Source organism: Alcaligenes faecalis, from assembly GCF_009497775.1.
In the GTDB taxonomy this organism is placed as follows: Bacteria; Pseudomonadota; Gammaproteobacteria; order Burkholderiales; family Burkholderiaceae_B; genus Alcaligenes; species Alcaligenes faecalis_D.
Window position 1 is genome coordinate 2,807,457 of the sequence record NZ_CP031012.1, and the last position, 57,671, is coordinate 2,865,127.

General features: G+C 57.0%; 57 protein-coding genes (2 of these 57 cut by a window edge). 20 read left to right on the forward strand and 37 right to left on the reverse strand.

Features of this window, described 5'->3' with window-relative positions; genetic code table 11:
- Positions 1-934 carry the 5' portion of a CysB family HTH-type transcriptional regulator gene (locus DUD43_RS13080; protein WP_009456554.1) on the reverse strand. The gene continues 17 nt to the left of window position 1, outside the view, so 934 of the gene's 951 nt are visible here — the first part of the coding sequence; its start codon is at positions 932-934; the stop codon falls past the left edge of the window.
- 86 nt (positions 935-1,020) lie between these two features.
- Positions 1,021-2,514, reverse strand: a complete 1,494-nt coding sequence (locus DUD43_RS13085) for a CoA-acylating methylmalonate-semialdehyde dehydrogenase (RefSeq protein ID WP_153230627.1) — start codon at positions 2,512-2,514, stop codon at positions 1,021-1,023.
- A gap of 165 nt (positions 2,515-2,679) precedes the next feature.
- Here DUD43_RS13085 and DUD43_RS13090 point away from each other — a divergent pair, with 165 nt between their 5' ends.
- Positions 2,680-3,573 (forward strand): LysR family transcriptional regulator, encoded by an 894-nt coding sequence (locus DUD43_RS13090; RefSeq protein ID WP_153230628.1) that lies wholly within the window; start codon positions 2,680-2,682, stop codon positions 3,571-3,573.
- Positions 3,574-3,639: 66 nt separating this feature from the next.
- Here DUD43_RS13090 and lptF read toward each other — a convergent pair whose 3' ends face one another.
- A complete protein-coding gene (gene lptF / locus DUD43_RS13095; RefSeq protein ID WP_153230629.1) occupies positions 3,640-4,749 on the reverse strand; it encodes an LPS export ABC transporter permease LptF in 1,110 nt (369 codons plus the stop codon).
- Positions 4,750-4,805: 56 nt separating this feature from the next.
- Here lptF and DUD43_RS13100 point away from each other — a divergent pair, with 56 nt between their 5' ends.
- From DUD43_RS13100 to epsC, 4 genes are all read left to right on the forward strand, one after another.
- Positions 4,806-6,299 (forward strand): leucyl aminopeptidase, encoded by a 1,494-nt coding sequence (locus DUD43_RS13100; protein WP_153230630.1) that lies wholly within the window; start codon positions 4,806-4,808, stop codon positions 6,297-6,299.
- A 2-nt stretch (positions 6,300-6,301) separates the two neighbouring features.
- Positions 6,302-6,724, forward strand: coding sequence for a DNA polymerase III subunit chi (locus DUD43_RS13105; RefSeq protein WP_153230631.1), 423 nt, complete (start codon positions 6,302-6,304; stop codon positions 6,722-6,724).
- Positions 6,725-6,805: 81 nt separating this feature from the next.
- Positions 6,806-7,516, forward strand: coding sequence for a Bax inhibitor-1/YccA family protein (locus DUD43_RS13110; RefSeq protein ID WP_153230632.1), 711 nt, complete (start codon positions 6,806-6,808; stop codon positions 7,514-7,516).
- A 258-nt stretch (positions 7,517-7,774) separates the two neighbouring features.
- On the forward strand, positions 7,775-8,704 hold the full coding sequence (gene epsC / locus DUD43_RS13115; RefSeq protein WP_153230633.1) for a serine O-acetyltransferase EpsC: 930 nt from the start codon (positions 7,775-7,777) through the stop codon (positions 8,702-8,704).
- A 245-nt stretch (positions 8,705-8,949) separates the two neighbouring features.
- On the opposite strand, the gene rarD is transcribed toward epsC, so the two are convergent.
- The 20 genes from rarD to DUD43_RS13215 form a co-directional block, all read right to left on the reverse strand.
- Complete coding sequence (gene rarD / locus DUD43_RS13120; RefSeq protein ID WP_153230634.1) at positions 8,950-9,855, reverse strand: EamA family transporter RarD; 906 nt, start codon at positions 9,853-9,855, stop codon at positions 8,950-8,952.
- Positions 9,852-10,457, reverse strand: coding sequence for a PIN domain-containing protein (locus tag DUD43_RS13125; RefSeq protein ID WP_153230635.1), 606 nt, complete (start codon positions 10,455-10,457; stop codon positions 9,852-9,854). The genes rarD and DUD43_RS13125 overlap by 4 nt, the downstream gene beginning before the upstream one ends.
- Position 10,458: 1 nt before the next feature.
- Positions 10,459-11,049 (reverse strand): DNA repair protein RecO, encoded by a 591-nt coding sequence (recO, locus tag DUD43_RS13130; protein WP_026483095.1) that lies wholly within the window; start codon positions 11,047-11,049, stop codon positions 10,459-10,461.
- Entirely contained in the window at positions 11,042-11,932 is an 891-nt protein-coding gene (era, locus tag DUD43_RS13135; RefSeq protein WP_026483096.1) for a GTPase Era, read from the reverse strand. The genes recO and era overlap by 8 nt, the downstream gene beginning before the upstream one ends.
- The gene (gene rnc, locus DUD43_RS13140; RefSeq protein WP_009456563.1) at positions 11,929-12,687 is read right to left on the reverse strand and encodes a ribonuclease III; all 759 of its coding nucleotides are present in this window, start codon (positions 12,685-12,687) and stop codon (positions 11,929-11,931) included. Before rnc ends, era begins: the two co-directional genes overlap by 4 nt.
- The gene (gene lepB, locus DUD43_RS13145) at positions 12,687-13,571 is read right to left on the reverse strand and encodes a signal peptidase I (protein ID WP_153230636.1); all 885 of its coding nucleotides are present in this window, start codon (positions 13,569-13,571) and stop codon (positions 12,687-12,689) included. The genes rnc and lepB overlap by 1 nt, the downstream gene beginning before the upstream one ends.
- A gap of 64 nt (positions 13,572-13,635) precedes the next feature.
- Positions 13,636-15,429 carry a translation elongation factor 4 gene (lepA, locus tag DUD43_RS13150; RefSeq protein WP_042482399.1) on the reverse strand — a complete coding sequence of 598 codons (1,794 nt, stop codon included), beginning with the start codon at positions 15,427-15,429 and terminating at the stop codon, positions 13,636-13,638.
- A gap of 243 nt (positions 15,430-15,672) precedes the next feature.
- Complete coding sequence (locus tag DUD43_RS13155) at positions 15,673-17,181, reverse strand: DegQ family serine endoprotease (RefSeq protein WP_153230637.1); 1,509 nt, start codon at positions 17,179-17,181, stop codon at positions 15,673-15,675.
- A gap of 24 nt (positions 17,182-17,205) precedes the next feature.
- Positions 17,206-18,231, reverse strand: a complete 1,026-nt coding sequence (locus tag DUD43_RS13160; RefSeq protein ID WP_228125789.1) for a MucB/RseB C-terminal domain-containing protein — start codon at positions 18,229-18,231, stop codon at positions 17,206-17,208.
- Positions 18,228-18,725, reverse strand: a complete 498-nt coding sequence (locus DUD43_RS13165) for a sigma-E factor negative regulatory protein (RefSeq protein WP_153230638.1) — start codon at positions 18,723-18,725, stop codon at positions 18,228-18,230. Before DUD43_RS13165 ends, DUD43_RS13160 begins: the two co-directional genes overlap by 4 nt.
- A 6-nt stretch (positions 18,726-18,731) precedes the next feature.
- Positions 18,732-19,334, reverse strand: a complete 603-nt coding sequence (gene rpoE, locus DUD43_RS13170) for an RNA polymerase sigma factor RpoE (protein ID WP_009456579.1) — start codon at positions 19,332-19,334, stop codon at positions 18,732-18,734.
- Positions 19,334-19,519 (reverse strand): hypothetical protein, encoded by a 186-nt coding sequence (locus tag DUD43_RS19250; protein ID WP_228125790.1) that lies wholly within the window; start codon positions 19,517-19,519, stop codon positions 19,334-19,336. The genes rpoE and DUD43_RS19250 overlap by 1 nt, the downstream gene beginning before the upstream one ends.
- A 274-nt stretch (positions 19,520-19,793) precedes the next feature.
- Positions 19,794-21,026, reverse strand: a complete 1,233-nt coding sequence (gene fabF, locus DUD43_RS13180) for a beta-ketoacyl-ACP synthase II (protein WP_153230639.1) — start codon at positions 21,024-21,026, stop codon at positions 19,794-19,796.
- A gap of 140 nt (positions 21,027-21,166) precedes the next feature.
- Positions 21,167-21,406: an acyl carrier protein gene (gene acpP, locus DUD43_RS13185; protein WP_003800961.1), complete on the reverse strand. Its 240-nt coding sequence runs from the start codon at positions 21,404-21,406 to the stop codon at positions 21,167-21,169.
- Positions 21,407-21,590: 184 nt separating this feature from the next.
- Positions 21,591-22,334 (reverse strand): 3-oxoacyl-ACP reductase FabG, encoded by a 744-nt coding sequence (gene fabG, locus DUD43_RS13190; protein ID WP_042482415.1) that lies wholly within the window; start codon positions 22,332-22,334, stop codon positions 21,591-21,593.
- Complete coding sequence (gene fabD / locus DUD43_RS13195) at positions 22,335-23,270, reverse strand: ACP S-malonyltransferase (protein WP_153230640.1); 936 nt, start codon at positions 23,268-23,270, stop codon at positions 22,335-22,337.
- Between the two features lie 46 nt (positions 23,271-23,316).
- Complete coding sequence (locus tag DUD43_RS13200; RefSeq protein WP_153230641.1) at positions 23,317-24,294, reverse strand: beta-ketoacyl-ACP synthase III; 978 nt, start codon at positions 24,292-24,294, stop codon at positions 23,317-23,319.
- Between the two features lie 25 nt (positions 24,295-24,319).
- Positions 24,320-25,408 (reverse strand): phosphate acyltransferase PlsX, encoded by a 1,089-nt coding sequence (gene plsX, locus DUD43_RS13205; RefSeq protein WP_153230642.1) that lies wholly within the window; start codon positions 25,406-25,408, stop codon positions 24,320-24,322.
- Positions 25,409-25,449: 41 nt separating this feature from the next.
- Entirely contained in the window at positions 25,450-25,632 is a 183-nt protein-coding gene (gene rpmF, locus DUD43_RS13210; protein ID WP_003800968.1) for a 50S ribosomal protein L32, read from the reverse strand.
- 74 nt (positions 25,633-25,706) lie between these two features.
- Positions 25,707-26,228, reverse strand: a complete 522-nt coding sequence (locus tag DUD43_RS13215) for a YceD family protein (protein WP_026483102.1) — start codon at positions 26,226-26,228, stop codon at positions 25,707-25,709.
- 305 nt (positions 26,229-26,533) lie between these two features.
- Between DUD43_RS13215 and DUD43_RS13220 the strand changes: the two genes are divergently transcribed.
- The 3 genes from DUD43_RS13220 to DUD43_RS13230 are packed head-to-tail and all read left to right on the forward strand — an operon-like array spanning position 26,534 to position 28,676.
- On the forward strand, positions 26,534-27,130 hold the full coding sequence (locus DUD43_RS13220) for a Maf family nucleotide pyrophosphatase (RefSeq protein ID WP_153230643.1): 597 nt from the start codon (positions 26,534-26,536) through the stop codon (positions 27,128-27,130).
- Between the two features lie 12 nt (positions 27,131-27,142).
- Entirely contained in the window at positions 27,143-27,865 is a 723-nt protein-coding gene (locus tag DUD43_RS13225; RefSeq protein ID WP_153230644.1) for an SAM-dependent methyltransferase, read from the forward strand.
- Position 27,866: 1 nt separating this feature from the next.
- Entirely contained in the window at positions 27,867-28,676 is an 810-nt protein-coding gene (locus DUD43_RS13230; RefSeq protein WP_153230645.1) for an N-acetylmuramoyl-L-alanine amidase, read from the forward strand.
- Between the two features lie 41 nt (positions 28,677-28,717).
- Here DUD43_RS13230 and DUD43_RS13235 read toward each other — a convergent pair whose 3' ends face one another.
- The 4 genes from DUD43_RS13235 to DUD43_RS13250 are packed head-to-tail and all read right to left on the reverse strand — an operon-like array spanning position 28,718 to position 31,952.
- Positions 28,718-29,326: a sulfite oxidase heme-binding subunit YedZ gene (locus DUD43_RS13235; RefSeq protein WP_153230646.1), complete on the reverse strand. Its 609-nt coding sequence runs from the start codon at positions 29,324-29,326 to the stop codon at positions 28,718-28,720.
- On the reverse strand, positions 29,326-30,279 hold the full coding sequence (msrP, locus tag DUD43_RS13240; RefSeq protein WP_153230647.1) for a protein-methionine-sulfoxide reductase catalytic subunit MsrP: 954 nt from the start codon (positions 30,277-30,279) through the stop codon (positions 29,326-29,328). The genes DUD43_RS13235 and msrP overlap by 1 nt, the downstream gene beginning before the upstream one ends.
- A gap of 54 nt (positions 30,280-30,333) precedes the next feature.
- Entirely contained in the window at positions 30,334-30,987 is a 654-nt protein-coding gene (locus DUD43_RS13245) for an HAD family hydrolase (protein ID WP_153230648.1), read from the reverse strand.
- A 2-nt stretch (positions 30,988-30,989) separates the two neighbouring features.
- Entirely contained in the window at positions 30,990-31,952 is a 963-nt protein-coding gene (locus DUD43_RS13250) for an RluA family pseudouridine synthase (RefSeq protein WP_228125791.1), read from the reverse strand.
- Between the two features lie 488 nt (positions 31,953-32,440).
- Here DUD43_RS13250 and DUD43_RS13255 point away from each other — a divergent pair, with 488 nt between their 5' ends.
- Entirely contained in the window at positions 32,441-35,776 is a 3,336-nt protein-coding gene (locus tag DUD43_RS13255) for an Rne/Rng family ribonuclease (RefSeq protein ID WP_153230649.1), read from the forward strand.
- Between the two features lie 475 nt (positions 35,777-36,251).
- Here DUD43_RS13255 and accD read toward each other — a convergent pair whose 3' ends face one another.
- The 4 genes from accD to DUD43_RS13275 form a co-directional block, all read right to left on the reverse strand.
- Positions 36,252-37,130, reverse strand: coding sequence for an acetyl-CoA carboxylase, carboxyltransferase subunit beta (gene accD / locus DUD43_RS13260; RefSeq protein WP_153230650.1), 879 nt, complete (start codon positions 37,128-37,130; stop codon positions 36,252-36,254).
- Positions 37,131-37,247: 117 nt separating this feature from the next.
- The gene (gene trpA, locus DUD43_RS13265) at positions 37,248-38,081 is read right to left on the reverse strand and encodes a tryptophan synthase subunit alpha (RefSeq protein WP_153230651.1); all 834 of its coding nucleotides are present in this window, start codon (positions 38,079-38,081) and stop codon (positions 37,248-37,250) included.
- Positions 38,082-38,097: 16 nt separating this feature from the next.
- On the reverse strand, positions 38,098-39,297 hold the full coding sequence (trpB, locus tag DUD43_RS13270; protein WP_153230652.1) for a tryptophan synthase subunit beta: 1,200 nt from the start codon (positions 39,295-39,297) through the stop codon (positions 38,098-38,100).
- Positions 39,298-39,372: 75 nt separating this feature from the next.
- On the reverse strand, positions 39,373-41,667 hold the full coding sequence (locus DUD43_RS13275; RefSeq protein ID WP_153230653.1) for a RelA/SpoT family protein: 2,295 nt from the start codon (positions 41,665-41,667) through the stop codon (positions 39,373-39,375).
- 83 nt (positions 41,668-41,750) lie between these two features.
- Between DUD43_RS13275 and DUD43_RS13280 the strand changes: the two genes are divergently transcribed.
- Positions 41,751-42,269 carry a flavodoxin family protein gene (locus DUD43_RS13280; protein WP_153230654.1) on the forward strand — a complete coding sequence of 173 codons (519 nt, stop codon included), beginning with the start codon at positions 41,751-41,753 and terminating at the stop codon, positions 42,267-42,269.
- 183 nt (positions 42,270-42,452) lie between these two features.
- Here DUD43_RS13280 and pncB read toward each other — a convergent pair whose 3' ends face one another.
- A complete protein-coding gene (gene pncB / locus DUD43_RS13285) occupies positions 42,453-43,628 on the reverse strand; it encodes a nicotinate phosphoribosyltransferase (protein WP_153230655.1) in 1,176 nt (391 codons plus the stop codon).
- 240 nt (positions 43,629-43,868) lie between these two features.
- Here pncB and fdxA point away from each other — a divergent pair, with 240 nt between their 5' ends.
- The 6 genes from fdxA (at position 43,869) to DUD43_RS13315 (ending at position 48,746) form a co-directional block, all read left to right on the forward strand.
- On the forward strand, positions 43,869-44,192 hold the full coding sequence (fdxA, locus tag DUD43_RS13290; protein ID WP_153230656.1) for a ferredoxin FdxA: 324 nt from the start codon (positions 43,869-43,871) through the stop codon (positions 44,190-44,192).
- Between the two features lie 212 nt (positions 44,193-44,404).
- Entirely contained in the window at positions 44,405-45,628 is a 1,224-nt protein-coding gene (locus tag DUD43_RS13295; RefSeq protein ID WP_153230657.1) for a polyhydroxyalkanoate depolymerase, read from the forward strand.
- Between the two features lie 52 nt (positions 45,629-45,680).
- Positions 45,681-46,322, forward strand: coding sequence for an RnfABCDGE type electron transport complex subunit B (locus DUD43_RS13300; RefSeq protein ID WP_153230658.1), 642 nt, complete (start codon positions 45,681-45,683; stop codon positions 46,320-46,322).
- Entirely contained in the window at positions 46,319-46,957 is a 639-nt protein-coding gene (gene nth / locus DUD43_RS13305; protein WP_153230659.1) for an endonuclease III, read from the forward strand. The genes DUD43_RS13300 and nth overlap by 4 nt, the downstream gene beginning before the upstream one ends.
- A 244-nt stretch (positions 46,958-47,201) precedes the next feature.
- On the forward strand, positions 47,202-47,894 hold the full coding sequence (locus DUD43_RS13310) for an ATP-binding cassette domain-containing protein (RefSeq protein WP_153230660.1): 693 nt from the start codon (positions 47,202-47,204) through the stop codon (positions 47,892-47,894).
- Between the two features lie 210 nt (positions 47,895-48,104).
- Entirely contained in the window at positions 48,105-48,746 is a 642-nt protein-coding gene (locus tag DUD43_RS13315; protein ID WP_153230661.1) for an OmpW/AlkL family protein, read from the forward strand.
- Here the strand turns inward: DUD43_RS13315 and DUD43_RS13320 are convergent.
- From DUD43_RS13320 to DUD43_RS13335, 4 genes are all read right to left on the reverse strand, one after another.
- On the reverse strand, positions 48,743-49,525 hold the full coding sequence (locus DUD43_RS13320; RefSeq protein ID WP_026483121.1) for an ABC transporter ATP-binding protein: 783 nt from the start codon (positions 49,523-49,525) through the stop codon (positions 48,743-48,745). The genes DUD43_RS13315 and DUD43_RS13320 overlap by 4 nt on opposite strands.
- On the reverse strand, positions 49,522-51,354 hold the full coding sequence (locus DUD43_RS13325; RefSeq protein ID WP_153230662.1) for an ABC transporter permease subunit: 1,833 nt from the start codon (positions 51,352-51,354) through the stop codon (positions 49,522-49,524). Before DUD43_RS13325 ends, DUD43_RS13320 begins: the two co-directional genes overlap by 4 nt.
- Positions 51,355-51,359: 5 nt before the next feature.
- Positions 51,360-52,397 carry a branched-chain amino acid ABC transporter permease gene (locus DUD43_RS13330; RefSeq protein ID WP_153230663.1) on the reverse strand — a complete coding sequence of 346 codons (1,038 nt, stop codon included), beginning with the start codon at positions 52,395-52,397 and terminating at the stop codon, positions 51,360-51,362.
- 138 nt (positions 52,398-52,535) lie between these two features.
- Entirely contained in the window at positions 52,536-53,705 is a 1,170-nt protein-coding gene (locus tag DUD43_RS13335; RefSeq protein ID WP_153230664.1) for an ABC transporter substrate-binding protein, read from the reverse strand.
- 340 nt (positions 53,706-54,045) lie between these two features.
- Here DUD43_RS13335 and msrB point away from each other — a divergent pair, with 340 nt between their 5' ends.
- The 4 genes from msrB to DUD43_RS13355 are packed head-to-tail and all read left to right on the forward strand — an operon-like array spanning position 54,046 to position 56,060.
- Entirely contained in the window at positions 54,046-54,441 is a 396-nt protein-coding gene (gene msrB / locus DUD43_RS13340; RefSeq protein ID WP_045930240.1) for a peptide-methionine (R)-S-oxide reductase MsrB, read from the forward strand.
- Positions 54,438-55,004, forward strand: coding sequence for a septation protein A (locus tag DUD43_RS13345; RefSeq protein WP_153230665.1), 567 nt, complete (start codon positions 54,438-54,440; stop codon positions 55,002-55,004). The genes msrB and DUD43_RS13345 overlap by 4 nt, the downstream gene beginning before the upstream one ends.
- Positions 55,005-55,011: 7 nt before the next feature.
- Positions 55,012-55,275 (forward strand): BolA family protein, encoded by a 264-nt coding sequence (locus DUD43_RS13350; protein WP_088450531.1) that lies wholly within the window; start codon positions 55,012-55,014, stop codon positions 55,273-55,275.
- Between the two features lie 8 nt (positions 55,276-55,283).
- On the forward strand, positions 55,284-56,060 hold the full coding sequence (locus DUD43_RS13355) for a peptidylprolyl isomerase (RefSeq protein WP_153230666.1): 777 nt from the start codon (positions 55,284-55,286) through the stop codon (positions 56,058-56,060).
- Between the two features lie 313 nt (positions 56,061-56,373).
- On the opposite strand, the gene ligA is transcribed toward DUD43_RS13355, so the two are convergent.
- Positions 56,374-57,671: the 3' portion of an NAD-dependent DNA ligase LigA gene (gene ligA / locus DUD43_RS13360; protein WP_153230667.1), read on the reverse strand. 790 nt of this gene lie beyond the right edge of the window; 1,298 of the gene's 2,088 nt are visible here — the last part of the coding sequence; its start codon lies off the right edge, out of view — the gene reads right to left on this strand; its stop codon occupies positions 56,374-56,376.

A 57,671-nucleotide genomic window follows, 5' to 3' on the forward strand; every position in this document is an offset into this window, starting at 1 on the left:
CCTGTTTCTCGTCCAGAGCGCTCAGCACCACATCGCGGGTCAATTCCGGTGCCAGCATCTCCAGCAATTCAAAAATATAGTCACGCAGGAAGGCCCCGGCTTTCACCGCCACCTTGGTATGGTGCGCACCAAACAAATGCCCTGCTGGCAAGCCAACCAGACCCTTGTCACGACGTGGGTCGAAAGCAATGCCTGCGATAATACCGATACCCAGACCAACATCCACGTAGGTCTTGATCACGTCAGCATCAATGGCCTCCAGCACAATGTCCGGAGTGATGCCGTGCTTGGCAAAGGCCTCATCAATCGAACCCCTACCCGAGAAAGCATGGTCGTAAGTCACGATGGGGTATTGCGCCAGGGTTTCGATGGACAACTGCTTGTTGGCAGGCAGATCAGCCAGCGGGTGATCCGGTGTCACCACCACCGTATGCTCCCAGGTGTAGACCGGCAAGGCGACCAGACCCGGCGTCAGGGCCAGGGTTTCAGTAGCGATGGCCACGTCAGCCTGCTCGTGTATCACCATCTGGGCCAGCACAGGCGGGCTGCCTTCAGCCAAGGACATATGGACCTTGGGAAAGCGACGGCGGAATTCAGGGATCACCTTGGGCAGCAAATATCGTGCCTGGGCGTGGGTACAAGCGATCACCAAGGTACCTTCATCACGGCGGGCGAAGTCGTCGCTGACACGCTTGAGGTTGTCGATCTCGCGCATGATGCGGTCAATCACCTCTGCGACGGCTTCTCCCGGTCGGGTCAGGCCCTTAATGCGTTTTCCATGACGTTCAAAAATCTTGATGCCCAGTTCATCTTCGAACTCGATGATCGCCTTGGATACCCCCGGCTGGGAGGTGTACAGCGAGCGAGCGGCTTCAGTCAGATTGAAGTTACGTCGGATGGTCTCTCGGACAAAGCGGAATTGTTGAATATTCATATGTTAATAGCCCCAGGTACAGGGCTATTATATGTAATAAGGAACAGCTCGCTTATTGCATTAAGTTATATATATAGATTCAACAATTACGTCATGCTGATTGTTGTATTCATCGTATTGGCGTGAGCCTGCCAACGAGCCGTGACAGTTTTGGTCTGTGTCCAGAACTGAACCGCTTGTTTGCCGTTCGGGCCCAGGTCGCCCAGCTTGGACGCGCGCGAACCAGTAAAGCTGAACCAGGCCACAGGCACAGGGATAGGAATATTGATACCGATCTGGCCCACGTCGATACGGTTCTGGAAGTAGCGTGCATGGCCACCGTCCTGCGTGAAGATGGACACGCCATTCCCGTTGGGGTTGCGGTTAATGAATTGCACCGCCTCCTCCAGCGTGTTGACGCGCACAATGCACAGCACGGGTCCGAAGATTTCTTCTTCGTAAATGCGCATATCAGCTTTCACATCATTGAAGATGGTTGGGCCGACAAAGTTGCCGCTTTCATAACCGGGCACTTTCACGCCACGGCCATCCAGCACAAGGCTGGCGCCTTCCTGTACACCGGCTTCAATCAGGGATTCCACACGCTGACGAGCACGCGGCGAGACCAGTGGGCCCAGGTCGGCCTGACGGTCTGTACCGACATTGACCTTCATGGTGGCAGCACGTTTGACCAGCTCATCGACCCACTCACCGCTTTCACCCACCATCACGGCAACCGAGATCGCCATGCAACGCTGGCCGGCCGCACCAAAGGCAGCACCCAGCAACTGGTTGATCGCCACGTCACGATCCGCATCAGGCATCACGATGCAGTGGTTCTTGGCACCCATCATGGCCTGCGAGCGCTTGCCCGCTTCGGTGGCACGACGGTGAATTTCAGTACCAACGGCAGTGGAGCCAATAAAGGACACCGCCTTGACCTCAGGGTGAGTTACCAGCGCATTGGCAATATCGGCACCACCATGGACCACGTTCAGCACGCCTGGAGGCAGGCCAGCTTCCAGAGCCAGCTCGGCCAGCATCAGACTGGCACTGGGATCCTGCTCGGAAGGCTTGAGCACGAAGGTATTACCGCAAGCCACGGCCAGCGGGAACATGAAGCAAGGCAGCATCACGGGGAAGTTGAACGCTGTCACGCCTGCGCACACGCCCAAGGGCTGGATCAGGGTGTAGACGTCAATACCGCCTGCGGCGTTTTCTGCGTATTCGCCCAATTGCATGGAAGCAATGGAACACGCATATTCGATTACTTCCAGGCCACGGCCTACTTCGCCTTCAGCGTCTGGCATGGTCTTGCCGTGTTCGCGCGAAATGGCTTCAGCCAGCTTGGCACTGTTTTCACGCACCAGACGCTGCAGATTCAGCATGACGCGCATGCGAGCGCCCTGGCTGGAGTGACGCCAGCTTTCATAGGCTTTGGCCGAGCTGGCAATAATGGTTTCCAGCTCTTCCATCGTGGCGTAAGGCACTTGGGCCACTACTTCCTGGGTGGCTGGATTGAGCACGTCGTCCCAACGAGTGCTCTTGGATTGAACATGTTGTCCATCGATCAGCAAAGGTACACGAACCACTTCCGTCATAGCATGTCTCCAATGAATTGCTCAGGCGGCTAAGCCTTATTTGTTATCCCACTTGTATGAGGGTTCTCATCGAGTGTAGAAGCCTCAAGACCCGTTTACCATGTTGAAAAATGCACAGGAGCTGGGCATTTATGCACAAGTCTTTTTCAGGGCGGGCTCGTCACGATGGACTGGGATAATCTGCGTTACTTTCTGGAAGTGGCCCGTTGCCAACGTATCAGCGTTGCCGCTCAACGGCTGGGGGTGCAGCACAGCACCGTGGCTCGCCGTATCCAGGCGCTGGAGCAGGAACTGGGCTTGCGTCTGTTTCATAAGTCCACGGTCAGCGGCTATAGCCTGACTAGCGAGGGACAGAATCTGCAGCAACGCATGGAGCCGGTAGAAAGCCGTTTGCTGGCGGCGCGGGATGCGATCACCGGCAAGGCCAGACCCTTGACGGGCAAGCTGCGACTGGGCTGCACCGAAGCCTTTGGCAGCTATGTGCTGACGCCCTTGCTCAGCATTTTCCAGGCCCAGTATCCGGAGCTGACCCTGGAGCTCTTGCCTGTCCCCCGCCCTATCAGCCTGTCGCGCCGGGATGCCGACCTGGCGATTGCACTGGAACGCCCCCAACGCGGTCCGTACTGGTGTACACGTCTGGCTGATTACAGCTTGCGGCTCTATGCTCATCAGGATTATTTGAATAGCCACCCGCCCATAGAAAGCGTGCAGGATTTGTCCCAGCATCGCTTTATTGCCTATGTGGATGATCTGGTATTCAGCGACAGCCTGCGCTATCTGGAAGAAATCGTCAGATCTGCCGCCGTGCGCTTTCGCAGCACCAGCGTGATTGCGCAGTATCAGGCTACCTTGCAGGGACAAGGGATTGCCGTCCTGCCCTGCTTTCTGGCAAAAACCGATCCGCGCCTGCGCTGCGTTTTACCGAATGAGGTGGAACTGCGACGCCGATTCTGGATGTTCTGCCATGAAGAGCAGCGTCAAAACCCCAGCCTGACCCGGCTCTGGCATTTTCTGAAGCAGTCAGTGGAAGAGCGGCAAGACCTGCTGGATGGGGCTTAAGCCGCCAAACCGATCAACAAGTCATTCGACAGGCACAAAAAAGGGGCTGGATGCCCCTTTTGCCGATCAAGTTGTTGCTGGCGGTTTAGGTGCCTTGATGCGCAATTTACGCCACATCATGAAGACCATGATCAGCAGGAAGATCGCGTGGACCAGCCACAAACCGATTTCAAAGCCCAATTGGCCGTTACGGATCCAGCCGCGCGACAGGTTGATCAGGTTCATGTAGAGCAAACCAACCAGACCGGCCACCAGAATATTGCCGGAGCGACCCATACGAGGATTCACCGCCCCCAAGGGGATCGCCAGCAAGGCCAGATTCAAGGCTGCCAAAGGCAAGGCCACCCGCCACATGATCTGCGAGCGCGCCTCGGCATCATCATCACTGAATAACAAGGTAGTTTGACGAGCCTTGATCTGCTGCTCGGCCCGAGCGCGGATGGTTTCAGCGGTATTACCCGCATCTCGGCTTTCCAGGCGCATGCCATAGCTTTCAAAGTCCACCATGCGGAATTCGGCCTGACCGGGCTTCAGGTCGTAGCGATGGCCTTCACTCAAGACCAGAAAGCGGTCGCCATTGGGCTGCTCTTCCATGCGGGCACTTTGCGCGGTCACAATGCTGAGCCACTGCGGGTCGATCACGCGGGCAATCACATTCCCCAGCTCATCCCCTTCTTTTTCCGGGGAGTCCGCGTAAAACACACGAGCGCCATCATCGGACTCAATAAACTGCCCGGCGGTGACTTTGCTCAGGTCCGAGCGCTGCTCAAAACGTTGGCGGTATTCAGCAATCTGGCGATAGGCCCAGGGAGAAGCCTGCAAAGTCAGCACGGCAATCAGGATGGCAGTCGGCACCGCACACTGCAACACAGGCGTTACCCAGTTTTTCAAGGACAGGCCGCTGGCAAACCAGACCACCATTTCGGATTCCCGAAAGCTGCGCGTCACGGTGGTGAGCACGGCAATGAACAGGGAAACGGCCAGAATAATCGGCAAGGCGGTAATACTGGAAAAGGCGGCCAGACCCAGCACCACGTCAGGGCCAATCGTGCCATTGGCCGCTTCGCCTAACAAACGCACCAGAAGTACACTAAGCCACACAATCAGCAAAGTGGACAGTACAACGCCACTGTGACTTAAGATTTCGGATACCGCAGAGCGTTTAAATAGAGACATATGAGAATTTGCGAGATAATCGCAGGTACGATTTGCGACACACTGAGGATAGTTGAATGGAATTTAGCACACAGACATCCGCTTCTTTGCACCAAATTAAGACGGCCGCACTAGGCGTAGGCGTCTTTGCCGAGGGCATTCTAAGCCCCGCAGCGGAACTTATCGACCGCGCCAGCAACGGAGCTGTGAGCGCTGCCGTCAAAGCCGAGTTTAAAGGCAAGCCCAATACCCACCTGGTGCTGCGCAATCTGCCCGGTGTTAAGGCCGAACGCGTTATTTTAGTCGGCTTAGGCGCTCAAGAGGAATACAAAGCAGCAACTCATACGCAAGCCCAGGCCTGCCTGGCTTCTTACTGCCTGAAAGCAGACCTGAAAGAAGCCGTTTCGGCCCTGGCCAGCATTGATTGCAAAGGCACCACCTTGCGCAGCCGTGCTCAGGATGCTGCCGTGGCCGTATGCCGCGCCAGCTACCGCTACACGGCCACGTTCAGCAAGCCCGAACCTGCTCCCCAGTTGAGCCAGTTCCTGCTGTGGACGGCCCGCACCCAGGCCAGCGAAGCCAAGGCCGGGCTGGAACAAGGTCAGGCCATTGGTAACGGTGTGAACCTGACCCGCTTGCTGGCCGACCTGCCCGGCAATATCTGCACCCCCACCTACCTGGGCAAGACTGCCAAGCAGCTGGCCAAGGAATTCAAGACGCTGAAAGCCGAAGTGCTGGAGCGCAAGCAGATTGAAGCCCTGAAGATGGGCTCGTTCCTGTCGGTTGCCAAGGGCTCGGATGAACCCCCAGCGTTCATCGTGCTGCGCCACACCCCCAACACCAAGACCAAGCACGAGGACGGCCCTATCGTTCTGGTGGGTAAAGGTCTGACGTTCGACTCGGGCGGTATCTCCATCAAGCCAGCCGGCAATATGGACGAGATGAAGTACGACATGGGCGGTGCTGCCAGCGTTCTGGGCACCATGCGCGCCATTGCCGAGCTGAACATTGACCGCGAAGTGATCGCTGTGGTGGCTTCGTGCGAAAACATGCCTAGCGGCCGCGCCAACAAACCAGGCGACGTCGTAACCAGCATGTCCGGCCAGACCATCGAAATCCTGAACACGGACGCCGAAGGCCGTCTGGTCCTGTGCGATGCCCTGACCTACGTCGAGCGCTTCAAGCCCGCCGCCGTCATCGACATGGCCACCCTGACCGGCGCTTGCGTGGTCGCTCTGGGCCACGTCAACACTGGCCTGTTCTCGACCGACGACGCCCTGGCCGACGAGCTGATGCAAGCTGGCAAGCAAACAGGTGACACCGCATGGCGCATGCCCATGGACGACGCCTACCAGGAGCAACTGCGCTCGAACTTCGCTGACATGGCCAATATTGGTGGCCCACCAGCCGGTTCGGTAACCGCTGCTTGCTTCCTGTCCCGCTTCACCAAGGCATACCGCTGGGCTCACCTGGACATTGCCGGTACAGCATGGCGCAGTGGCAAGGACAAGGGCGCCACAGGCCGTCCCGTGCCTTTGCTGGTTCAGTACCTGCTTAATCAGTGTCGCTAAGCATGACACGCGTCGATTTCGCTTTCGGCGCGCCAGATCGCTTGCGCATGGCCTGCGAGGTCGTGCGCAAGCACTACGAGGCGGGCCGTCAGGTGGTGGTGTATCTTTCCGATGCCCGCCAGCTGGCCCGTTTCGATCGTCTGCTCTGGGGCTTTGAATCCACGGCTTTTGTCCCGCACGTAGGTGTGGAGGACACCCTGGCAGCCACCACCCCTGTTTTGTTGACCAGCACCGCCCCCGTGCCCGCTGGTGGGCAAAGCTGGCTGTTGAATCTGGATGCCCAATGCCCGCCCGGTTTTGAACAATTCCCGCGTATATTGGAAATTGTGTCTGAACAGGAAGCCGACCGTACCCAGGCTCGCGAACGCTGGCGTGTGTACCAGACACAGGGCTGCCAAGTGCATGCTCATAAACTGGGTGCTTGAATAATAAAGAAGATTCTTGATTATTCAGGTAGTTGTCAGTTATTCTTGACCACTGATCTCTCTGTATTCTAAGGACTCATCATGAGCGAATTTCGTCAATCAAGCTTGCCTGAGCATAACGGCACCCTGGGCGCCCAGTCGCTGATTGCTCGCAATCGCGTCCTGCGCAACACCTACTGGCTGCTGGCCCTGTCCATGATTCCCACCGTGCTGGGAGCCTTGCTGGGTCTGTCTTCGGGCATTAACCGGGTTATGGGCGCCAGCCCAGGCCTGAGCGCCATTGTTTTCCTGGTCGGTGCCTTTGGCCTGATGTTCCTGATCGAAAAGAACAAGAACAGCTCGCTGGGTGTCGCCCTGCTGATGGCCTTTACCTTCTTCATGGGCGTGATGCTGTCGCGTCTGCTGGGCTTTGTCCTGGGTATGGGTAATGGCGCACAACTGATCATGCTGGCCTTTGGCGGTACCGCCGCGGTCTTTGGTGCCATGGCAACCATTGCCAGCACCACCAAGCGTGATTTCTCCGGCATGCAGAAATTCCTGTTTGTCGGTGCCGTCATCTTGCTGGTTGCGGCCCTGGCCAACATCTTCCTGCAACTGCCTGCGCTGATGCTGACCATCTCCGTGATGGCTATCGGTATCTTCTCGGCCTTCTTGCTGGTTGACCTGCAGCGTGTCATCAACGGCGGTGAAACCAACTACGTGTCGGCCACTCTGGCGATCTACCTGGACGTCTACAACATTTTCAGCAACCTGCTGATGCTTTTGGGCGTGCTGGGCGGTAACCGCGAATAAGATCGCGAACCCCGCACTCCCCAAGCCCCCTTTTCGAAGGGGGCTTTTTTTATTCCTTCCAGGTTCAAGCACATTTGGCTTGAAAACCCGCTCATGCCCCTCATCTGCTTGATCTTGGCCCAACCTTGAAGCGACACGGTCAGACCTGTCTACAGCCCGTCTGAATCACCCTGATGAAGCGCCCTGTTTTTCGTGTCCTGGGTCAGACGCGCGGGTATAGTAAACCTTATAGAAAAATTTCCCCTCTGGAGAACACTGGTGGCAGTCTTTGAAACTCAACATATTGTCGATAATCTGCGCGGGGCCCGCGAAGAATGGCGACAGGCGCATCAACGCTTGAACGAGCTTGAAGGCCAGGAATTTCCGTCGGTACAAGCCCTGATTCAAGTCACCGAGCAGCTCAAAGGCATTCTGTTTCCCATGCGCCTGGGCAGCCCGGAACTGCGCCGCGAGTACGAAGATCACTTTGTCGGCCACCACCTGGGCCAGGCGCTGAACACCCTGCTACAACAAGCCCGCATCGAGCTGCAACGCGCCGCTTTGCTGCGGGGCGACAAGCACGACCGTGAAACCATTGAAGACCAGGCCCACCAAGCCATCCAGGCCTTTGCCAACAAGCTGCCAGACTTGCGCCGCACCCTGGATCTGGACGTGGTCGCTGCCTACCAAGGCGACCCGGCGGCCCGCAACGTTGATGAAGTGCTCTTGTGCTATCCCGGTCTGCTGGCCATGATTCACCACCGCATCGCCCACGCCCTGACCAATCTGGGCCTGCCCCTGACGGCGCGCATTATTGCAGAACTGGCCCATAGCCAGACCGGTATTGATATTCACCCCGGTGCGCAAATTGATCACTCCTGTTTCATCGACCACGGCACTGGCGTTGTTATTGGCGAAACAGCCATCATCGGCAAGCGGGTTCGTATTTATCAGGCCGTCACCCTGGGCGCCAAGCGCTTCAGCAAGGACGAAAAAGGCTTGCTGCTCAAGGGCCAGGCCCGTCACCCGATTGTGGAAGACGATGTGGTCATTTACGCTGGCGCCACGATTCTGGGCCGCGTCACGCTAGGTGCCGGCTCCACAATTGGCGGGAATGTCTGGATTACGGAAGACGTACCAGCTGGTTGTTCGGTGACCCAGGCAAATTTGTTGCGCAATCAACCTGACTGCCCGGAGAGACTGCGCTAAGCAAGCTGCTTATGTCACGCAGGACAAAGTCCGGGACCGCCCGGACTCTCTCCCACAGAAGATCTCCGTAGTAAAAAAAACGACTCCTGATATGCCCTCCCGAAACTTGGATAGCCATCCAGGCTTTTAGGGGTTCATGACAGGAGTCGTTTTCTATTGGAGTTCTGCTTCACTCAAGAAGCCCCCAGAGCGTCCTGGTCGACGCAGGCAAGCTTGGGCACCGAGCAGTACAGGACAAGCAGTATTTACGCCTTGGGAGGCGGCACAGGCGGTCCAGGCCGCCACATCTTGATGAAACCTTCCAACGCCATCAGGGAGATGGCAATCCAGATCGGGATATAGGTCCACCACTGATTCGCGCTCATGGGCTCGTCCAGCAGCAAATACGCCACCCAGAACAAGAGCACCGGCTCCACATAGCCCAGGATGCCGAACAAGGCCAAGGGAAGCTGACGGCTGGCAGACAGATAGCTGACTAGCGCAACCGAGCTGATCAGCCCCAGGACCGGCACCTGCCAGAACAAGCGTGGCTGATCCGCGAACAGCCCCCACATCTGCGTATCTTGAACAAAGAGCAGCCAGCAGGCGGGCAGGAACAAGAAGCTCAGATCAAACCAGAGTGACGCCAGCGAACCCAGACGCAGGTAACGGCGCAGCATGAAATAAGGCGGATAGCCCACAACCACCACCGCTGTCGCCCAGGACACGCTGCCTACGCGGAACAACTCGTGCAGCACGCCCAAGCCGGCCAATGCCACAGCAATCCACTGAATGGTGCTCAATCGGTCCTTGTAGATCACCCGGCCTACCAGCACCATCATCAGCGGCAGCAGGAAGTAGCCCAAGGACACGTCCAACGCCATCTGGTGCAAAGGCGCCCAGACAAAAATCCAGAGCTGCACCCCTACCAGCGCCGCAGCCAGCAAGAGCAAGGCAAAGTAGCGCCAATTACCGGGCCAGTGACGCAGAACCCAGCGCACTTCCCGCCAGCGCCGTGCACGAGTGATGACCAAGGCCAAGGCAGGCAGGCCCAGCACAATACGCCAGGCAAAAATCTGCTCGCCACTGAGCGGGTGCAAGACAGTGGCGTAGTAGTACAGGCAAGCGAATAAAGCTGAGGCCAGAACCGACAGCAAAACACCTTGCTTCATGAGTGCGCCTCGTCCATTTTCTGACGCCGCAAATAAGCCTGCCCCACACTGAACAGACGATCACGCTTTAACAAGGTATGCGTATCCAGTGCCTGCGCTTCGGGCGTCAGCATCAAAGCGGGCAAACCATCCAGCAAACGCTGCATCACATCCGGATGCGCGGCCATGTACAAACCCAAAAGCTGATCCGGCTCCCACAGGCTGATCCCCAGGCGTCGCAGCTCGGAACGATTAAAGTCTTTCAGATTGCGGGTCAGGATACCGACCGGCTGATCAGGGTAACGCTGCTGTGCCAAACGGGCAGTGGCAATCACATGCCAGTCCTTGGCATCGGAGTAGCGCAAATTCTTCTTGAACTCGCTGCTATCGCCTAAATCGGCGTCGGGGTAACGCTGCTGCAGCTCTTCCCACTGCTCCTCGATCGAGGTGGGCATGACCTTCCACAGCCTGCCCGCGTTGCGACGCCACTCATCCCCAATCACCGGGCTCCAGACAGGCTTGAACAGTTGCTCGTCAGCCAGGGCCAGGAGCAAGCGGCGCAGTACGTTGGAGATCAGTACGCAGGTATCCAGTACCAGCACGGAAGGAAGGGAGACGGCCATATCAATAGCGTTGCAGCTGCATAAGAACGGAGCGGGTATGCAAGGGGCGACCCAGCAAGCTGTTCAGGCGTTCGCGCAAACGTATACGCAACTCCGGCTCACCGACAGGATCGTCAAAATCGGGCGTGGCCTCATCAAAGCCATAGCCGGTTTCAGTCAGCAGCACCCACTCAAAGCGCCGCAAGGCCCCCGCCACGGGTGGACGAGGAATCTGCGCCAAGTGCACCAGGGCTTCTTCGTAGGCATCGAACAAAACAGGGTGCGGGTCTTCACGCGGCAACAAACGAATCAATAATTCGTTCATGTACCAGGCCGACATCAGGGCACGACCTTTCAAGGGTCGAATCCCGGCGCAATCCGCCCGCGTCAGCGTTTTGACTTCATTCTTGCCTGACCAGGCCAATAACAAAGGCTGAAACACAGACAAAGCAGGCCGCAAAATGGAATGCGGCCTCTTGGCGCCTTTCGCGACCAGGGGCACCAGCCCGTGGTTACGCGTAAAGGCATGACAGATCAGGGACGTTTCACGCCAGGCACTGGTGTGCAGTATGTAGCCCGCTTCGTCCTGAAAGCGATGACGGGGATTACTCATACCCCAGGTCGCGCAGGACCGCTTCACGATCGGACCAGCCCTTGCGCACCTTGATGTACACATCCAGGAACACAGGCTTGTCGATCAGCTTGGCAATATCTTGGCGAGCTTCAGTAGCAATGCGCTTCATGTGCATGCCACCCGCTCCCAACAGAATCGGACGGTGGCTTTCGCGCTCCACCACCACGCAGGCCGAAATACGCGCGCCCTGCTCGTTTTCGTCCCACTGTTCGATAACCACAGTACAACCGTAAGGCAGCTCGTCACCGACCAGGCGGAAGATCTTCTCGCGCAGCAGCTCCGAGGTAATGAAACGCACCGAGCGGTCGGTAATGGTGTCCGCGTCAAACATGGCCTCGCCTTCAGGCAGGCGGGAGGCAATCTCGTTCAGCAAAGGGTCCAGCTGCAAGCGCTTGGCAGCGCTGACCGGAATCACCGCACCGTACTCGAACTCCTGCGACAGACGGGCGATATAGGGCAGCAAGTCGTTCTTGCTCTTTAAGGCATCAACCTTGTTGATGACCAGAATGGTCTTGCCGCCTTTGGGCAGCATGGGCAGCAGCTCGGCGTCCGAGGCAGACCACTTGCCCGCTTCAACCACGTGCACCACCACGTCCACATCGGCCAGGGCCTGAGTCACGACGCGGTTCATCATGCGGTTCATGGCCCCGCCGTGCTTGGTCTGAAAGCCGGGGGTGTCCACAAACACCATTTGATCGTGATCACGCGTCAGCACGCTGTTGATGCGGTGACGTGTGGTCTGCGCCTTGCGCGACACGATCGAAATCTTGCTGCCGATCAGGGCATTGGCCAGCGTGGACTTGCCGACGTTCGGTCGTCCAACAATAGCCACGAAGCCGCAGCGAAAAGGGGTCTCTGTCATTCTGTTTCCTGCGACACTGCCACGGGCAATGTCAATTGTGAGGGGCGACGATGGCGACTGGCGCGCGTCGTCTTGGCTGGAAATTCAGCTTCTAAAATAGCAATGGCCTGCGTTGCGGCAGCTTGTTCAGCAGCACGACGGCTGCTGCCACTGGCACGGACATGGATATTGAGCTTGGCGATCGTGCATTCGATATCGAAGAGCTGATCGTGGGCTGCGCCATGGGTGGCCACCACGGTATACACCGGCAAATCCAGCTTGCGACCTTGCAGCAGCTCCTGCAGCAAGGTTTTGGGATCTTTCCCCAGGGTTTTGGGGTCCACATCCACCAGCATGGGTTCATACAGCTGGGTGATGACGGTTTGGGCTTGCGTAAAGCCCGCGTCCAGAAAGACAGCGCCAAAAATGGCTTCCAGCGCGTCCGCCAGAATGGAGGGACGGCGGAAACCACCACTTTTCAGCTCCCCTTCCCCCAGACGCAAATAATCCGACAAACCCAGGCGGGTTGCGATTTCAGCCAGGGCGGCCTGTTTGACCAGGTTCGCTCGCAGGCGCGACAAATCGCCTTCATCAATGCGTTGAAAGCGGTCGAACAACAGGGCCGCAACCGTGAAGTTCAAGACCGAATCACCCAGAAACTCCAGCCGCTCGTTGTGACGAGCGCTGTGGCTACGATGGGTCAAGGCCTGCTCAAGCAGGCCTGTGTCTTTAAAAGAGTAGCCGATAGCGGCTTCAAGCAGAGCAAGACGTTTCATTAATGGAAGCGACCTATACGGCTAAGTTCGCGGAAATTCATCCAGATAAAGAAGGCGCGTCCCACAATATTCTCATCGGGCACAAAGCCCCAATAACGACTGTCCAGACTATTGTCGCGATTGTCTCCCATGACGAAGTAATTACCTTCGGGCACCACACAAGAGATGCCGTTGGAGAAATACTCACAGGAGTCGCGATTGGGAAACGCCACGATAGGCATCAAACCCTGAGGCTGAGTCTTGTTCAGCAAGATGTTGTGCTGCACTTTGCCCAGCTCTTCCAGATAGCGCCCAATGTAAGCGGAGCGATCCGGCTCGTAGTAATCGCCACTGCGCACTTGGGTAATGACCTGACCGTTCACGGACAGCACCTTGTCACGGTACTCCACGCGGTCGCCCGGCACACCGACCACACGCTTGATGTAGTCCACAGTGGTATCAACGGGATAACGGAACACAATCACATCGCCACGCTCGGGATGGCCCAAAGGCACAACCTTGGCACCGCTAACAGGCAGGCGAATGCCGTACTCGTATTTGTTCACCAGAATCAGGTCGCCATTTTTCAGCGTGGGCAACATGGAGCCCGACGGAATGCGAAAAGGCTCGATGATAAAAGAGCGCAATACGAACACGAACAGAATGACTGGGAAGAAACTGACGCCATACTCAATCCACCACGGCATGCGGTTGGCCTGGTCATAAGCGTCCTGGCGCAGTTGCTGCAAGTGCTCGGGGTCCTGAGCTGCCGTTTCCGGTACCGCCTGCATCGCGGCCTGCGCACGCGCCAGTCGGCGGGAACGCAGGGAGAAACGATCCAAAAACCAGATTGCGCCGGTCAGTATCAGCAGTACAAACAAAATCAGAGCGAAATCCCAGCTCATCGGTTTCCTTTAAAGAAATTAAAGCAGTCCTGGCTGTGGTCGGCTTGGGTCGCCGACCAGAGCATTACTTATCCTCGACCTGCAAAATTGCCAAAAAGGCTTCCTGCGGAATTTCCACGTTCCCAACCTGCTTCATCCGCTTCTTACCGGCTTTTTGCTTCTCAAGCAGTTTCTTCTTGCGAGAGATGTCACCGCCATAACACTTGGCCAGCACGTTCTTGCGCAGTGCCTTGACGTTTTCGCGAGAGATCACTTCGGCGCCAATGGCGGCCTGAATAGCAATATCAAACATCTGACGCGGGATCAAGGAGCGCATCTTGGCGACCACTTCGCGGCCACGGTAACGGGCGTTGCTACGGTGCACAATCATGGACAGGGCATCAACCCGGTCGCCGTTGATCAGGATATCCACCTTGACCACGTCGGCCGAACGGTATTCCTTGAACTCGTAGTCCATGGAAGCGTAGCCGCGCGATACCGACTTCAGGCGATCAAAGAAGTCCAGCACGATCTCGGCCAGGGGCATTTCATAGACCAGATTCACCTGACGGCCATGATAGGTCATATTTAACTGCAAACCGCGCTTGGCTGTACACAGGGTCATGACCGGGCCCACGTATTCCTGCGGCATTAGCAGCGAAACCACAACAATAGGCTCGCGCACGTCTTCGATATGGGACACCTCCGGCATGCGGGAGGGGCTTTCAATCATCAAGACTTCGCCATCACGACGCTCGACCTCGTACACCACCGACGGCGCGGTGGTGATGATGTCCATGTCAAATTCACGTTCCAGACGTTCCTGGACGATTTCCATGTGAAGCAGGCCCAAAAAGCCGCAACGGAAACCAAAACCCAGTGCCTGGGACACTTCGGGCTCGAACATCAGGGAAGAGTCGTTCAGCTTGAGCTTTTCCAGGGAGTCGCGCAGCTGGTCGTACTCGCTGCTTTCCACCGGGTACAAACCGGCAAACACCTGGGGCTTCACTTCCTTGAAGCCAGGCAAGGCTTTTTCAGCCGGTTTACCAGCCAGAGTGATGGTGTCACCAACCTTGGCGTGTTCCAGCTCTTTAATACCGGCAATGATGAAACCCACCTCGCCCGCGGACAGGTGAGGACGGTTTTCCGATTTGGGGGTGAACACACCAATGTGCTCGACCAGGTGCGTGGCGCGGGTGGCCATCAGCAAGATTTTTTCCTTGGGCTTGAGCACACCGTTCACGATGCGCACCAGCATGACCACACCCACGTAGTTGTCAAACCAGGAGTCAATGATCAAGGCTTGCAAGGGAGCCGTTGGATCGCCCACCGGGGCGGGTACACGGGCCACGATGGTTTCCAGGATCTCGTCGATACCCAGGCCGGTTTTCGCACTGGCGGCAATCGCTTCACTGGCATCAATGCCAATCACGTCTTCCACTTCCTGGCGAGCCGCATCCGGGTCAGCCGAGGGCAAGTCCATTTTATTGAGCACTGGAATCACTTCCACGCCCTGATCCAAAGCGGTATAGCAGTTGGCCACGGTTTGCGCTTCCACACCCTGGGAAGCGTCCACAACCAGCAAGGCACCTTCACAGGCCGACAAGGAGCGGCTGACCTCGTAGGAGAAGTCAACGTGGCCGGGGGTGTCGATCAGGTTCAGGTTGTATACCTTGCCATCCTGAGCCTTGTAGTGCAAAGCGGCGGTCTGGGCCTTAATCGTAATGCCACGCTCTTTCTCGATGTCCATCGAATCCAGAACCTGGGTCGACATCTCGCGGTCGGCCAGGCCACCACAGCGTTGGATCAGGCGGTCAGCCAAGGTCGATTTGCCATGATCGATGTGGGCAATAATAGAGAAATTGCGGATGTGATCCATAAACCCGTTAATAAACAAAGAAAATGTTGAGGCGCAATGCCAGAGAGACGGCACAAGAAAGGGGCGCCCATGACGCCCCTTTTCAGTCCACGCGCCGAAAACGCAAGACCCGTCCTGTCAGACGGGCGCACGTGGAGCCAGTATCCATTCGGGGCAAACTGCCCCCGCGAATAGCGGCGGAAAAACTCCGGCCCCTGGCCGGAGTTCATCAATGGCTACCATTTTAGCCGTTTTACAAAATTTTTATTTCGATGGCGTAATCAAAACCCATTGCGACTGGCCTGCACGCAAAACCAGCAAGGCCGCTGCTTTGGATTTATCCAAGGAAGCCACCATTTTAGCGTATTGATCCGGCGTCCCTACGTCTTTATCGTTGACACGCAAAATAAGGTCGCCAGGCTGCAGACCGGCTTCGCTGGCAGGGGCTGTGGCCTCTGTCACCTGAACCGCACTTTCCACACCCAGACGCTTCAGATCAGCGGCCGGAACTGCCGTCACTTTCAAGCCGAAGGCATCAGCCGTGCTGGCAGCGGGGCTGTCTTTCTCGTCCTTGCTGGCGGCATTGGGGCTGCTGGAAGGCATTTCTTCGACATCAATCTTGATGGTCTGCAACTTGCCCTTGCGCCAGATTTCCAGCGTGGAGCTTTGACCGGGCTTGGTGCTACCCACAATACGGGGCAGGTCTGTCATTTGATCAATGGTGCGACCGTTGAATTTCAGGATGACGTCACCGGACTGGATACCAGCCTTGGCGGCAGGACCGCCCTCTTCCACGCTGCTGACCAGGGCGCCCTTGCTGTCTTTCAGACCCAGCGCGGTAGCCACGTCATCGGCCACCGGAGTGATCTGCACACCGATACGGCCGCGAGTTACCTTGCCGTCAGACTTGAGCTGCTCGACCACATTCATGGCTTCGTCGATAGGAATGGCCAGGGAAATACCCATGAAGCCACCGCTGCGCGAAATGATCTGGGAGTTCACACCCACCACTTCGCCATTCAGGTTGATCAGCGGACCACCGGAGTTACCGGGGTTCACAGCTACGTCGGTCTGAATGAAAGGCAGGTAATCGCCGGTTTCACGGTTGATGGCACTGACAATCCCGGAAGTCACAGTGGACTCCAGACCGAACGGCGAACCAATCGCCAGAACCCACTGCCCTTTCTTGAGCTGCTTGGAATCCCCGATCACCATGGGTTTCAGGTCCTTGGCTTCGATCTTGATCAGAGCCACATCGGTGCGCTCGTCCGTACCGATGATCTTGGCAGGATATTCCTTGCCATTACTCAGCGTGACGAAAATACCGTTGGAGTCTGCCACCACATGGTTATTGGTCAGGATGTAGCCATCAGCAGAAATGATGAAACCCGAGCCCACGCCACGTGGCACGGTACGCTCTTGAGGCTGCTGGCCTTCATTGCCACCGCCACGAGGGCGCTGAGGAGCCATGCCTGGAGGCATGAAGTCTGGTCCAAAGAACCAGCGGAACATATCGTAAGGATCCGAACCCGGCCCCATGGCGGGAGAACGTACCTGCACGGCCTCGGTGGTACGGATATTGACTACCCCATCCTCGGTCTTGGCAACAACGCCAGTGAAGTCAGGCAGCCCCAGCGTCGTGCTCTGGACTTGCTCGGTCGTCGTGACAGGCTGCGCCTGCGCGTGGGCCATGGGCGCACCCGCCGCCAGCATCACGGCTGCCGTCAAAGCCGAGAGAACAGGAATACGCATTTTTTGACTCGATTTTTCCATTCAAATACTCCTGGTGGACGATAGTCAATGTGTCCGGGATAGAGGGGTGAACTGTGTGCCTTCCAGCAAGGCGCGCAGGGTCTGTACAGGTACGGCGCCCGTGCTGGTCAAAACATAATCGTTAATGCGACTGCGATACATATTCATGGAGCCACGGTGAAAGGCACCTAGGCTGTTTTCTTCAGCTTCAGGGGTCCCTACCTTCTCCAGAAAGACGGAAATGGCAGCCAGACCGTCAGACAACATCAAATGAGTAACCTGACGCCCCGCACGCATGGGTCTAAGCATTTCGGACCGCAAGGTAAAACCGGCGGGCATGGCCAGATGCCAACCCAACTCGTTCAAATCTATTTTTCGTACTTCGGGTTCGACCACTTCCCACTTGCTGGGGTTCCAGCTGGTACGCAGTTCCTGCAAATCCACCTGCTCGCCAAAGGCAACAGAGGCAAAAGCGATCTGATCCACTACCGCTTGTTGTGGGTCCAGAGTCTGCATTTTCAACAGCAAATGATGATCAGTATCGGCACACACGCGGTAGCCGTAACGCTGTTCATCCTTGGGCACCAGCTCGATCAGATCACAAGGGCGGCCCGCTACGCGCTCGCGCGATGGCAAGCGGCGCATATCGTAAAAATTGGGTAATTGGCTGACATCACCGACCAGAAAACTGGGAAAGCGCTCGTTTTCACGACGCTCGATCACCACCATTTTCTTTTCGGGAATCAGGCATTGGGTTACTTCGTTCTGGCGCAGAAACTCACGTGGTTCGCCGTCCAGGATTTCCAGACGCTCGCGCTCGCCGGTGCCGTCAATAATGTGGACCAGTTTCATGGACTGGCTGGCCTGATCCTGGGTGTAAATAATGACCCCGGAGTAATCCAGGTCACGCGCCGCTTTATGAACTTTCTGCAGCCAGGGCAGATCCAGGGGCTCCAGCCCGCTGGCATCCTGAGCCAGTACAGGTGTGCACAGCACCGCCAGAGAAAGGGCAAACAAACCCTTATAGAGACGCGCCAGGCCCACCTGCGACGGCATACGTACAGACCTCATTGACCCAAGGCTCCACTCTCAAAGGAAACATGGCGTACCGGACCGGTACCAACAAAGTCGCGGTGCAAATCCGCGTAATCATTCCAGAGCTGATCATCCTGAGCGCTGGCTACCAGGGTGCCCGGCACGGAGGTCACGCCCATGTAGGGCAGACCCACCCACAGGGCGGCAGCCACCGCGGCCACGACGGCCAGGCCGCTGACGCCGTAGCGCTGCACCAGGGGCCGCTTCATGGCGTTCGGGGCGAGCACAGTCGGCTCTTCATCAATCGCTTTGGACAGACGCGCGTAAAAACGATCCGAGGCACGGATCGCCAGCGCATCAGTACGCATGACGTCACCAATCAAATGATAGGTATCCCAGACTTGACGCCCGTAGGGGGAGTCCAGTTCCTCGGGGCGTATTTCAGCCTCACCATCCACCCAGGAAGACACGGCGGCCTCCCAGGCATTGAGTTGATCATCATCGGAATGGGATTTCAGGGCTTGCATCATCAATCCTTACCACCGTCGTTCACTATCTTCACCATCGAGTATGGGACGCAATTGCGCAGCAATGGCGTCGCGAGCTCGAAAGATGCGTGAGCGCACAGTTCCTATAGGGCAGTCCATGGTCTGAGCAATGTCTTCGTAGCTCATACCTTCTATTTCACGTAGCACGATAGCCGTCCGCAACTCTTCGGGCAGTGCCTGGATCGCTGTATTTACCGTTTCAGCAATCTGGCGACTGACCATCATGGATTCTGGCGTGCTTATATCGCTTAGGTTGTCGATTCGGTCAAAAGTTTCACCTTCTTCAGTTTCGACGTTCTGCAAAGTGTTGGGACGTCGTGCGGCCGAGGCCTGCCAGTTACGGGCCGTGTTGATCGCAATGCGGTACAGCCAGGTGTAAAAAGCACTCTCGCCCCGGAACTGGGGAAGAGCTCGGTACGCTTTGATGAAGGTTTCCTGAGCCACGTCCTCGACTTCAGACGGGTCACGTACCATGCGGCTGAGCAGACGCATGATTTTGCGCTGGTACTTCAGTACCAGCAGGTCAAAGGCTCGCTTATCCCCACGCTGAACACGTGCAACTAGTTCGGCATCGGTATCGCGTTCACTCATTAAGAATCCTTATTCTGAGCACGGACCTGATGGGACAGTCGGTTGGCACATAGAGACAAGGCCCACCAGGCCTGCGGCGACTGGGCGCGGCGCCATACGGTCACGGTATGGCAAGCCTGGGCGGGATCACGGCGCAAACGCAAGGTCATGAACCAGGCGCACCGCCAGATCTGCTCTATTTGCACGGACTCCTTTGCTGTCCCCTCGCACTGCAAGGAGTATAGCCCTGCACGATGAGCTAGTGTAGCGCGCTCATCCCATGCCCGACGACTGCGAGCATACAAAAAATAAGCCCACAAAGCACCTGTCAATATCGACAGGGCCCAGGGCCATTGCCAGCTATACATTGTCCAGGCCAGACCTGATGCAAGCAAGGCACAGACAAAAACACCCAGTCGGCGCACCGGAGCCGGAGCTCCGATCGACCAGGACTGGGCGTTACGAGTGGGGAAGTCCAGCTTAGCGAAGACGACGAACCACCATCGAACCGTTAGTGCCGCCAAACCCGAAGGAGTTGGACAGGGCCACATCAATTTTCATCTCACGCGCCTGGTTGGCGCAGTAATCCAGGTCGCAAGCAGGATCCTGGTTGAAGATATTGATGGTTGGAGGCGAGATCTGGTTGTACACCGCCAAGGTGGTGAACACCGCTTCAATACCACCGGCAGCACCCAGCAGGTGACCCGTCATGGACTTGGTGGAGTTGACCACCAGCTTGTAAGCATGATCACCAAAAGCCAGTTTCAATGCTTCGGACTCGTTCACATCGCCCAGCGGCGTGGAAGTACCGTGTGCGTTGACGTACTGAACTTCATCAGCGTTAATGCCACCGTTGCGCAAGGCATTCATCACGCCACGACGCGGACCGTCACGGTCTGGCGAAGTGATGTGGTGAGCGTCAGAGCTCATGCCGTAGCCGGAGAACTCGCCGTAAATGCGTGCACCACGTTTCTTGGCATGTTCGTACTCTTCCAGCACCAGTACACCAGCACCTTCACCCAGCACGAAACCGTCACGGTCCATGTCCCAGGGACGCGATGCCGTTTCAGGATCGTCGTTACGGGTGGACAGAGCACGCATGGCTGCAAAACCGCCAATGCCCAGAGGGGACACGGTGGATTCTGCACCGCCGGCAATCATCACATCGGCGTCGCCATACTCGATCAAGCGAGCAGCGTCACCAATGGAGTGCAGACCGGTTGTACATGCCGACACGACCGCGTAGCTGGGACCTTTCAGGCCCAGGCCGATGGACAACTGACCGGACACCAGGTTGACCAGGGAGCCAGGCACAAAGAACGGGGAAATCCGACGTGGGCCCCGTTCCAGATAATCTTTTTGGGTTTCTTCAATACGGGGCAAACCACCAATCCCCGAACCTACGATAACGCCCACACGCTCAGCATTGATGCTGTTGATATCCAGGCCGCAATCCTTCCAGGCCTGCATACCAGCCACCACGCCGTAATGGATAAAGGTATCCATTTGCTTGGCTTCTTTGGACGAAATGTATGGTGTTAAATCAAAATCCTTGACCTCACCCGCTATCTGGGCTGTTAGGGCCGAAGGATCGAAACGGGTAATACGCCCGATGCCCGAACGCCCATTGACGATGTTATCCCACGCGGTAGGAATATCGTTGCCGACCGGGGAAACAATACCCAGCCCGGTAATCACGACACGTCGTTTCACGGATGACTCCTAAACACAAAAAAAGCGGTTTAAAGGGAATAACTGCGTCTTGCAAGCTAAAGCCGCCGGGCACAGGCTACTCTCTGGAAACCGCTCTGGAGCGAGGGCGTGCACAATGCCGCCCACCCTCTTAATTGAACTTACTGCTTGCTGTGAGAATTGATGTAGTCCACAGCTTGCTGGACCGTCGTGATTTTCTCAGCTTCTTCGTCTGGTATTTCGGTTTCGAATTCGTCTTCGAGCGCCATCACGAGCTCGACCATGTCGAGCGAGTCGGCACCGAGGTCGTCGAGAAAAGAAGATTCGTTTTTGATCTCGGCTTCGTTAACGCCAAGTTGTTCAGCGACGATCTTCTTGACGCGCTGTTCGATGCTTTCCATGCAGATTCTCCAAGTTGGGAAAAATTCCCGCAAATTATAGCCAATCCATACTGCTAAGAGGGATAAGCTATGACAAAAAACGGCGTTCTTGTATGAGGCCCAACGTTATTCTTACAACGCCGGCTCAAGCAATAGGCCCCAAATAATCCCGCAATTTTACCTCAGCCGGGCGCGATGCCAAGCCTTACATGTGCATACCACCATTCACATGGATGGTGCTGCCCGTAATATATTGCGCTTGCGACCCGGCCAGGAAGGCTACCGCGTTAGCGATATCTTCGGCAGCGCCCAGTCGTCCCAGGGGGATTTGCGACAAAATTGCCGCCGACTGCTCAGGGGTCAGAGAGCGTGTCATGTCCGTATCAATAAAGCCCGGAGCGACACAATTAACTGTAATGTTACGGCTACCGAGCTCGCGCGCCAAGGCACGGCTCATACCAGCCACACCGGCTTTGGCTGCAGCGTAGTTGGCCTGACCGGGGTTACCGCTCTCGCCCACCACCGAAGTGATGCTGATGATACGGCCCCAACGGGCTTTCATCATGGGGCGGATAACCGCACGCGACAGGCGAAACACGGCGCTCAGATTGGTCTGGATAACCGCATCCCAGTCCTCATCTTTCAAGCGCATGGCCAGGTTGTCACGCGTAATACCGGCATTATTGACCAGAATGTGCGGACCACCGTCTTCTTTGCTCAAGGCCGAGATCAGCGCTTCGCAAGCAGCCGGGTCGTCCACGTTCAAAACATGGCCGTAGCTGCCGTTCTGATCCAGCACAGCGGAAATCGCCTGCGCGCCGGACTCGGACGTTGCCGTACCAATCACCTTGGCACCGCGTGCCATCAATTCTTTGGCAATCGCCTGACCGATACCGCGCGATGCGCCGGTTACCAGGGCGGTCTTGCCGCTTAGATCCAATTCTTGCATTTACGCTCCCTCCAGGGCTTCCAAAGTGGCCTGCAAGGACGCAGGGTCGCTGATCGACAAGGCGACCAGATCTCGGTCAATACGCTTGACCAGACCAGTCAGCACTTTGCCTGGACCACACTCGACCACGTGAGTGACACCCTGGGCCTTCATGGCCTGAATGGTCTCCACCCAGCGCACGGGATGCCAGGCCTGACGGACCAGGGCATCTTTAATCTGTTCGGGGTCGGTGGGCGCGGCTACGTCCACGTTATTGATCACGGAAATAGCAGGCGTTTGCACTTGCACCGAGGCCAGAGCCTGGGCCAGCACAGCCGCTGCTGGTTCCAGCAGACTGGAGTGGAAAGGAGCCGACACAGGCAGCACCAAGGCACGCTTGGCACCGGCTTCTTTAGCCAGCGCACAAGCACGATCCACGGCCTCGACATGGCCAGCAATCACAACCTGAGCAGGCGCATTGTAGTTAACAGCCTGAACCTGCTGACCTTCAGAGGCGCGCGCACACACGTCACGCACCTGATCATCGTCCAGACCCAAAATCGCCGCCATGGTGCCCACACCAACGGGCACAGCCGCCTGCATGGCATCAGCACGAATGCGAACCAACGGAACGGCCTGCTCCAGGCTCAGGGCACCGGCAGCAGTCAGGGCCGAGTATTCACCCAGGCTATGACCGGCCATGACGGCAGGAGCGGGACCGCCAGCCTGAATCCAGGCCTGGTACATGGCCACGGCGCTAGCCAGCATGACAGGTTGAGTATTGGTGGTCAGGTTCAGCGCATCAGCAGGCCCTTCGGCCATCAACTGGGCCAGATCCTGACCCAGCGACTGGCTGGCTTGTGCAATGGCTTGCTGTACAACAGCCGACTCGGCCCAGGCATCGAGCATGCCTACGGACTGCGAGCCTTGTCCTGGAAAGACAAACGCAATTTTCATGGTAGAAAAACCCAAAGAGATGAGGCGGTAATCCGGATCGCGCTACTTAGCAGCGGACCAGCACCGAGCCCCAGGTAAAGCCGCCACCCACGCCTTGCAACAGCGCCAGATCACCGGTACGGATACGACCATCCCGGCGAGCGGCATTCAGGGCCAAGGGCACACTGGCTGCCGAGGTGTTGGCATGTTGATCAACCGTGATAACCACCTTCTCGGAGGGGATACCCAGCTTACGACCTAGAAAATTGATGATGCGAACGTTGGCCTGGTGCGGAACCAGCCAATCGATATCGGCCAGGGAAACACCAGCCTGTTCGCAGACTTGATTGGCCGAAGCGGCCAGAGAGGTGACAGCCAGCTTGAATACAGCCTGACCGTCCATGCGCAGGAAGGGATCGCCCACAACCTGACCGTGCGAGACATTGCCTGCCGCACACAAAATACCCATTTGGCTGCCATCTGCATTGAGCTGGGCGGCCAAAACACCGGGTTCATCACTGGCTTGCAGAACCACAGCGCCCGCACCGTCGCCAAACAGGACGCAGGTAGAGCGGTCGTTCCAGTCCAGGATACTGGAGAACACTTCGGCACCGATGACCAGCGCATTGCGCGCACGGCCTGCCTTGATCATGGCGTCAGCAGTCGTCAGTGCATAGACAAAGCCGCTGCAGACCGCTTGTACGTCGTACGCGGCAGCGCCCTTGTTGCCCAATTCGGCCTGCACCAGACATGCTGTGCTGGGGAAAACGTAATCGGGTGTGGAAGTAGCCACCACAATCAGGTCCAGATCCTGGGCAGCAATGCCCGCATCTTCCAGCGCCTGACGCGCGGCCTGAGTTGCCAGGTGGCTGGTACGGACACCGGGATCGGCAAGATGACGCTGGTGGATACCGGTACGCTCGACAATCCACTGATCGGAGGTTTCGATACCCTTTTGAGCCAGCTCAAGCGCTAGATCATCGTTAGACACAATCCGAGGAGGCAGGTAGCCGCCTGTACCGATAATCTTGGCAAATATCGTCATTTTATGTTCCCGATCAAGCCCGTTCTTATGAGGACGAGGGCTCTGAAGTATGGCGTGTATCTGGTTCGCCGCTTTGCTCTTCATGCAAGCTCACGCTTTGCATGATGCGCTCGACTGCCTGGCTGGTGCCGCTGAGCAGACCATTGAGCACCGCATCGCGGGCCCGCTGCAAAGCATAACCGAAAGCGTAGGCATCGGCAGAACCATGACTCTTGATAACAATACCGCGTAAACCCAAAAGGGCCGCACCGTTATGACGGCGATTATCCACCCTGTCGCGGAAACGATTCAAGACAGGACGGGCCAGCAAAGCGGACACTTTGCTCAAGGGGTCACGGGTAAATTCGTCGCGCAGCATACTGCCGACCATCTTGGCCAGCCCTTCAATGGACTTAAGGACCACATTGCCCACGAAACCGTCGCACACGACCACGTTGACGGTACCTTTGCAGATATCGTCACCTTCTACGTTGCCGTAAAAATTCAGTCCGCTGGAGCGCAACAGTTCAGCCGCCTTTTTGACGACCTCGTTGCCTTTGATGACCTCTTCCCCAATATTGAGCAAGCCCACGGTGGGACGCTCATGGCGATCCACAATACTGGCCAGCGCAGATCCCATAATGGCGAACTGCAACAGGTGTTCTGCGGAGCAATCCACATTGGCACCCAGGTCCAGCATGATTGTGGCCCCGCCCTTTTGGTTCGGGATGGACGTGGCAATGGCTGGGCGATCAATCCCATCCAGAGTTTTGAGTACGTAGCGCGAAATTGCCATCCATGCGCCGGTATTGCCCGCAGAAATGCAGGCATCAGCTATCCCGTCCTTGACGGACTGGGCAGCCACTCGCATGGAGGAGTCTTTTTTGCGGCGCAGGGCCACCTCGACCGAATCGGCCATGGTGACAACTTCGGATGCGGGAAGAATGTCGTACCAGGAGGTATCGACATTACCTTGCGCACGCAATGTTTGCTCGATGGCCTGAGGCTCGCCAACCAATAAGCAGTGCACATCCGGATAGCGCTTGGCAAAAAGCAGCGCTGCAGGGACAGTGACGGATAAACCGATATCGCCGCCCATGCAATCGATGGCAATACGTATTTTTTTGTTAGACATCAAGCATGCAACCTATGTTGCTTGCAACGACAAAGAGACTATTACTCGTCGTTCTTTGTCTTCAGCACTTTACGGCCACGATAGATGCCGTTGGGGCTGATGTGGTGACGCAGGTGCAGTTCGCCAGTCGTAGGCTCGATAGCCGTCGAAGGACCAGTAAGCGCGTCGTGCGAACGACGCATGTTACGCCGGGACGGGCTCTTTTTATTCTGCTGAACAGCCATGATGACTCCTGTAGATGGACAACCCCGAATAAATGGGTGCAGCCCGAAAAAATTAACGAATTAGTAACAAACAATCAAGACTTCTTGAGCGAGCCCAATACGGCAAACGGGGACGGCCGCTCAAAGGCGGACTCATCCAGGTCGTCAGACTTGGCTTCCATGGACAACGACTGCGCGTCGGGACAAACCTCATGGCGCGGCACATAAGGCACGCTGAGAATCAGCTCGTCCTCGACCAGTCCCAGGACATCCAACTGGCCTTCACACAAGATGCGATCAGGACCTTCCGTATCGTCATCATCCAGCTCAAGTTCTTCCTCGGTTGCCACAATCTGTACTTCGTTGGAAATATCGATGGGCCACTCAAAAGGCTTCACACAGCGCTGGCATTCCAAAATGACACTACCTTTGGCCTGCACATGCACAAAACGACGCCGGGCAGAATCTTCCCGACCCGATACGCTCCAGTCAATGCGCAAATCGCCTTGATCGGGCAAATCGGATACCAGACGAGACAAATCTTCCACCAGCACCTGACCCGACATTTCCTGAGGGGCACGGGCTAGATTCAAGGTGTCGATATACTGTGTCGTCATAAGTATGCTTAGGGCATCAAACCACGGTTTAACCAGGATCTGGGTACCGCTTGTTTGCTTTGCTTTATTTGTCGCTTGTTTGCTGCTTGCTTGTTTCACTGCCTTGGTATCGCTTGGGTGCTGCTTGGGAGCTCTACCACTTTTTCTTGTACTGCTTTTTTTTCCTGCCCCTCGGTATTGAAGCATGTAAAACACAGCTGGCAAACCGCCAAGCTAGCCCACAACCATTTCAATAACGAAGAAAACATTAGATAATACCGTGCTAAGCACAAGGCAGTCAAACCAAAGCACAGCTAAAACACACCATGCGTCTCATCCTTGCATCAAGCTCAGTCTATCGCCGCGCTATGTTAGCGCGTTTGGGCTTGCCTTTCACCTGTCAGTCTCCTGACATTGATGAAACCCCACTTCCCGGAGAGGCTCCGGCCGAGCTCAGCCTGCGTCTGGCGCGTGAAAAAGCCGCCCGTATCAGCCAGCTGAACCCAGGCGCACTGGTGATTGGCGCCGATCAGGTCGCCACATCTGGCCAGGACGCTATTGGCAAGCCTGGCGACCATGCCGGTGCGCAGAAACAACTGCGTCGCCTGAGCGGTCAACACATCGATTTCCATAGCGCTTTATGCGTGACGGATGGTCAGGAATTCCTGTGCAGCGATATTGTTACCAATTGTCGTTTTCGCGCATTGAGCGATGAAGAAATCGAGCACTATTTGCTGCAGGAAAAGCCGTATGACACCGCCGGCAGTGCCAAGGCCGAAAGCCTGGGTATTGCCCTGATGGAGTCCATGCGCTCGGACGATCCAACCGCAATCATCGGCCTGCCCCTGATCGAGCTGTGCACCATGCTGCGTCACTTTGGCTTGAACCCCTTGCGCCCCAACCTTCTTACCCCTTCCGTTTAGGACCGATACGCCATGCCCCAAGCCGCCCCCTTGCATCTGATCCCCGTAGGCTTAAGCGAGAGCCCGATCAGCGGCTGGCTGCCCGCCGACGTCAAGGCCTTGACCCGCGAACTGACCGTCTTTATTGCCGAGAACGCCAAAACCGCCCGCGCTTTCCTGAAACTGGTTGAGCCGGTGGTGCCTCTGCAGGAAATCACCATTCACACACTGGACAAGCGCGGCAACAAGCCCGGCGAGATGCGCGAATGGCTGAAGCCCGCGCTGCAAGGCCAGGCAATTGGTCTGGTATCGGAGGCCGGCTGTCCCGCAGTAGCCGATCCCGGTGCGCTGGTGGTGGCCATGGCCCACGAAATGAAGATCCCCGTGCGCCCGCACGTTGGCCCCTCTTCCATTTTGCTCAGCCTGATGGCCAGCGGTCTGGACGGCCAGCAATTTGTATTCCACGGCTATGCGCCCGTGGATGGCGCCGCCCGCGCCAAGCAGCTCAAGCAATGGGAAAGCCAGTCACAAGCCCTGAAGCAAACCCAGATCCTGATCGAAACGCCTTATCGCAACCAGGCCATGTACAGCACTCTGCTGCAGGCATTGAAGCCCACAACACGTTTGTGCCTGGCTCGTGATCTGACGGGTTCGCGTGAATTGATCCAGACCGCCACGGTTGAACAATGGCGCGAACGCCAGCCGCCCGCTCTGGACAAAACCCCCTGCATTTTCCTGTTTCTGGCTGGTCGTTAAGATGAAATCCCTGTCTTGCCTTACCCCCGCCTTGAAACGCGGTTTTCAGATTGGCGCGCTCAGCCTGACAGCGCTGCTGGCGGCCTGTGGCAGCAGTGGCCCGATCAAGTTTGATGACAGCTACAGCGCCCAAGGCCAAAACAGCCGAGTGCGCTATCTGGTTCTGCATTACACCGCAGGCGACCACGCCACTTCGCTGAAAGTCTTGACCCAGCGCGATGTCAGCGCCCATTACCTGATCAGCGACGAACGCCGCCCCACGGTTTATCGACTGGTGCCCGAAGAACGCCGCGCCTGGCACGCGGGGCTGGGCTCCTGGTATGGGTTTACCGACCTGAACACCGGCTCGATCGGGATTGAAATCGTCAATATGGGCCGTCTGGGTAATGGCCGCTGGGAGCCTTACACCCAAGGGCAGATCAACACCCTGAAAGCCTTGCTGAAAGACCTGGCCCAGCGTCACAACATCTCGCCGCGCAATATTATTGGGCATAGCGATGTCGCCCCACAGCGCAAGACGGACCCCGGCCCGCATTTCCCCTGGAAAGAACTGGCTCAGGATGGCATAGGCCGCTGGTACAAGGAATCACAGGCTCGCGCCTTGCAGGCTCAATACGCAACGCGCCCGCTGCCCTCTGCCTCTCAGGTTCAGGCGTGGTTGCGCAAGGCTGGCTATGAAACACCGGAAAGCGGCATGTTCGACAAGGCCACACAAAACGTGATCGCCGCCTTCCAGATGCACTACCGCCCTGCCCGCTATGACGGCATTCTGGACGCCGAAACCGCGGCCATTCTGCAAAGTCTGGATTGATAAAAAAACAGGTAATGAGCACTTCGCCCATTACCTGTTTTTTAATGTGCTGCCTTATTCAGAACAGGCCAACGGCGCAAAATCAGCAAACCCGCCAGCACCAGCCCATAGACATAAACTTCCACCACATCATTCTTGCCAGTACGGATCAGGTAAAAATGCAGGATGGACAGGACTGCCGCCACATATACCGTCTGGTGCAAGCGGCTCCAGCCACGACCCAAACGCTTTTGCCAGCCCTGCGTGGAGGTCAAGGTCAGCACCAATAAAATCAGCACGGCCACCACGCCAATGGCAATCAAGGGCCGCTGCACCACGTCCTGCCACATGGACAGCCAGTCACCCGAGCGATCCCACCAGGCCCAGGCCAAGGTGTGCAAGGCCGCATAAAAGAAACTGAACAAACCCAACATACGACGCCAGCGCACCAAGGCAGGTTGGCCCAACAGGCGTCGCACAGGGCTCACGGCCAGAGTCAGCAGCAAGAGCACCAAGGCCCAAACCCCGCTGGATCGAGTCAAAAATTCGGCTGGATTGGCACTTAAACCATTATTGAAACCCAGCCACACCCAGCGCCCCAAAGGAAACAAGCCCAGCAAGAACACCAAGGGCTTGAGCCTGTTTAACTGCGCAGCCTTCCAGGTAGTCATCAGTAATAGCGCCTTAAATCCATATCGGCGTACAAGCCAGCCACATCATCGGCATAGCCATTAAAAGGCAAGGTGGGCTTTTTGGTGGCAAAAAACCCCGAACCGATAACACGCTCAGTAGCCTGACTCCATCGGGGATGCGGCACTTCCGGGTTCACATTGGCGTAAAAGCCATATTCGTGGGGAGCCACTTTCATCCAGCTGGACTCGGGCATGGTGTCCGTCAAAGTAATGCGCACCAAAGACTTGGCCGACTTGAAACCATACTTCCACGGCACGATCAGCCGCACAGGCGCCCCGTTCTGAACAGGCAGGCTTTTTCCGTACAGGCCGGTAGCCAGCATGCTCAAAGGATGCATGGCCTCATCCAGTCGCAGCGCTTCCACATAAGGCCAACCCAGAATACGAGAGCGCAAACCCGGCATGGTTTCAGGGTCCGCCGCTGTTTCAAATCGGACAAAGCGGGCCGAGCCCTGGGGCGAAGCCTGCTTTAGCAGGGCCGACAAGGAATAACCCACCCACGGCACCACCATGGACCAGGCTTCCACACAACGCAGACGGTAAATGCGCTCTTCCAAGGGGGCCAGTTTCAATATCTGGTCCATATCCAAGGTCAATGGCTTGTTCACCAAGCCGTCAATTTGCAAAGTCCAGGGTTCTGTCTTGAATTTCCCCGAGTGACGGGCAGGATCTTCCTTGCCCGTGCCAAATTCGTAGAAATTATTGTAGGAGGTGACGTCCGACTCGCTGGTGGGCATATCGTCCAGTTTCCAGCGCTGGGAGGACGTGAACGGCAGGGCCTGCCCCACCGGGACCGCCTGAGCCCGACCCGGCAAGCTGGCCGCCAGGGCCAAGGCTCCGGGAGCCTGCAATAGCAGGCGTCGGCGCGCCCGCCAGACCGACTCATCGGTAATTTCAGAGGGACGTATGGGCTGCGAGCGTGACTTGAACATCTGCATCTCCTGAACCTGTCTGGCAAGATGGCCGTCAAACCCGCTTGCCGCTGATTAAATACGTGCCAATACCCAATCGCGCATTTGCGCCACATTATCAACCATAACCGTGGGCTCAGCCTTGGCCAGAGTTTGAGGATCATGCGCGCCGTAAGTGACAGCCACGCTATCCATGCCCGCGTTGGCCGCCATATGAATATCGTGCACGGTATCGCCCACCATCAAGACCTGCTCGGGCTCCAGCATCAATTCAGCCAGCAATTGATGCAGCATTTCCGGGTCCGGCTTGCTGCGGGTTTCATCCGCACAACGGGTGGCATCAAAAAAAGTGCCGAGATTGACCTGCTGCAGCACTCTATCCAGACCTTGACGACTTTTACCCGTTGCCACTCCTAAGGCAATCTGACGGCTGCGAAGTTCACCCATGAAAGGCAAAATTCCGTCAAACAGCTTGATATGCGGGTCGCGCTGCATGAAGTGATGGCGATAGCGCTCCAGAAACAGCGGCATCTGCTCCGCGGTCAAATCCGGCACGGCGCGATACAAGGCGCTTTCCAGCGACAAACCAATAACCCAGCTGGCTTGCTGAATCGAGGGCACAGGCAATTCCAGATCCGCACTGGCCAACTGAATAGAACTGGCAATCGAGTACGTCGAATCCATAACTGTGCCGTCCCAATCAAACAGAACGGCGGCGTAACGCGTCATAACTACTTCTCCAAACGCTCAAGAATCGTCTGGCAGGCAGCCGGCAAGGCGGCCTCCAGAACCAGAGGCTGTCCGGTGACAGGATGATTGAACTCCAGGCGCCCCGAATGCAGGAACATGCGCTTGAAGCCCTGGCGGGCGAACTGATCACGAATGGCATCGTCGCCATATTTGTCGTCGCCCACAATCGGAAAGCCCGAATGGGCCAAATGAACCCGAATCTGGTGGGTGCGGCCGGTTTTCAGCTCCGCCTGCACCAAGGTAAAGCGACCAAAACGGCGCTGCATGGTGATGATGGTATGCGCAGGCTTGCCAGCCGGGTCAACCTTGACGCGCCGCTCCCCGCTTTCGGTCAGCCAGCGCAGCAAGGGGAAACGGATATGCTGGCGATCGTTCACCCAATCGCCCTGCACCAGCGCCCAATAAAACTTGCGGGCACGGATTTCGCGGAACATATCATGCAGACCAACCAGCGCGGCACGGCGTTTGGCAACAATCAGCAAACCGGAGGTTTCACGGTCCAGACGGTGCGCCAACTCCAGAAAGGGCTCCTGGGGACGCGCTGCGCGCAACTGCTCGATGACACCAAAGGACACACCACTGCCACCATGCACGGCGACACCGGCAGGCTTGTCGATGACCATCAGGTGCTCGTCCTCGTACACCACCGGGAACACGGCGGCGGGAACATGACGGGGCTGCTCGGGCTCGGGCAGACGCAGGGGCGGAATCCGCACCATATCGCCGTCCTGCAAACGGTAGTCACTGCTGATGCGGCCTTTATTCACGCGCACCTGGCCGCCGCGGATCGCTTTGTAAATGTGGCTTTTTGGCACCCCTTTACATTCGCGTAACAAAAAATTATCTATACGCTGACCTGCCCGCGTTTCATCAATGCGTAATATTCGCACTTGAGGGGCTGATCTTTGTGATTCATGAGGTTTGCACATAACAAAAAGGGGCATATAATCGCTTCAGCCTATGGAAGCTGAGACTGGGTCCAGCGTAGAGATGCAAAGGGTGCGTCTCCGTTGGATGACCAAGGACTGATAATTGTATCCTTGAGTTCCAGCTTCCGGGTCATAAGGTCGCCGGGGTGAGTCCGAAATAGCGAAAGTCGTGTGGCAAGAAGGCCCGCTTTCCAAGAGATGTTTTCCTCCCGCGTGCGGCGCTGAATTCCTGCACAGATTGTCCCGCTCTTTTGCACCAGCCGCATGGTTTATGCGACTGCCGTTCCCCCAGCAATTTTATATTCGTCAAACACACATCGTGACTCTGACCCCCCTGCTGATTGAACTTCGCGCTTTGGCGCGACTCGTGCCTCCCAGACTATAAGCCGGTAGGCCGATTTTGCCTGCCTGCACCAAACTGATGCAGCTATAGCGCTACACACCTGTGACCCGCGGTCGTGCGCCGATATTTCGGTGCTCCATGACAACGGAGATCCACACTCATGAAACGCATGTTGTTCAATGCGACGCATCAAGAAGAACTACGCGTCGCCATTGTCGACGGTCAAAAACTGATTGACCTCGACATCGAAACAGCCGGGCGCGAACAGCGCAAAGGCAATATCTACAAAGGGGTCATCACCCGCATCGAACCCGGCCTGGAAGCCTGCTTCGTCAGCTACGGTGAAGAGCGTCACGGCTTTCTGCCTTTCAAGGAAGTGGCTCGCAGCTACTTCAAGGAAGGGGTTGATGTACGCAGCGCCCGCATCCAGGACGCCCTGGTTGAAGGCCAGGAACTGATCATCCAGGTTGAAAAAGAAGAGCGTGGCAACAAGGGCGCCGCCCTGACCACCTTCATTTCCCTGGCAGGCCGCTATCTGGTTCTGATGCCCAACAACCCCCGTGGGGGTGGCGTATCGCGCCGCGTTGAAGGCGAAGACCGCCAGGAACTGCGCGAAGCCATGGACCAGTTGGACATCCCGCAGGGCATGAGCATCATCGCCCGCACCGCAGGTATCGGCCGCAGCGTCGAAGAACTGCAGTGGGACCTGAACTACCTGATGCAGCTGTGGACCGCCATTGACGGCGCTGCCCGCGACAATGCTGCTCCCATCCTGATTTATCTGGAATCCAGCCTGGTTATCCGGGCCATCCGCGATTACTTCTCGCCCGATATTGGCGAGATCCTGATCGATACGGACGAAATTCACGAGCAGGCCGCCGCTTTCATGAGCGTGGTCATGCCCGACAATCTGCATCGCGTGAAGATGTACCGCGATGACATCCCCCTGTTCTCGCGCTTTCAGATCGAACACCAGATCGAAACCGCCTACTCGCGTACCGTGCAATTGCCTTCGGGCGGTGCTGTCGTTATCGACCACACCGAAGCCCTGGTTGCTATTGACGTGAACTCGGCCCGCTCCACGCGGGGTGCCGACATTGAAGAAACCGCCCTGCGCACCAACCAGGAAGCCGCCGACGAAGTGGCTCGCCAGTTGCGTCTGCGTGACCTGGGTGGCCTGATTGTTATCGACTTCATCGATATGGAAGACAGCAAGAATCAGCGTGCTGTCGAACAACGCCTGCGTGATGCCCTGCACCTGGACCGCGCCCGCGTCCAGATGGGCAAGATCTCGCGCTTTGGTCTGATGGAACTGTCCCGTCAGCGCCTGCGCCCAGCCCTGAACGAAGGCTCCCACATCACTTGCCCACGATGCACCGGCACTGGCGTCATTCGCGATGCCGAATCCAGCGCTCTGCACGTTCTGCGTCTGCTGCAAGAAGAAGCCATGAAAGAAGGCACTGCCGCCCTGCACGCTCAAGTGCCTGTGGATGTGGCTACCTTCCTGCTGAACGAAAAACGCGCTGACATCACCAAGATCGAATCGCGCCTGAACATTGCCCTGATCCTGATTCCGAACAAGAATCTGGAAACCCCGCACCACATCATCGAGCGCCTGCGCCACGACGACCCACGTCTGGACGAACTGCGCAGCAGCTACGAGCTGGTTCAGCAACCTGAACAGCAAGACAGCCTGGTGCCGCACCGCAGCCACGAAATCAAGCCTCGCCCAGAAGCTCTGGTCAAGAGCACCACACCGGCCCAGCCTGCTCCCATGAGCAAGCCAGCTGCCGCCGCAGCCGCCAGCGCCGCTGCCAGCGACAACAAGCCCGGCCTGCTCAAGCGCCTGCTGAACTGGTTGTCCGGCGCACCGGCCGAGCCCGTTGCCGAAACCACCAAAACCGAAGGCAGCAAATCCTCCTCCGGTCGCCGTCAGGGCCGTCCAGGCCAATCCAACGGTGGCCGTGGTCAAGGTGGACGTGGCCGTCGCCAGTCCAACCGTCCGGAAGCCGCTCAGGAAGAGAAAGCCAGCACGGAAAGCACCGGCGGTAACACGCGCGGTCGCCGTCGTAACGCCTCGGCCGGTAGCGAATCCGCTCTGGAAACCCCACAAAGTGCCAGCGCCAACACGACGCCCGCCACTGCCGACGAAGGCAGCAGCAACAGCCGCAACCCACGCAACCGTCGGGGCCGTGGCCGTCAACGCCGTGAAGAAGGCAGCGCAGAAAACGTCGAGCTGAACAAAGACGTCAACAGCACAGAAGCCCAGCCCGAACAGGCTGCCGCCGCTGTTGCCAGCGTCGCCGCAGTCGCTGCCGTAGCCGCCACCAAGCAAGAAGCGCAAAACCGCGCCGAACAGCTGGCTGATGCCGACAGCGCTGATACCAGCGACAACTCGGATGCCGAAACGGACGAAAACAGCGAGAACGGCGCTCTGGACCCAGAACGCAAACGTCGCCGTCGTCGTAGCCGTCGTGGTCGTCGCAACACAGACGCCAACGCCGTAGCCGAGAACGAAGAGAACAACGAAGAAGGCAATACCAGTGCCTACGTTGCTCACGAAACACCTAGCTTCAACCCTGCTGCCCTGGACGCCCAGGAACAAGCCGCTGCCCAAACCGCAGCAGCCGAGCCTGAACAGCCCCAAGCAGCCGCAGAGGCACCAGCAGCCCCAGAAGCTGCTCCTGTCGCCGTAGAGGCCGCCCAGGAAGCTCCAGCCGCTGCCGAAGCCGCACAAGAAGCTGAACAAGTCGTCACGACCCCAGCAGCTGCCGTTGAAACTGCTCCAGCCCAGGAAGAAGTAGCCGCTCCAGCCGTTCAGGCCGAAGCTGCTCCAGAAGCTCCTGCCGCAGAAGAAACCGTTGCTCCTGTGCAAACAGAAGCCGCCGCCGAACCTGCCAAAGCAGAAGTCGTTGAAGCGCAAGCCGAAGCCGTAGAAACAGTTGCTACTCCTGCAGAAGCTCAGCCCGCAGCTGAAGCCCCAGCCGTTGAAGCTGCTCCAGTAGAAACTGCAGCCGTAGAAACCGCTGCTGCCCAGGAAGAAGCTGCTCCAGCCGCCGAAGTCGCTCCAGAAGCTCCTGCAGCTGAAGAAGCCGTTGCTCCTGTACAAGCAGAAGCCGCCGCCGAACCTGCCAAAGCAGAAGTCGTTGAAGCTCCAGCTGAAGCCGTAGAAACAGTTGCTACTCCTGCAGAAGCTCAGCCCGCCGCTGAAGCCTCAGCCGTTGAAGCCACTCCAGTGGAAACCGCAGTTGTCGAGACTCGCGTAGAGACTCAAACCGCTGCTGCACAAGCTCCTGCTGCCGAACAAGCACAGAAGCCCGCTGCTGCTCCTCTGGAAGCCGTGCTGAACGCCGCAGGCATCGAACTGGTAGAAACCGCTCGCTCGGCAACACAGGACGACTACCAGCCCGCACCAGTGCGCCTGGGTCGCCCACGCAAGCAACGTGCTGCAGAAACCGAGAACAGCGAACCGCTGCAACAGGTCGAAACGCAGTAAACAGCTAGACTAAAAACGCCGCCCACCAGGGCGGCGTTTTTTTATGCCCGTCGTCTTTACATTTGAGCCCTCTGCGATATTCCTTTTTCTTGGGGTGGGGGGAGTACGGCCTGGGGGCGAGTCAGGGCTTTGGCCGCGGGCTATTGAGCGATCCAGGGTGCAAGCCCAGTGCTGTTTGAGCCAGGAGCTTGTACTTGGTCCGGGGGACCAAGTACCTGGCGAGTTCACTGGGCGCCTGGATCGTTCAATATCCAAGGGCACCCGTGCGCAGCACGGGCCAAGGCCCCGCCCCCAGGCCGTACTCCCCACACTCCAAGAAAACCAGGCCAATCTCGCCCTGAAGTCTCAACCGAGAGACCAACATTCCAATAGCACAAGCCCCTGTTCAAAAAAACCCAAACTACAGCGGAGCGGGCAATAAAAAAACGCCACCTGAACCCAAATGGCGTTTTTCCCTAACTTCAAGCTGCAGCAATCAAGAATGCCGCGACACAGCCTCAGCCGGTTGACGAGTCAGCAAAGCCAGCAACTCCGCCAGTTCACGCTGCAATTCGCGACGATCAATCACCATATCGATCGCGCCCTTCTCCAGCAAGAACTCGGCACGCTGGAAGCCTTCTGGCAGCTTCTCACGCACAGTCTGCTCAATCACGCGAGGACCGGCAAAACCGATCAAGGCATTAGGCTCGGCAATCACCACATCGCCCATAAAAGCGAAACTGGCCGACACACCACCCATGGTTGGATCAGTCAGAATGCTGATGAACGGCAAACCCGCCTCGGACAACTCAGCCAAAATAGCTGTCGTCTTGGCCATCTGCATCAGAGAGAACAAGCTCTCCTGCATACGCGCACCACCCGAAGCGGCCACGCAAATAAAAGGACTACGGTTGGCAATAGCCGCCTGCACACCACGTGTGAAACGCTCGCCTACTACCGAACCCATGGAACCGGCCATGTATTCAAACTCGAAGCAGGCAACCACCGCAGGCACGGACAAAATCGTACCGCTCATGACCACCATGGCTTCAGTTTCGCCCGTCTGCTTGGCTGCCTCGGAAACGCGCTCGGTGTACTTGCGCGAATCGCGGAACTTCAAGGGATCCATAGGACGGGTATTGGAACCAATCTCGGTCTGGCCTTCGGGGTCCAGCAAGGATTTGATCCGGCCACGCGCACCAATACGCATGTGATGGCTGCACTTGGGGCAAACATTCAAGGTTGCCTGGAGATCTTCCTTGTAGAGCACAGACTCACACGACGGACATTTCACCCACAGCCCTTCGGGAACACGACGGCTGCTTTCGGGGTTACGGTTAATTCGCGGCGGGAGTATTTTCTCGATCCAGCTCATTGTTAGATCCTGTTTTCGCCTGGCCGGCACCCGGCCCACCAAGCTCTTTATTCTGAAAAAAAGCGCCTGTTCATCAAGAACAGGCAGATGATTCTATACGCGGAATAGGTATTTAGGCTAATTATCCAACGCCTGACGTATCTGCGCGAGCCATTGGCTGGCCGCAGCAACCGCAGCCGCATCCCTATCCTTTTGCTCTTTGTCAGCGTTCTCCTGTACAGCCTGCTCCATGGTCTGGATCAGCTTGGAGCCAATGACAACCGCATCCGCACTACGGGAAATGGCTTTGGCGCTTTGCGCGTCACGAATCCCGAAACCCACCCCGACCGGAATTTTGACGTGCTGACGAATGCGCTGCAAGTGGTGTTCCACATCAGCCACATCAATCTGGGCCGAGCCGGTCACGCCTTTCAGGGACACATAATACACATAGCCTTGGGCCAGAGCAGCGACCTTGGCAATGCGCTCGTCCGTGGACGTGGGCGAGAGCAGGAAAATGGTATCCACGCCCTGCTCGGTCAGCAAACGGGTGAAATCCTCGGACTCTTCAGGCGGGTAATCCACCGTCAGCACACCGTCCACACCCGCCTTGCCAGCCATCACGGCAAATTCGGCCTGACCGATACGTTCAATAGGATTGGCGTAACCCATCAGAACAACCGGCGTTTCCTCGTCGATCAAGCGAAACTGCTGCACAATCTCCAGCACTTTACGCAAGCCGACACCTCGGCTGATGGCACGTTCAGCAGCTTGCTGAATCACCGGACCATCGGCTGTGGGATCAGAAAACGGCACACCCAATTCAATGACATCTGCCCCGGCCTGACGCAAGGCATGCATCAAAGCCACGGTAGCGGGCACCGAAGGGTCACCGGCCGTAATATAAGGCACCAGGGCACAGCGCCCGTTCAAACCTTCAAACGTCTTTTTCAGACGCACATTACTCGACATATCAGTTCCCGATTGCTTACAGAGTCAAGCCGCCGTACTCGGCGACCGTATGCATGTCTTTATCGCCACGACCGGACAAGCTGACCAGGATGATTTTATCCTTGGGCAAAGTCGGGGCCATGCGAGCCGCATGAGCCAGCGCGTGCGAAGACTCCAGCGCAGGCATGATGCCTTCGATACGGCAGCAATCGTGAAACGCTTTCAGGGCGTCTTCATCGGTGCAGGTGGCGTATTGAGCGCGGCCGCAATCTTTCAGCCAGGCGTGCTCGGGGCCCACACCTGGGTAATCCAGGCCCGCCGACACCGAGTGCGTAGGCATGACGTTACCGTCATCATCCTGCAGCACATAAGTGCGGTTACCGTGCAGCACACCCACCATGCCCTTGTTCAGGGAAGCCGAGTGCTCCAGCGTATCCAGACCGCGTCCGGCCGCTTCCACACCGATCAGTTCCACATCCTTGTGCTCGATGTAGGGGTAGAAAATGCCCATGGCATTGGAACCACCACCCACCGACGCCAGGACGTAATCAGGCTGACGACCGGCGTCCTGGGGCATTTGCTCCACGCACTCGTCACCGATCACACATTGGAAGTCGCGCACCATCATCGGGTAAGGATGAGGGCCAGCCACCGTGCCAATAATGTAGAAGGTATTGCTGATATTGGTGACCCAGTCACGCATGGCCTCGTTCAGCGCATCTTTCAGCGTGCGCGAACCGGATTCCACGGGTACAACCGTCGCACCCAGCAACTTCATGCGGTACACATTGGAAGCCTGACGGCGTACGTCTTCGCTACCCATGTAGACCACACACTCCAGACCGTAGCGGGCGGCAACGGTTGCCGTTGCCACGCCGTGCTGGCCTGCGCCGGTTTCAGCAATAATGCGTGGCTTGCCCATGCGGCGAGCCAGCAGAATCTGACCAATACAGTTGTTGATCTTGTGTGCGCCAGTGTGATTGAGATCTTCGCGCTTGAACCAGATCTGAGCTCCACCTAGTTGCTCCGACCATCGACGGGCATGGTACACGGGGCTGGGACGACCGACAAAATGCTTGAGTTCGTAATTGAACTCGCGCAGAAACTCAGGATCGTTCCGATACTGTTCGTAGGCTGCTTTCAACTCGTCCAGGGCGTGGACCAGCGTTTCAGCGACAAACGAACCACCAAACTGACCAAAATGTCCATCCGGGTCGGGCAAGGTATAGGTTTTCAAAGCTCGCTCTCTTGATTGACAAGAACAATCGCGGGCACAACGCCCGCGAGGTTTAGGTTTACCGATTTTAGCAGTTCAGGACGAGTAGCGGCGGGCGCTAACGCCCGATAACTCGTTCAAGGCCGCTAAAGCCTTTTGAATTTGCTCGCCATCGCGCACTTCAATGGTAAATATCATGCGCGTCAGCGAGCGGCGACTCAAGGTGTTGATACCCGTTACGTTCAAACGCAGACGGGCAAACACTTCCGAGAGATCACGCAGGAGGCTGGGATGTTCCTGAGCCTCAATGGCCAGATCCACGGGATACTGAGTATCCCCCGTATCGCCCCAATCGACGCTAATAGCCCTTTCAGGTTGTCGATCAGCCAGTTCCTGGTAGGACTTGCAGTCAGCACGGTGTATGGACACACCCCGGCCACGAGTCACAAAACCGGCAATCAGATCAGGCGGTGCGGGACGGCAGCAACGGGCCAGCTGTGTCATGAGCGAATCCACGCCCACCACCAGCACACCGCTTTTCCCGGTCTTGGAAACACTTTCCCTGGCCGCATCAAACACGCGCTGTACGGGCTCTTCTTCCTGCACGTCCTCGCGGAACAGGGCATCCACCTGGCGCAGGCTGAATTCATCCTTGGCCACGGCAACGTACAAGTCGTCCGCCTTGGCAAAGCCCAGCTGTTGCGCCATCTGCTCCAGATTCACAGCCGTGCGGCCCAAGCGTTGCAGCTCCTTTTCGACCATGCTCTGGCCCTGGGAGATGCGCTGCTGCAATTCAATCGCGTTGAACCAGGCGCGCACTTTGGAGCGCGAACGCGGGCTGGCCAGAAAGCCCAGCTGCACGTTCAGCCAGTCACGTGACGGGCCGCCGGATTTGGCAGCCACAATCTCTACAGTCTGACCGGTCGACAAGCGCGTGGACAAAGGCACCATCTGCCCATCAACCCGCGCGCCACGGCAACGGTGACCCAGATCGGTATGCAAGTAGTAGGCAAAGTCCACAGGCGTCGCCCCCACAGGCAACTCGATAACCCGAGCCTGTGGCGTCAGCACATAAATATGCTCGTCTTCCTGAGCCTTCAAAGGCCGGGCAACAGCCGGTTTTTTACTGGCGGCAGTCTCTACTGCCGTTTCAGAAGCGGAGTCCTTGCTGCTGTCTGCTTGCGGGCCGGGCTCGGTGGCGTTCGAGGTAGACGCCTCCCTGTCCCAGGCCAGCAACTGACGCATCCAGGCAATCTTTCTATCGTCCTCACCATCAGCAACTTGCTGTCCGCCTTGGGCACCGGCTTCCTTGTAGCGCCAGTGGGCCGCCATCCCATATTCCGCAAACTGGTGCATATCACGCGTGCGGATCTGAATTTCATAGCAGCGCCCCTGGGCATCCGCAATCACGGTATGCAGGGAACGGTAACCGTTAGGTTTGGGCCGGGAGATATAGTCGTCAAACTCCTCGGGCACGGGTGTCCACAGCGAATGCACCACAGCCAGCGTGTGATAGCAGCTGCGCTCGTCATCCACAATAACGCGCAAGGCCCGCAGATCAAATAGCTGCTCGAAGTCCAGATGCTTGTTACGCATCTTGTTCCAGATACTGAAGATATGCTTGGGCCGCCCAGAGACCTCGGCCACGATATGCTCGCGCTTCAAGGCCGCCAACAGTTGGTCACGCACCTGACTGATCAGGGTTTCGCGCTCCACGCGCTTGTCTTCCAGCTGACTGGCAATATTCTTGTAAACGTCCGGATTCAGAAAGCGAAAGGCCAGATCTTCCATTTCCCACTTGATCTGCCAAATCCCCAGACGGTTGGCCAAGGGCGTATACAGCTCCAGCGTTTCCCGCGCGAACGCTACCGGGCACACCGTCTTGGACTGCCGATACCAGCGCAAGGACTGCAAGCGCGAGGCCAAACGCATCATCACAATGCGCAAGTCGGCGGCCATCGCCAGCAGCATCTTGCGCTTCATTTCCTTTTGATCGCCCCCGCCCGTCTGCTCCTTGGCCTGACCTGTCAGCGAACCCAGACGGTACAAGGCGCGCGAGCCCCGCACCAGCGTCATGACTTCGGCACCAAAGGCTTTTTGAACCGGGTCCTGCTTGACTTCCGGCCCAGGGGCGGGAGTGACGGCCAGCAAGGCGCTGGCACGAGTTTGAGCGTCCACACCCAGGCCAGCCAAAATAAGCGCTACCTGAGCGCAATGGCTGTCCAAGGGTTCGCCGGTACTTCCGGCCAGATCCAGCAAAATAGGCCCCGCCCAGTCGGCAGCCGCCTGCAATAGCGTACGCCCTGCTTCATCCAGTCCGTGGCTGGCTTGCGCGAACCATAGAGGATTGAAGGCCGACTCGGCCATAGGGGGAGAAGCGGTGTGATTCATGTGGATTACGTCGATGTGGCCACTCAGCGCTGAAGTGGCTCTCTATACTGTAGACGCTAGTCTATCACCGCGAGTAAGAGCTTATGAGTCTGAACACATGCCGCCAGCTTCTGTTGATTTGGCACTCCCGTACCGGCGCAGCCCGACAATTGGCCGAACAGGCCGAAGAAGGCGCGCTGGAGGTGCTCAAGGAACTGGGCGAGACGGAGCAGGTCTGTATCAAACGCTTGCATTGTGATCAGGTGCAAGCACAGGACTTGCGCGATTCCCACGCCTATTTGTTCTGCGCCCCCGAGAATCTGGGTAGCCTGAGCGGGGCCATGAAAGAGTGTCTGGACCGGAACTATTACGAGGTGCTGGATCAGTTGAATGGACGTCCCTATGCAGCCCTGATCAGCGCAGGCAGCGATGGGCAAGGTGCGCAACGGCAACTGGAGCGGATTTGTACCGGCTGGCGGCTGGAGCTGGCCGCCCCTGTCCGTATTTTCAATTTCCACGCCCAGACGCCAGAAAGCATTCTGGCTCCCAAGACCTTGAATGAAGAGCAAATTGCCCAGGCTCGGGAAGCCGGTGGGCATCTGGTAGCGCTGCTGTGTCTATGAAAAAAAGCCCTTTGTGTGTGCAAAAGGCTTTGACTCAAACTTTTAGTGCTATGGCTTTATCGCTTTAAAACGATGCCGCCCGTCTGCAATCACGAGCATCACTGACCACGATACCCCTAGCTCCCCTACCCAAGCAGCATTTGCATCAAGCAGCAAGGACATCAAGAAGGGAAGCCTCAATCTCTAAGCCGGAGGCAACTGAAAAACCTGCCGCAAGTAAGCCAAATACGCCGGATCATCACACATGGTCTTTTCAGGCGCATCCGAGACTTTCGCCACCGGCTGACCATTGCAACGCACCATCTTCATGACAATCTGCAAAGGCTCATGGCCCAGATCATTGGTCAGATTGGTGCCAATCCCAAAGGACACTTTGCAGCGGCCGGCAAAACGCAGGGCCAGCTCAATGGCTTTGGGAATGGTCAGACCATCAGAGAACACCAGGGTCTTGGTGCGCGGATCGGTACGGTTAGCCTGATAGTGCGCCAGCAAGCGCTCGCCCCAGATGAAGGGATCACCGGAGTCATGACGGGCACCGTCAAACAGCTTGCAGAAGTACATGTCAAAGTCGCGCAGGAAAGCATCCATGCCGTAGACATCCGACAAGGCAATACCCAGGTCACCGCGATACTCTTTAGCCCACACTTCCAGGGCAAAAATCTGCGAATCACGCAAACGGGGGCCCAAGGCCTGACAAGCCTGCAAGTATTCGTGACCCATGGTGCCCAGTGGAGTCACGCCATACTTCATGGCCAGCCAGACGTTGCTGGTGCCGGCAAAGTGCGGCTTCATTTGATCAATCATGGTGGTGACCACTTCTTCGTGCCACTGCTTGGAAAAGCGGCGGCGCGTGCCGTAGTCAGCCACACGGAAATCGCTCAAGGCAGGATCATCCACCACCAGGCGCATTTTGGACTGCAGGCGCTCACGCCCTTCTTCCCATGGCGGCTGCGGACGCTCGTTACGGAAGTAGACCTCGTTCACAATGGCCAGCACCGGGATCTCGAACAGGATCGTGTGCAGCCAGGGGCCCTGGACCAGAATCTCGATCTCGCCGGGCTTGTCCCCCGCCTGCACTTGAATACAGCGCTCCGGCAGATGGAACAGTCCCAGGAAATCAACAAAATCGCTTTTTATAAAGCGTAGACTACGCAAATAATCCAGCTCGGCGTCTGAAAAACGCAACTGGCACAGCGCATGAATTTCCGCCCGGATCTCGTCCAGGTACTGGCTCAAATTAATGTTGGGAGTACGGCATTTATAGCGATACTCCACGTGCGCAGCCGGGAAATGATGCAAAACAACCTGCATCATGGAAAACTTGTACAGGTCCGTATCAAGTAAAGAGGTAATGATCATCACAAACCTACCGATTTTGATTGCGCAACCATAGCACGGGCGCCAGTTCTTGCGTACAGCTATCTAGCAGGAGAGCTATTGCGCCATCTCAATAAGCAAGAAGCTGAATATTCGTTAAAATCGAAAGATTCGATTTAAATCCCATTTTTATCGTTCAGGCCCTGTGCGTTGTCACGCACCCCATCCACGACCCTTTGCCGTGACTGACCGCCTTAGCGATACCGCAGGAGTGTTACTGAAATGACCCACGTCGTCACCGAAAACTGTATCAAGTGCAAATTCACTGATTGTGTGGATGTGTGCCCCGTCGACTGTTTTCGTGAAGGCCCGAACTTTCTGGTGATTGACCCGGACGAGTGCATTGACTGCGCCGTCTGTATTCCCGAATGCCCGGCCAATGCCATTTTTGCTGAAGAAGATGTGCCGCAGGATCAAGTTCCCTTCATCGAACTGAACGCCGAACTGACCCCCATCTTTGGCAGCATCAACCGCTCCAAGAAACCGCTGGAAGATGCGGACGACTGGAATGGTGTGGAGAACAAACTACAGTATCTGGAGCGCTAAGCCCTTAGCCTGCTCTATAGAAGTCCGACCCGGTGGCTGCGTTCATATCCAGCCACTCTTGCGCCCAATCTCGCCTTTTGATAAAAAAACTTGCCGCACCGCAGCAAGGGAAAATCCCAAGTACAGAGGAACGGTAAACGTCGTATTGTTTCCCACAGGAATAAGCATATACATTCCTCTGTATCAAATTAGGCAACACCAAGGCGCACACTATGCTTTACGATCTGCACGAACTTCAGCGGTCCTTTCTGGCCCCGCTGGCCGCCTTTACCGGCACCAGCTCTCAATGGTTCTCCAACCCTTACAGTCCACTGGCTTATACGCCCCTGTCGCGCCAACTGGCGGCGGCCTCTGAACTGGTACACCGTATCGGCAAGGATTACGAAAAGCCGGCCTGGGGTCTGAACGAAACCCAGATTGACGGCCAAACCGTCGCCGTGCGCGAGGTCGAACACCTGAGCAAGCCTTTCTGTAGGCTGATCCACTTCGAGCGCGATCATCCCAAAGCAGATCAGGACCCCACGATTTTGCTGGTGGCCCCTTTGTCCGGCCACCACGCCACCTTGCTGCGTGAAACCGTGCGTGCGCTGCTGCCTGATCACTCGGTCTATGTCACCGACTGGATTGATGCCCGCATGGTGCCCCGTTCGGCTGGCCCCTTCCATCTGGACGATTACGTTCTGTATGTGCAGGAGTTCATCCAGGCGCTGGGCCCGAAGGTACACGTCATGTCGGTTTGCCAACCCACCGTGCCGGTACTGGCTGCCGTCTCGCTGATGGCAACCCGTCGCTCGGCCGTGATGCCGCGCAGCATGATCATGATGGGTGGCCCCATCGACACACGTCAGTCACCTACCGAGGTGAACCGTCTGGCCACCACCAAGTCTTACTCCTGGTTTGAAAACAATCTGATTCATCGCGTGCCAAGCAAATACCCCGGCGCCCACCGTCGTGTGTACCCCGGCTTTTTGCAGCATGCGGGTTTTGTGGCCATGAATCCGGATCGTCACGTCAGCTCGCACTACGATTTTTATCAGCACCTGATCAAGGGTGATGATGACGATGCGCAAGCACACCGCCGTTTCTACGACGAATACAATGCCGTGCTGGATATGCCCGCCGAGTTCTATCTGGACACCATCCGCATCGTGTTCCAGGAGCACCGCCTGCCCAAGGGCCAATGGCACGTACATGGCGAACAAGTCCGCCCCCAGGATATTGATGGCGTAGCCCTGTTTACCATTGAGGGCGAGCTGGACGATATTTCCGGCCAGGGTCAGACCCATTCAGCTCAGGGACTGTGCGCGAAAATCGCTCCTGAACTCAAGCAACAATTCACCGCGCCCAACTGTGGTCATTACGGGATTTTCTCCGGAAGCCGCTGGCGCACGCTGATCTGTCCTAAAATCAGGGACTTCATCCGTCAGCACAACTGATATTTGGCTTACGCCGTTTCTGACGGGGCCAGATGGCCCCGTTTTTGCATTCATGTCCGACACCTTAATACGGCGCATTGACGCCCTGCTCCCTCAAACCCAGTGCACCCGCTGTGGTTACGACGCCTGTCTGCCCTATGCCCAAGCCATCGCGCTGGAGGGCGAGGCCATCAACCGCTGCCCGCCGGGCGGGCAGGAAGGCGTACAGGCCCTGGCCGAATTGCTGGGTCGTGACGCCCTGCCCCTGGACCCATCCTGTGGTGAATTCACTGGCCCCAGCCGGGCGGTGATTATTGAAGAACACTGTATTGGTTGCACCTTGTGCATTCAGGCCTGTCCGGTGGACGCCATTATTGGCGCCAACAAGCTGATGCATACCGTGCTGGCCGACCGCTGCACGGGCTGTGAGCTCTGTGTGCCGCCCTGTCCAGTGGATTGCATCAGCATGGTGCCTACCGACGAATGGAGCAGCGAACAGGCCATACAGGCACGCCTGGACACGGAACAGCGCCGCGACCGTCTGCTGGCCCGGCATAAGGAAAGCTCGGATCTGGCCGCCCGTACGCTGGCCAACAAACCCGTCCTGGCCAACAATGCCGATCAGGCTGATAAACGAGAGGCGTCGATTGCCTCTGCCCTGGCTCGCGCCCGTGCCCGGCGCGCCAGCAAGACTGCAAGCGGAACCACGCCATGAACGCTGCCAAGCGCCACGAGATTTTCAGCCGTTTTCAGGCGGCCAACCCCAAGCCCACCACCGAACTGGAATACGCCGACACCTTTCAATTGCTGATTGCCGTGATTCTGTCGGCCCAGGCCACAGACCGTTCCGTGAATCTGGCCACAGCCCGTTTCTTCCCGGAACATGGCACGCCGGAAGGGATTCTGGCCATGGGTGAAGAAGGTCTGCGAGAAGCCATCAAGACCATTGGTCTGTACAAGACCAAGGCTGCCAACGTCATCAAGACCTGTCAGATTCTGCTGGACCTGCATCAAGGCAAGGTTCCCTGTGACCGCGCTGCTCTGGAAGCGCTTCCAGGCGTAGGTCGCAAAACCGCCAACGTCGTCCTGAACACCGCTTTTGGCCTGCCCACCATTGCGGTGGACACGCATATTTTCCGTGTGGCGAACCGCACCGGCATTGCCCCCGGAAAGAACGTGGTCGAAGTGGAAAAGAAGCTGGAAAAAGTGATCCCCAAGCCCTTTTTGCTGGACGCCCACCACTGGCTGATTTTGCACGGTCGCTACATCTGTGTGGCCCGCAAGCCCAAGTGTCCCCAGTGCGGTATCTCGGATTTGTGCGACTTCAAACCGAAAACTGTTAACACTTAAGTAACACATACCCGGTTTAACAACATTTGTTTACTAAACAGTGCATTAAACCGGACCATCCTATGACAAACCCGCATAGTTTTGCTTCGTCGGCGCTTCCATACTGAAACGCATGAAGGACTCTGCCTATAGTTTGCTGGCGATGGAATCACCGCGGTAAGAGGCAAAGGACGCGTAACGGGTTCCTGCGCCGACCAGCCAACGTACAGGCCCATATTGACGACTCACGACAAGGAGCGTTCTCATGACACGGGCTGCCCTGGATATTGAGAATCTGTACGCCTGGCACCGAGAGTTTCCGCTCTTGCGCGGATTGAATTTGCAGGTCGCTTCCGGCGAAATCTGCACTGTCTTGAGCCGCAACCGGGCCGGCCGCAGCGCCATGCTACGCGCCATCGTGGGTTTGACGGATAGCCGCCGCGGCTCCATCCGTATTCAAGGCACCGAAGCCATACACCTGAACCAGCATCAGCTGGCGGATCTGGGTGTGGGCTACAGCCCTTACGAACAAAGCATCTTTACCGGCCTGAGCTGCGAGGAAAACCTCCTGCTGCCGCCCGCCATAGGCACGGCCCTGGGTGGCGGAATGTCGCTGGTACAAATCTACGAGCTCTTGCCCAGCCTGGAGCAGCGTCGCCACCATATGGCTACCCAGCTGTCTACCGGCGAACAAAAGATACTGGCGATTGCGCGCTTGCTGCGCACGGGTGTGAATCTGCTGCTTCTGGACAAGGTATCGGAGGGCTTGGCCCCGGTGCAGGCCCAGACACTAGGCAAATTGATCTGCACGCTGCGCAACGAGGGCTACACCATTGTGCTGGCCGAGCAATGCCCGCAGTTCTCGGCAGAGTTCAGCGATCAGTTTCATGTGCTGGAGCAGGGGCAAATTATCGAGCGATTCGGCCGTAGCGAATTAAGCCATACCACCCCGGAATAACCGGACAAACTCCAAGGCTTTCCATTTCCGGGCTGTTACCAGGTGATGCGAAAAACAGACATAGAGGCCAAATCGGCCTCACATGAATCCTGCTTACTTGATCTACAACAAGGTCAGGCGACCAACTACCTCTGAAGCTTGCTTTGGATCAAATCCGCGGGCCCAGCCCTCATGCACTCTGTAGGCTTTACACATACCTACGGAGCTCCTATGAAAACCCGCCACTTGTTTCCAGGTCTGCACCTGTCCTTGCTCGCCGTTGGACTGGCAGCTGTTTTGTACGCCCCTCAAGGCCAAACACACGAAGCGGGTGATTTCTTGCTCAAAGGTGGTGTGACTTGGGTGGCTCCCAAATCCAATAACGGTTCGGTTGCCAATGGCACCGTGGATCTGGACGTAGGCAATAATGCCCGCCCCAGCTTCTCGCTGACTTACATGGCTACCCGCAATATCGGTATTGAACTGCTGGGCGCTTTCCCCTTCCAGCACAATATCGACAGCAATCTGGGTCGTATCGGCAAGACCAAGCACTTGCCCCCAACCCTGAGCCTGCAATACCACTTCCTGCCTGACAGCGACTTCCAACCCTATGTGGGCGTGGGTGTGAACTACACCATGTTCTTTGACACCGAGTCGCGCGGTGCCCTGGCTGGCTCCGACCTGAAGCTGAAAAACAGCTGGGGTTTTGCAGCCCAGGTCGGCGTGGATTACAAGCTGGACAAGAACTGGTTCCTGAATGCCGATGTACGCTACATCAGCATCCGCCCAGACGTGAAGCTGGACGGTCAGTCCATTGGCAAAGCCAAGCTCGACCCCGTGGTTGCCACCATCGGGATCGGCTACCGCTTCTAAGCCGTCGCTTCTTCCTGCTCGCGTTTGCCCTGCCCCAAGCCCAGATAGCTTTCTATCACTCGGGGATTATGAGCCAGGTCAGACGCGGGCCCTTGCAGCACCACATCGCCCGTCTCCAGTACATAACCGTAGTCAGCCACTTGCAAAGCGGCACGAGCATTTTGCTCGACCAGCAAGATGGCCACGCCGGTACTGCGCAGTCGGGCGATGATCATGAAGATCTCCCGCACCACACGCGGCGCCAGGCCCAGGCTGGGTTCATCCAGCATCAGCACTTTGGGTTGCGCCATCAAGGCACGGCCTACGGCCAGCATCTGCCGCTCCCCACCTGACAAAGTTCCTGCCAGCTGAGTACGACGCTCTTTCAAGCGTGGGAACAGGGTATAGACCTTGTCCATGGTGTCGCGCCAGCCGGGGTGGCGGGCGCGATACAGGCGGAAACCGCCCAGCAGCAGATTGTCTTCCACTGTCATGCTGCCAAACAGCTCGCGGCGCTCTGGCACCAGGGAAATACCGGCTGCCACGCGACGCTCCACTTCCCAGTGGCTGATCTCCTGCCCTTCGTACTGCACCGAGCCGGTGCTGCGGCCCACGCTGGGCAAGGAGCCCATCATGGAGTTCAGCAAGGTGGATTTACCGGCACCGTTGGCACCAATCACGGTCACAATGCTGCCTGCTCGCACGTCCAGGCTGGCGCCCATCACGGCACTGACTTTGCCGTACTGAGCCGCCAGATTGTCTACCTTCAGGATAATGTCTTTCGATTGTGCCGAACTCATAGCGCTGCTCCTGCCGAGGCGGGCTCATTGACCTGATCCAGATCCAGGTCGTCATCAATACCACCCAGGTAGGCTTCCAGCACCGCTGGATTTTCCTGAATTTCCTTGGGCAAACCTTCGGCCAGCTTGGTGCCAAAATCCATGACAACCAGCTTGTCCGTCAAATTCATGACAAAGTCCATGTCATGCTCAACCAGCAGAATGCTCATGCCTTCGCTACGCAGTTGATCCAGCACTTTGGCCAGTTCCTGCTTTTCCTTGTAGCGCAAGCCAGCAGCCGGTTCGTCCAGCAGCAAAAGCAGCGGATCGGAGGCCAGAGCTCGGGCAATTTCCAGAATACGCTGCTGACCCAGGGCCAGATTGCCCGCTTCTTCGTACAGGTAGTCCCCCAGACCCACACGCTCCAGCTGAACAGCGGCTTCGTGCAGCAGCTCGGCTTCGCTACGGCGTTCGGTATGCAAGACAGCCGAGACCACACCCACCTTGCGGCGCAAGTGAGCGCCCAGTGCCACGTTTTCCAGCACGGTCATGGTTGGCAGCAACTGTACGTGCTGGAAGGTACGGCCCACGCCCAGACGAGAAATCTCGCGAGCAGGCTGACCATCAATACGCTTGCCCAGGAAGCTGACCTGACCGCTGGTTGCCGACAGTACGCCGGTAATCAGGTTGAAGGTTGTGCTCTTGCCTGCACCGTTAGGACCGATCAGGCCCATGATCTGACCCGCACTCAAGGTGAAGCTGATGTCATTCACAGCCACCAGGCCACCGAACTCCTTGCGGATCTTGTTCACTTCCAGAACCAGCGAACCGGCCTGAGGACGCTCACGCTGAGGCAAGGCCTCGGCTTGTGGAGGAGCCGCCTGATTACGCTTCTGTGCACCGAAAATCTGTTCCCAGCCCTTGTGCAGGATGGGCCACAAACCGTCGCGGGCGTACTGCAAAATCAGCACCATCAAGATACCGAAAACGATCAGCTCGAAGTTGATGTCGGTATTGAGCAGCTTGGGCAACCAGTTCTGCAACTGGTCTTTCAGGCTCAGCACCAGGGCCGAACCCAGAACAGCACCCCATACACTGCCTGCTCCGCCCAACACAGCCATGAACAGGTATTCAATACCGTAGTTCAAACCGAAGGGGCTGGGCGACACGGCGCGCTGGTAGTGCGCGTAAAGCCAACCGGACACACAAGCCAGCAAGGCGGCGTACACGAACACAATGACCTTGTAGTTGCCCATGTTCACGCCAAAGGACTCGGCCATACCACTGCCGTGTTTCAGAGCGCGAATGGCACGTCCTGGACGAGAGTTCAGCAGGTTGCGCGTACCCCACATGGCCAGCAAGGCAAAAGCCCAGATCAGGTAGTAAATATCCCGGCCGGAGGACAGGGAAATACCGAAGAACTCCAAAGGAGCAATACCGGAAATACCGTCATACTGACCCAGAAATTCCAGGTTGCCGAACAGGTAGTACAAGGCCAGACCCCACGCCAGGGTACACAGGGGCAGGAAGTGGCCGGACAAACGCAGTGTGATCGCACCCAGAATGTAGGCAACCATCATGGTCACTGCCATGCCGATCAGCAAGTTGAACCAGGGTGACCAGCCCAGACGAGCGGTCAGATAGGCCGTGGTGTAGGCGCCCAGGCCCACAAACGCAGCCTGACCAAACGAAGTCAGACCACCCACACCAGTCAGCAACACCAGACCCAGCACAACCAGGCTGGTCAAACCAATATAGTTAAGCTGGGTAATCCAGAATTCGGGCGTTGCGCCCAGCTGCGGCAAAACCAATAGAACCGCGATAAATAGTAGCGTCAGCCAGTGTCTCATGTGATTTACTCCTCATCATCCACGTGCTTGCTACCGAAGGAGCGCCACAACAACACCGGTATCACCATGGTAAATACAATAACTTCTTTGTAGGCACTGGCCCAGAAAGAGGAAAACGCTTCCAGAACCCCCAGGAACAAGGCACCCAGGAGGGTAACGGGGTAGCTGATCAGGCCGCCAAAAATGGCCGCCACAAAGCCCTTGAGACCGATCAAAAAGCCCGTGTCGTAATAGATGGTCGTCACAGGAGCGATCAGCATGCCGGACAAGGCACCAATGGCCGCAGCCAGGGTGAAGGTCAGCGAGCCGGACATATTGGTGCTGATACCCACCAGACGGGCACCACGACGGTTCACCGCCGTTGCACGCAGGGCGCGACCATACAGGGTCTTACCGAAAAAGCCCCACAAGGCCAGAATCAGGACCACGCAAGCGCCCATCACAAAGAAGGTTTGTGCGGACCAGCTCACGGCGCCCAGGGACACTTCACCTTCCATGAAAGGAGGCGTGCGCCAGCCTTCCGGACCAAAGAACACCAGACCCAGACCCGTCAGCGCAAAGTGCACGGCCACCGAGGTAATCAGCAACACCAGCACACTGGCTTCAGCGATAGGCTGATACACCAGGCGATAGACCATAGGGCCCAGAGGAATCACAACCGCCAGCGAGAACAGCACGGCTACCCACAATGGCAGCTGCGAGCTGACAATGGCGGGAGCGGCAAAGTACACCGCGACAGGGATCACGATATTGACCAGAAACTTGCGTGGCATGCCGGCCAGACTGCGGCTGCGCAAGGCGGAGAGCAACTCCAGCAAGAACACCAGAGCACCGGCGATCAATAGCAAAATAACGGTTCCCGGCATGCGGCCATTGACCACAAAGGCCAGGGTCAAGGCGCCAAAGGTGACAAACTCACCTTGCGGGATAAAGATAACGCGGGTAACCAGGAAAACAAGAACCAGGGCGAGCCCGAGCAAGGCATAGATGGCGCCATTCAATATGCCATCCTGCAACAAAATTAAAGCGATGGTGGTATCCATGTCGGACAACATCCTGTACAACAAAAAGGGCAAAGGGCTTACGGCAAACGCAGGCCTGTAGCGGGAACGGGTGCCAGGATCATCCAGCACCCGCCTTGGAAAAAACCGGCTATTGAGCCGGTTTTTGCCTGTCAGATATTACAGATCAGGCTGATACGTCCATTTACCGTCGACCACTTTCACAATCACGTGGGCACGTTTGTCCAGACCGGCGTGGTCCGTTGCGGACATGTTGAACACACCTTGGGAAGCTGCCAGTTCCTTGGTTTGTTCCAGAGCGTCACGCAGGGCTGCGCGGAACTCGGGGGTACCTGGCTTGGCACCGGACTTCAGGGCTTCCGGAATGGCTTCGGTCACGAGCAGACCGGCATCCCACATGTGGCCACCAAAGGTATTGATGGAGCCTTCACCGTACTTGGCTTCGTATTTTTCCTTGTACTCCATGGCGGTCTTTTTCACCGAGCTGCTGTCAGGCAGTTGTTCGGCAACCAGCAAAGGACCGGCTGGCAAGATCATGTCGTTACAGTCTTTGCCACACACACGCAGCACGTCGCTGTTGGCAGCACCGTGTGTTTGGTAAATGATGCCGGCGTAGCCACGGCCTTTCAGTTCACGCTGAGGCAAGGCAACAGGGGTACCGGAACCGGCGATCAGAACGGCATCAGGCTTGGTGCCCAGCAGCTTCAGAACCTGACCGGTCACACTGGTGTCGTTACGACCATAGCGCTCGGCGCCCAGCACCTTGATGCCTTTGGCTTGAGCAGCTTCGGTAATCACGTTCAGCCAGCCATCACCGTAGGCGTCGTTGTAGCCGATAAAGCCCAGGGTTTTGACGTTCTGCTTGACCATGGCATCAGCCAGGGCGCCAGCCATCAACTGGTCATTCTGAGGGGTCTTGAACACCCAGGTACGGGCGCCTTCCACAGGATCAACAATCTTGGCGTTGGCGGCCACACTGATCATCGGAGTCTTGGTTTCGCCAGCAACGTCCACCATGGCCAGGGAACCGGGGGTCACGGAAGTACCGATCACCACGTCCACTTTGTCATCGGTGATCAGCTTGCGCATATTGCGCACGGCCACCGTGGTATCGGTTGCATCGTCCAGAACGATGTACTCGATTTTCTGGCCAGCCACTTCGGTAGGCAGCAGGCTGACTGTATTGCGCTCAGGAATGCCCAGCGAGGCCGCCGGTCCTGTCGCTGCCACCGTCACACCCACCTTGATCTGCGCGGACACGGCCACGGGCAGGCTCAAAGCCAGGGCTGCAGCCAATGTCGTCAGGCGACCAGTAGTAATGCAGTTCATCCTTTTCTCCCAAATTTTGTTCATTGTTGTGGACCGATTTAACGGTCAAAAAATCGTAATACAGATAATCACCAGCACATACCAGAAACGTATCAAGTCACGCGGATTTCAGATATTGGTGTTTACCTTAAATATTAAAAGTTTAAATAGTGCACTAACTAAAGTGATAGCTCACTAATTAAGTGCCCGGTTCCGCGATTTTCTTCACCGGGGAGCCCACTTGGGAGTCAGGAAGATCTGCACTTTGGAACCCTCTGTTCCAAACGCACTCTAATTGTCGATTACTATGTAGGACTGCGCCTCCTGTAGGCATTGATCTGTTTTTCATAAGGCAGCACACGTGGAAAAAGTACGTAAAACCGAGGCTGAATGGCGCGCCCAGCTCAGCCCCGAAGAATTCTATGTCACCCGTCAAAAAGGGACGGAACGTGCCTTTACCGGGCGCTACTGGGACACCACCACGCCTGGCATTTACCGCTGCGTCGGTTGCGGCACGCCCCTGTTTGCCTCGGACACCAAGTTTGATGCCGGTTGCGGCTGGCCCAGCTACTTCACTCCCCTGAACCCGGATAATGTGCGCGAGGAACTGGATACCAGCCACGGCATGCGCCGTACCGAAGTGCTGTGCAATGTCTGCGATGCTCATTTGGGCCATGTCTTTGAAGACGGTCCCCCACCTACTGGGCTACGATATTGCATTAACTCCCTGTCCATGACTTTTGAACCCGAAGCATGAAGAAGCTCTTATTTGATCTATTCCCGCTCGTACTGTTCTTTCTGGCGTTTCGCTTCTCCGACATCTATGTCGCTACCGGCGTGGCCATGGCCGCCTCGGTTCTGCAGATACTCTGGCTGAAGTTCACCAGCAAGGCGATCGAGACCTCGCACTGGATCAATCTGGCCGTCATTGTGGTCTTTGGCGGTGCCACCCTGTTTTTCCACAACGATGTCTTCATCCGCTGGAAACCCACGGTGCTGTACTGGATCTTTGCGCTGGTGCTGCTGGGCGGACGCTACCTGATGCATCGCAACCTGATGCAAAAATTCATGGGCACCCACCTGGTGTTGCCCGGCCATGTCTGGGACAAATTAAACCTGGTCTGGGCCAGCTTTTTTGTTGCCATGGGCCTGGTCAATCTGTACGTTGCCTTCTCGGGCCACTTTACCGAGTCCCAATGGGTCAACTTCAAGGCCTTTGGCCTGCTGGGTTTGATGCTGGTGTTTGTCGTTGCCCAATCCTTGTGGCTGGGCCGCTACCTGCAAGACTCTTCCGACAACTCCACTCCCCCAAAATCTTGATTTCGCCATGACAGACGCACTTGCTTCCCTGATTCACGAACGGCTCCAGACACTGGAACCGTCGGAACTGGACATCATCAATGAATCCCACCTGCATGCGGGCCATGCCGGTGCACAAGGTGGTGCAAGCCACTTTCGGGTGATCATCGCCTCGAAACAATTTGATGGAATTTCAACGCTGGCACGACACAGACTTGTGTATGATCGCGTCCACGATCTAATGCCTTTCCCGATTCACGCATTGGCTATTCAAGCCAAAACCACCGCTTAAGGATGCCCATGAAACGTATTGCCGCATTTGCCCTGACCTGCGCTATGGCTGCTCCCGTCTATGCACAGACGATTGCCACCGTAAACGGCAAAAACCTCACGCAAAAAGACCTGGATCAGTTCGTCGCCGTTCTGGTCGAGCAAGGCGCCAAGGACTCGCCCGAGCTGCGTGAGCAAGTCAAACAAGAAATGGTCAACCGTCTGGCCGTGGTGCAAGCCGCTGAAAAAGCCGGTATCGACAAGAGCAACCAGGTTCAGCAAGAGCTGGAACTGGCCCGCCAGAGCATTCTGGTCCGTGCCCTGATGGCTGACTACCTGAAAAAGAACCCCGTCACCGACGCCGACCTGACCAAGGAATACAACACCATCAAGGCGATGGAAGAAGGTCAGCAGGAATACAAGGTGCGCCACATTCTGGTCAAGGACGAAGCCGCAGCCAAAGACCTGCTGGCCAAGATCAAGTCCAAGAAAATCAGCTTTGCTGATGCCGCCAAGAAAGACTCCATCGACACCGGTAGCGGCCAGCAAGGCGGCGATCTGGGCTGGGCGCCTAGCGCCACCTACGTACCCGAGTTCGCTCAGGCTGTAGAAAAGATGAAGAAAGGCGAGCTGAGCGCTGCACCTGTGCAGTCGCAGTTTGGCTGGCACATCATCCAGGTGGATGACTCCCGCCCTGTTACCTTCCCGGCCATGGCTGAAGTCAAGCCCCAGCTGGAAGAAATGATGCGTCAGCGCAAGCTGGCCGAGTACCAGCAAAAAATCCTGAAAGAAGCCAACATCAAGTAATGGCTTTAATGGCCGCTTTGTCTTCCCGATAAAGCGGCTGGCAGGAAAAACAAATATGGCGCCTCCAGGGCGCCATATTTGTTTGTAGGGAAGACCTCCTGCACTGGAGGTCGTTCATGCGGTGACTACCAGCGCAGATCACTACTGAATCACTACCAGGACGACTCAACGCGCATTAAAACAAAAGGCAGTGCGTGGTTAGCGCACTGCCTAAAAGTCGAAAAACAGCTACCAGGGCAAATATCCTGCTGGATCATGGACCTTGGCAATAAAGCCAAGCGTACCAGCTACCGGGATTTCTTCTCGCCCTGTGCTATTCACCCACCAATAAAGCCAGAAACTGGGCTTCGTCCAGAATAGTCACGCCTAACTCCTGCGCCTTGGTCAGCTTGGAACCAGCCTCTGCACCGGCCAGCACATAAGCAGTCTTTTTGGAGACCGAACCACTGGCCTTGCCTCCTGCTTCCAATACGCGGCGTGTAGCCTCGTCGCGGCTCATGCTGGGGAGCGTGCCTGTAATGACGACCGTTTTGCCCGCCAGCGGCAGATTAGCGCTATTGGCGCGGGCTTGTGCCTGCTGAGGTGTCACTCCCGCCGCCAGCAAAGCATCCAGGGCCTCACGATTATGTGGTTCCTGGAAGAAGTGCCGCACGGAAGCCGCTACCACTGGGCCTACTTCATTGACTTGCAGCAGCGCTTCTTCCTCGGCCTGCTCCAAGGCCTGCAAGGAGCCAAAATGCTGCGCCAGATCGCGCGCCGTGGTTTCACCCACATGACGGATACCCAGAGCGTAAATCAGGCGATTCAAGGCCGGCTCACGTACCTTGTCGATAGCCTCGATCAGGTTCTCGGCCGACTTGCGTCCCATGCGCTCCAGCAGCACCAGCTTTTCGACTTTCAGCTTGAAAATATCGGCCAGGGTATGGACCAGACCTGTTTCCACCAACTGGTCCACCAGCTTTTCACCCAGGCCTTCAATGTCCAGCGCTTTACGGCTGGCCGCATGAATCAGGGTTTGCTTGCGCTGGGCAGGACAAATCAGGCCGCCGGTACAACGCCAGGCGGACTCGCCATCCAGACGTTCCAAAGCAGAATGACAAGCCGGGCATTCCTTGACCATCTCGAAAGGCATGCTGCCCTCTGGGCGCTGTTCCAGCACCACGGCAACCACTTCAGGGATCACATCACCGGCACGGCGCACCACGACGGTATCGCCAGCACGCACATCTTTGCGACGCACTTCGTCTTCGTTATGCAGCGTGGCATTGGTAACCGTGACACCGCCCACAAAGACCGGCTTCAAACGCGCAACCGGCGTGACAACCCCCGTGCGGCCTACTTGAAACTCGATGCTTTCCACACGCGTCATTTCTTCTTGCGCGGGGAATTTATGAGCAACAGCAAAACGCGGCGCACGGGCCACATAGCCCAGAACACGCTGCGCGGCCAGGGAGTTGACCTTGTAGACCACACCGTCAATTTCAAAGGGCAAACCGGGGCGACGTTGCTGAGTTTCACCATAGAAATCCAGCAGGCCCTGCACACCCTTCACGACTTTACGGTCGTGACTTAAGGGCATGCCCAGGCTTTCCAGCCAATCCATCATGCCCG

Coding starts and splice junctions, on each gene's coding strand:
- DUD43_RS13125 (WP_153230635.1), bottom strand. CDS start 10,457: ATGGCCGTCTCCCTTCCTTCCGTGCTGGTACTGGATACCTGCGTACTG.
- DUD43_RS13345 (WP_153230665.1), top strand. CDS start 54,438: ATGAAGAAGCTCTTATTTGATCTATTCCCGCTCGTACTGTTCTTTCTG.
- accD (WP_153230650.1), bottom strand. CDS start 37,130: ATGAGCTGGATCGAGAAAATACTCCCGCCGCGAATTAACCGTAACCCC.
- DUD43_RS13245 (WP_153230648.1), bottom strand. CDS start 30,987: ATGACGCGTTACGCCGCCGTTCTGTTTGATTGGGACGGCACAGTTATG.
- DUD43_RS13275 (WP_153230653.1), bottom strand. CDS start 41,667: ATGAATCACACCGCTTCTCCCCCTATGGCCGAGTCGGCCTTCAATCCT.
- DUD43_RS13225 (WP_153230644.1), top strand. CDS start 27,143: ATGCCCCAAGCCGCCCCCTTGCATCTGATCCCCGTAGGCTTAAGCGAG.
- msrP (WP_153230647.1), bottom strand. CDS start 30,279: ATGTTCAAGTCACGCTCGCAGCCCATACGTCCCTCTGAAATTACCGAT.
- rarD (WP_153230634.1), bottom strand. CDS start 9,855: ATGAAGCAAGGTGTTTTGCTGTCGGTTCTGGCCTCAGCTTTATTCGCT.
- DUD43_RS13355 (WP_153230666.1), top strand. CDS start 55,284: ATGAAACGTATTGCCGCATTTGCCCTGACCTGCGCTATGGCTGCTCCC.
- DUD43_RS13230 (WP_153230645.1), top strand. CDS start 27,867: ATGAAATCCCTGTCTTGCCTTACCCCCGCCTTGAAACGCGGTTTTCAG.
- DUD43_RS13110 (WP_153230632.1), top strand. CDS start 6,806: ATGAGCGAATTTCGTCAATCAAGCTTGCCTGAGCATAACGGCACCCTG.
- pncB (WP_153230655.1), bottom strand. CDS start 43,628: ATGATCATTACCTCTTTACTTGATACGGACCTGTACAAGTTTTCCATG.
- DUD43_RS13280 (WP_153230654.1), top strand. CDS start 41,751: ATGAGTCTGAACACATGCCGCCAGCTTCTGTTGATTTGGCACTCCCGT.
- DUD43_RS13165 (WP_153230638.1), bottom strand. CDS start 18,725: ATGATGCAAGCCCTGAAATCCCATTCCGATGATGATCAACTCAATGCC.
- DUD43_RS13215 (WP_026483102.1), bottom strand. CDS start 26,228: ATGACGACACAGTATATCGACACCTTGAATCTAGCCCGTGCCCCTCAG.
- DUD43_RS13220 (WP_153230643.1), top strand. CDS start 26,534: ATGCGTCTCATCCTTGCATCAAGCTCAGTCTATCGCCGCGCTATGTTA.
- rpoE (WP_009456579.1), bottom strand. CDS start 19,334: ATGAGTGAACGCGATACCGATGCCGAACTAGTTGCACGTGTTCAGCGT.
- plsX (WP_153230642.1), bottom strand. CDS start 25,408: ATGTCTAACAAAAAAATACGTATTGCCATCGATTGCATGGGCGGCGAT.
- DUD43_RS13160 (WP_228125789.1), bottom strand. CDS start 18,231: ATGAGGTCTGTACGTATGCCGTCGCAGGTGGGCCTGGCGCGTCTCTAT.
- DUD43_RS13235 (WP_153230646.1), bottom strand. CDS start 29,326: ATGACTACCTGGAAGGCTGCGCAGTTAAACAGGCTCAAGCCCTTGGTG.
- DUD43_RS13250 (WP_228125791.1), bottom strand. CDS start 31,952: ATGCCCCTTTTTGTTATGTGCAAACCTCATGAATCACAAAGATCAGCC.
- DUD43_RS13155 (WP_153230637.1), bottom strand. CDS start 17,181: ATGGAAAAATCGAGTCAAAAAATGCGTATTCCTGTTCTCTCGGCTTTG.
- lepB (WP_153230636.1), bottom strand. CDS start 13,571: ATGAGCTGGGATTTCGCTCTGATTTTGTTTGTACTGCTGATACTGACC.
- trpA (WP_153230651.1), bottom strand. CDS start 38,081: ATGTCGAGTAATGTGCGTCTGAAAAAGACGTTTGAAGGTTTGAACGGG.
- rpmF (WP_003800968.1), bottom strand. CDS start 25,632: ATGGCTGTTCAGCAGAATAAAAAGAGCCCGTCCCGGCGTAACATGCGT.
- acpP (WP_003800961.1), bottom strand. CDS start 21,406: ATGGAAAGCATCGAACAGCGCGTCAAGAAGATCGTCGCTGAACAACTT.
- DUD43_RS13350 (WP_088450531.1), top strand. CDS start 55,012: ATGACAGACGCACTTGCTTCCCTGATTCACGAACGGCTCCAGACACTG.
- lepA (WP_042482399.1), bottom strand. CDS start 15,429: ATGGATCACATCCGCAATTTCTCTATTATTGCCCACATCGATCATGGC.
- DUD43_RS13320 (WP_026483121.1), bottom strand. CDS start 49,525: ATGAGTTCGGCACAATCGAAAGACATTATCCTGAAGGTAGACAATCTG.
- DUD43_RS13085 (WP_153230627.1), bottom strand. CDS start 2,514: ATGACGGAAGTGGTTCGTGTACCTTTGCTGATCGATGGACAACATGTT.
- DUD43_RS13325 (WP_153230662.1), bottom strand. CDS start 51,354: ATGAGACACTGGCTGACGCTACTATTTATCGCGGTTCTATTGGTTTTG.
- DUD43_RS13200 (WP_153230641.1), bottom strand. CDS start 24,294: ATGACGATATTTGCCAAGATTATCGGTACAGGCGGCTACCTGCCTCCT.
- DUD43_RS13335 (WP_153230664.1), bottom strand. CDS start 53,705: ATGAACTGCATTACTACTGGTCGCCTGACGACATTGGCTGCAGCCCTG.
- DUD43_RS13300 (WP_153230658.1), top strand. CDS start 45,681: ATGTCCGACACCTTAATACGGCGCATTGACGCCCTGCTCCCTCAAACC.
- DUD43_RS13105 (WP_153230631.1), top strand. CDS start 6,302: ATGACACGCGTCGATTTCGCTTTCGGCGCGCCAGATCGCTTGCGCATG.
- DUD43_RS13255 (WP_153230649.1), top strand. CDS start 32,441: ATGAAACGCATGTTGTTCAATGCGACGCATCAAGAAGAACTACGCGTC.
- fdxA (WP_153230656.1), top strand. CDS start 43,869: ATGACCCACGTCGTCACCGAAAACTGTATCAAGTGCAAATTCACTGAT.
- nth (WP_153230659.1), top strand. CDS start 46,319: ATGAACGCTGCCAAGCGCCACGAGATTTTCAGCCGTTTTCAGGCGGCC.
- DUD43_RS13090 (WP_153230628.1), top strand. CDS start 2,680: ATGGACTGGGATAATCTGCGTTACTTTCTGGAAGTGGCCCGTTGCCAA.
- era (WP_026483096.1), bottom strand. CDS start 11,932: ATGACAGAGACCCCTTTTCGCTGCGGCTTCGTGGCTATTGTTGGACGA.
- DUD43_RS13330 (WP_153230663.1), bottom strand. CDS start 52,397: ATGGATACCACCATCGCTTTAATTTTGTTGCAGGATGGCATATTGAAT.
- fabD (WP_153230640.1), bottom strand. CDS start 23,270: ATGAAAATTGCGTTTGTCTTTCCAGGACAAGGCTCGCAGTCCGTAGGC.
- DUD43_RS13310 (WP_153230660.1), top strand. CDS start 47,202: ATGACACGGGCTGCCCTGGATATTGAGAATCTGTACGCCTGGCACCGA.
- recO (WP_026483095.1), bottom strand. CDS start 11,049: ATGAGTAATCCCCGTCATCGCTTTCAGGACGAAGCGGGCTACATACTG.
- DUD43_RS13295 (WP_153230657.1), top strand. CDS start 44,405: ATGCTTTACGATCTGCACGAACTTCAGCGGTCCTTTCTGGCCCCGCTG.
- lptF (WP_153230629.1), bottom strand. CDS start 4,749: ATGTCTCTATTTAAACGCTCTGCGGTATCCGAAATCTTAAGTCACAGT.
- DUD43_RS13315 (WP_153230661.1), top strand. CDS start 48,105: ATGAAAACCCGCCACTTGTTTCCAGGTCTGCACCTGTCCTTGCTCGCC.
- rnc (WP_009456563.1), bottom strand. CDS start 12,687: ATGAAACGTCTTGCTCTGCTTGAAGCCGCTATCGGCTACTCTTTTAAA.
- fabG (WP_042482415.1), bottom strand. CDS start 22,334: ATGCAAGAATTGGATCTAAGCGGCAAGACCGCCCTGGTAACCGGCGCA.
- DUD43_RS13100 (WP_153230630.1), top strand. CDS start 4,806: ATGGAATTTAGCACACAGACATCCGCTTCTTTGCACCAAATTAAGACG.